This window comes from Variovorax paradoxus, assembly GCF_030815975.1.
Taxonomy (GTDB): domain Bacteria; phylum Pseudomonadota; class Gammaproteobacteria; order Burkholderiales; family Burkholderiaceae_C; genus Variovorax; species Variovorax paradoxus_N.
The window spans coordinates 779,802-836,103 of record NZ_JAUSXL010000002.1 but is presented as its reverse complement, the minus strand read 5'-3'; the positions used below and the strand labels follow the sequence as shown (position 1 = coordinate 836,103).

Annotated in this window: 51 protein-coding genes (2 of these 51 only partly in view); 33 read left to right on the top strand and 18 right to left on the bottom strand. The window is 67.0% G+C overall.

Annotation, left to right across the window (positions count from 1 at the left end; all coding sequences use genetic code 11):
- Positions 1 to 501 carry the 3' portion of a 4,5-DOPA-extradiol-dioxygenase gene (gene ygiD / locus QFZ47_RS07725; protein ID WP_307655085.1) on the top strand. 432 nt of this gene lie to the left of the window's left edge, so 501 of the gene's 933 nt are visible here — the last part of the coding sequence; its start codon lies off the left edge, out of view; it ends in the stop codon at positions 499 to 501.
- A gap of 14 nt (positions 502 to 515) precedes the next feature.
- Here the strand turns inward: ygiD and zwf are convergent, their stop codons facing one another.
- Entirely contained in the window at positions 516 to 1,985 is a 1,470-nt protein-coding gene (gene zwf, locus QFZ47_RS07720) for a glucose-6-phosphate dehydrogenase (RefSeq protein WP_307655084.1), read from the bottom strand.
- 143 nt (positions 1,986 to 2,128) lie between these two features.
- Here zwf and QFZ47_RS07715 point away from each other — a divergent pair, with 143 nt between their 5' ends.
- Genes QFZ47_RS07715 through QFZ47_RS07700 form a run of 4 tightly spaced genes read left to right on the top strand, consistent with a single transcriptional unit; the run spans position 2,129 to position 7,125 of the window.
- The gene (locus tag QFZ47_RS07715) at positions 2,129 to 3,142 is read left to right on the top strand and encodes an ABC transporter substrate-binding protein (RefSeq protein WP_307655083.1); all 1,014 of its coding nucleotides are present in this window, start codon (positions 2,129 to 2,131) and stop codon (positions 3,140 to 3,142) included.
- Positions 3,143 to 5,416: an ABC transporter permease gene (locus QFZ47_RS07710; protein WP_307655082.1), complete on the top strand. Its 2,274-nt coding sequence runs from the start codon at positions 3,143 to 3,145 to the stop codon at positions 5,414 to 5,416. It begins immediately after the preceding gene.
- Complete coding sequence (locus tag QFZ47_RS07705; RefSeq protein WP_307655081.1) at positions 5,413 to 6,462, top strand: ABC transporter ATP-binding protein; 1,050 nt, start codon at positions 5,413 to 5,415, stop codon at positions 6,460 to 6,462. Before QFZ47_RS07710 ends, QFZ47_RS07705 begins: the two co-directional genes overlap by 4 nt.
- Before the next feature lie 12 nt (positions 6,463 to 6,474).
- Positions 6,475 to 7,125: an HAD family hydrolase gene (locus QFZ47_RS07700; RefSeq protein WP_307655080.1), complete on the top strand. Its 651-nt coding sequence runs from the start codon at positions 6,475 to 6,477 to the stop codon at positions 7,123 to 7,125.
- Here QFZ47_RS07700 and QFZ47_RS07695 read toward each other — a convergent pair.
- Positions 7,112 to 7,789, bottom strand: coding sequence for a lipocalin family protein (locus QFZ47_RS07695; protein ID WP_307655079.1), 678 nt, complete (start codon positions 7,787 to 7,789; stop codon positions 7,112 to 7,114). The genes QFZ47_RS07700 and QFZ47_RS07695 overlap by 14 nt on opposite strands.
- A 246-nt stretch (positions 7,790 to 8,035) precedes the next feature.
- On the opposite strand from QFZ47_RS07695, the gene tal reads away from it, so the two are divergent.
- The 3 genes from tal to QFZ47_RS07680 all read left to right on the top strand — a co-directional run bounded on the left by tal (position 8,036) and on the right by QFZ47_RS07680 (position 11,021).
- On the top strand, positions 8,036 to 8,992 hold the full coding sequence (tal, locus tag QFZ47_RS07690) for a transaldolase (RefSeq protein ID WP_307655078.1): 957 nt from the start codon (positions 8,036 to 8,038) through the stop codon (positions 8,990 to 8,992).
- A 2-nt stretch (positions 8,993 to 8,994) separates the two neighbouring features.
- The gene (pgi, locus tag QFZ47_RS07685; protein ID WP_307655077.1) at positions 8,995 to 10,554 is read left to right on the top strand and encodes a glucose-6-phosphate isomerase; all 1,560 of its coding nucleotides are present in this window, start codon (positions 8,995 to 8,997) and stop codon (positions 10,552 to 10,554) included.
- A gap of 137 nt (positions 10,555 to 10,691) precedes the next feature.
- Positions 10,692 to 11,021, top strand: a complete 330-nt coding sequence (locus QFZ47_RS07680; RefSeq protein WP_307655076.1) for a DUF805 domain-containing protein — start codon at positions 10,692 to 10,694, stop codon at positions 11,019 to 11,021.
- Positions 11,022 to 11,029: 8 nt separating this feature from the next.
- On the opposite strand, the gene QFZ47_RS07675 is transcribed toward QFZ47_RS07680, so the two are convergent.
- Together QFZ47_RS07675 and QFZ47_RS07670 are read right to left on the bottom strand one after the other, a co-directional pair.
- Positions 11,030 to 12,094 carry a 4-hydroxythreonine-4-phosphate dehydrogenase PdxA gene (locus tag QFZ47_RS07675; protein WP_307655075.1) on the bottom strand — a complete coding sequence of 355 codons (1,065 nt, stop codon included), beginning with the start codon at positions 12,092 to 12,094 and terminating at the stop codon, positions 11,030 to 11,032.
- A 34-nt stretch (positions 12,095 to 12,128) separates the two neighbouring features.
- A complete protein-coding gene (locus QFZ47_RS07670) occupies positions 12,129 to 12,998 on the bottom strand; it encodes a Bug family tripartite tricarboxylate transporter substrate binding protein (RefSeq protein WP_370880570.1) in 870 nt (289 codons plus the stop codon).
- Between the two features lie 200 nt (positions 12,999 to 13,198).
- On the opposite strand from QFZ47_RS07670, the gene QFZ47_RS07665 reads away from it, so the two are divergent.
- From QFZ47_RS07665 to xylB, 11 genes are all read left to right on the top strand, one after another.
- Positions 13,199 to 14,137, top strand: coding sequence for a LysR family transcriptional regulator (locus tag QFZ47_RS07665; RefSeq protein ID WP_307655074.1), 939 nt, complete (start codon positions 13,199 to 13,201; stop codon positions 14,135 to 14,137).
- A 175-nt stretch (positions 14,138 to 14,312) separates the two neighbouring features.
- A complete protein-coding gene (locus QFZ47_RS07660) occupies positions 14,313 to 15,623 on the top strand; it encodes an ABC transporter substrate-binding protein (RefSeq protein ID WP_307655073.1) in 1,311 nt (436 codons plus the stop codon).
- A gap of 136 nt (positions 15,624 to 15,759) precedes the next feature.
- A complete protein-coding gene (locus QFZ47_RS07655; protein WP_047783687.1) occupies positions 15,760 to 16,617 on the top strand; it encodes a carbohydrate ABC transporter permease in 858 nt (285 codons plus the stop codon).
- A gap of 10 nt (positions 16,618 to 16,627) precedes the next feature.
- On the top strand, positions 16,628 to 17,452 hold the full coding sequence (locus QFZ47_RS07650) for a carbohydrate ABC transporter permease (protein WP_047783686.1): 825 nt from the start codon (positions 16,628 to 16,630) through the stop codon (positions 17,450 to 17,452).
- Between the two features lie 167 nt (positions 17,453 to 17,619).
- Positions 17,620 to 18,657: an ABC transporter ATP-binding protein gene (locus QFZ47_RS07645; RefSeq protein WP_307655072.1), complete on the top strand. Its 1,038-nt coding sequence runs from the start codon at positions 17,620 to 17,622 to the stop codon at positions 18,655 to 18,657.
- Between the two features lie 79 nt (positions 18,658 to 18,736).
- Positions 18,737 to 20,125: a D-arabinitol 4-dehydrogenase gene (gene dalD, locus QFZ47_RS07640; RefSeq protein WP_307658897.1), complete on the top strand. Its 1,389-nt coding sequence runs from the start codon at positions 18,737 to 18,739 to the stop codon at positions 20,123 to 20,125.
- The gene (locus QFZ47_RS07635) at positions 20,122 to 20,910 is read left to right on the top strand and encodes an L-iditol 2-dehydrogenase (RefSeq protein ID WP_307655071.1); all 789 of its coding nucleotides are present in this window, start codon (positions 20,122 to 20,124) and stop codon (positions 20,908 to 20,910) included. Before dalD ends, QFZ47_RS07635 begins: the two co-directional genes overlap by 4 nt.
- Positions 20,911 to 21,243: 333 nt before the next feature.
- Complete coding sequence (locus QFZ47_RS07630; protein ID WP_307655070.1) at positions 21,244 to 21,915, top strand: transaldolase family protein; 672 nt, start codon at positions 21,244 to 21,246, stop codon at positions 21,913 to 21,915.
- A 20-nt stretch (positions 21,916 to 21,935) separates the two neighbouring features.
- Positions 21,936 to 22,904: a carbohydrate kinase family protein gene (locus tag QFZ47_RS07625; protein WP_307655069.1), complete on the top strand. Its 969-nt coding sequence runs from the start codon at positions 21,936 to 21,938 to the stop codon at positions 22,902 to 22,904.
- 12 nt (positions 22,905 to 22,916) lie between these two features.
- A complete protein-coding gene (locus QFZ47_RS07620; RefSeq protein WP_307655068.1) occupies positions 22,917 to 23,855 on the top strand; it encodes an AraC family transcriptional regulator in 939 nt (312 codons plus the stop codon).
- A gap of 44 nt (positions 23,856 to 23,899) precedes the next feature.
- On the top strand, positions 23,900 to 25,372 hold the full coding sequence (xylB, locus tag QFZ47_RS07615; protein WP_307655067.1) for a xylulokinase: 1,473 nt from the start codon (positions 23,900 to 23,902) through the stop codon (positions 25,370 to 25,372).
- 71 nt (positions 25,373 to 25,443) lie between these two features.
- Here the strand turns inward: xylB and groL are convergent, their stop codons facing one another.
- Together groL and QFZ47_RS07605 are read right to left on the bottom strand one after the other, a co-directional pair.
- Positions 25,444 to 27,096: a chaperonin GroEL gene (gene groL, locus QFZ47_RS07610; protein ID WP_307655066.1), complete on the bottom strand. Its 1,653-nt coding sequence runs from the start codon at positions 27,094 to 27,096 to the stop codon at positions 25,444 to 25,446.
- Positions 27,097 to 27,150: 54 nt separating this feature from the next.
- Complete coding sequence (locus QFZ47_RS07605) at positions 27,151 to 27,441, bottom strand: co-chaperone GroES (RefSeq protein ID WP_307655065.1); 291 nt, start codon at positions 27,439 to 27,441, stop codon at positions 27,151 to 27,153.
- 537 nt (positions 27,442 to 27,978) lie between these two features.
- Between QFZ47_RS07605 and QFZ47_RS07600 the strand changes: the two genes are divergently transcribed.
- A complete protein-coding gene (locus QFZ47_RS07600) occupies positions 27,979 to 28,530 on the top strand; it encodes a DUF3304 domain-containing protein (protein ID WP_370880628.1) in 552 nt (183 codons plus the stop codon).
- Complete coding sequence (locus tag QFZ47_RS07595) at positions 28,527 to 30,560, top strand: T6SS phospholipase effector Tle1-like catalytic domain-containing protein (protein WP_307655063.1); 2,034 nt, start codon at positions 28,527 to 28,529, stop codon at positions 30,558 to 30,560. Before QFZ47_RS07600 ends, QFZ47_RS07595 begins: the two co-directional genes overlap by 4 nt.
- A 39-nt stretch (positions 30,561 to 30,599) precedes the next feature.
- Here the strand turns inward: QFZ47_RS07595 and QFZ47_RS07590 are convergent, their stop codons facing one another.
- Positions 30,600 to 32,204, bottom strand: coding sequence for a phospholipase D family protein (locus QFZ47_RS07590; RefSeq protein ID WP_307655062.1), 1,605 nt, complete (start codon positions 32,202 to 32,204; stop codon positions 30,600 to 30,602).
- A gap of 184 nt (positions 32,205 to 32,388) precedes the next feature.
- Between QFZ47_RS07590 and QFZ47_RS07585 the strand changes: the two genes are divergently transcribed.
- The 4 genes from QFZ47_RS07585 (at position 32,389) to QFZ47_RS07570 (ending at position 38,108) form a co-directional block, all read left to right on the top strand.
- Complete coding sequence (locus QFZ47_RS07585; protein WP_307655061.1) at positions 32,389 to 34,491, top strand: TonB-dependent siderophore receptor; 2,103 nt, start codon at positions 32,389 to 32,391, stop codon at positions 34,489 to 34,491.
- 30 nt (positions 34,492 to 34,521) lie between these two features.
- Positions 34,522 to 35,715: a PepSY-associated TM helix domain-containing protein gene (locus QFZ47_RS07580; protein WP_307655060.1), complete on the top strand. Its 1,194-nt coding sequence runs from the start codon at positions 34,522 to 34,524 to the stop codon at positions 35,713 to 35,715.
- Positions 35,712 to 35,894: a hypothetical protein gene (locus tag QFZ47_RS07575; protein WP_307655059.1), complete on the top strand. Its 183-nt coding sequence runs from the start codon at positions 35,712 to 35,714 to the stop codon at positions 35,892 to 35,894. Before QFZ47_RS07580 ends, QFZ47_RS07575 begins: the two co-directional genes overlap by 4 nt.
- 63 nt (positions 35,895 to 35,957) lie before the next feature.
- A complete protein-coding gene (locus QFZ47_RS07570; RefSeq protein WP_307655058.1) occupies positions 35,958 to 38,108 on the top strand; it encodes a TonB-dependent receptor domain-containing protein in 2,151 nt (716 codons plus the stop codon).
- A gap of 6 nt (positions 38,109 to 38,114) precedes the next feature.
- Here QFZ47_RS07570 and QFZ47_RS07565 read toward each other — a convergent pair whose 3' ends face one another.
- From QFZ47_RS07565 to metK, 6 genes are all read right to left on the bottom strand, one after another.
- Complete coding sequence (locus QFZ47_RS07565; RefSeq protein WP_307655057.1) at positions 38,115 to 39,419, bottom strand: NAD(P)/FAD-dependent oxidoreductase; 1,305 nt, start codon at positions 39,417 to 39,419, stop codon at positions 38,115 to 38,117.
- A 13-nt stretch (positions 39,420 to 39,432) separates the two neighbouring features.
- Positions 39,433 to 40,164, bottom strand: coding sequence for an amino acid ABC transporter ATP-binding protein (locus QFZ47_RS07560; protein WP_307655056.1), 732 nt, complete (start codon positions 40,162 to 40,164; stop codon positions 39,433 to 39,435).
- Positions 40,161 to 40,811, bottom strand: coding sequence for an amino acid ABC transporter permease (locus QFZ47_RS07555; RefSeq protein WP_307655055.1), 651 nt, complete (start codon positions 40,809 to 40,811; stop codon positions 40,161 to 40,163). Before QFZ47_RS07555 ends, QFZ47_RS07560 begins: the two co-directional genes overlap by 4 nt.
- Before the next feature lie 37 nt (positions 40,812 to 40,848).
- Positions 40,849 to 41,610 carry an ABC transporter substrate-binding protein gene (locus QFZ47_RS07550; RefSeq protein ID WP_307655054.1) on the bottom strand — a complete coding sequence of 254 codons (762 nt, stop codon included), beginning with the start codon at positions 41,608 to 41,610 and terminating at the stop codon, positions 40,849 to 40,851.
- Between the two features lie 30 nt (positions 41,611 to 41,640).
- Complete coding sequence (locus QFZ47_RS07545) at positions 41,641 to 42,288, bottom strand: helix-turn-helix domain-containing protein (protein WP_370880569.1); 648 nt, start codon at positions 42,286 to 42,288, stop codon at positions 41,641 to 41,643.
- Between the two features lie 148 nt (positions 42,289 to 42,436).
- A complete protein-coding gene (gene metK, locus QFZ47_RS07540) occupies positions 42,437 to 43,618 on the bottom strand; it encodes a methionine adenosyltransferase (protein WP_307655052.1) in 1,182 nt (393 codons plus the stop codon).
- Between the two features lie 216 nt (positions 43,619 to 43,834).
- Between metK and QFZ47_RS07535 the strand changes: the two genes are divergently transcribed.
- Entirely contained in the window at positions 43,835 to 44,731 is an 897-nt protein-coding gene (locus QFZ47_RS07535; RefSeq protein ID WP_307655051.1) for a lysophospholipid acyltransferase family protein, read from the top strand.
- Positions 44,728 to 45,612: an LpxL/LpxP family acyltransferase gene (locus QFZ47_RS07530; protein WP_307655050.1), complete on the top strand. Its 885-nt coding sequence runs from the start codon at positions 44,728 to 44,730 to the stop codon at positions 45,610 to 45,612. The genes QFZ47_RS07535 and QFZ47_RS07530 overlap by 4 nt, the downstream gene beginning before the upstream one ends.
- A gap of 21 nt (positions 45,613 to 45,633) precedes the next feature.
- On the opposite strand, the gene QFZ47_RS07525 is transcribed toward QFZ47_RS07530, so the two are convergent.
- Entirely contained in the window at positions 45,634 to 46,545 is a 912-nt protein-coding gene (locus QFZ47_RS07525) for an alpha/beta fold hydrolase (protein ID WP_307655049.1), read from the bottom strand.
- Positions 46,546 to 46,628: 83 nt separating this feature from the next.
- Entirely contained in the window at positions 46,629 to 47,381 is a 753-nt protein-coding gene (yihA, locus tag QFZ47_RS07520; protein ID WP_307655048.1) for a ribosome biogenesis GTP-binding protein YihA/YsxC, read from the bottom strand.
- Between the two features lie 70 nt (positions 47,382 to 47,451).
- Between yihA and QFZ47_RS07515 the strand changes: the two genes are divergently transcribed.
- From QFZ47_RS07515 to msrQ, 5 genes are all read left to right on the top strand, one after another.
- A complete protein-coding gene (locus QFZ47_RS07515; protein WP_307655047.1) occupies positions 47,452 to 48,126 on the top strand; it encodes a c-type cytochrome in 675 nt (224 codons plus the stop codon).
- Between the two features lie 117 nt (positions 48,127 to 48,243).
- On the top strand, positions 48,244 to 50,418 hold the full coding sequence (locus QFZ47_RS07510) for a cytochrome c biogenesis protein ResB (protein ID WP_307655046.1): 2,175 nt from the start codon (positions 48,244 to 48,246) through the stop codon (positions 50,416 to 50,418).
- Positions 50,415 to 51,731: a c-type cytochrome biogenesis protein CcsB gene (gene ccsB / locus QFZ47_RS07505; RefSeq protein ID WP_307655045.1), complete on the top strand. Its 1,317-nt coding sequence runs from the start codon at positions 50,415 to 50,417 to the stop codon at positions 51,729 to 51,731. Before QFZ47_RS07510 ends, ccsB begins: the two co-directional genes overlap by 4 nt.
- Positions 51,732 to 51,841: 110 nt before the next feature.
- On the top strand, positions 51,842 to 52,852 hold the full coding sequence (gene msrP / locus QFZ47_RS07500; RefSeq protein ID WP_307655044.1) for a protein-methionine-sulfoxide reductase catalytic subunit MsrP: 1,011 nt from the start codon (positions 51,842 to 51,844) through the stop codon (positions 52,850 to 52,852).
- A 28-nt stretch (positions 52,853 to 52,880) separates the two neighbouring features.
- Positions 52,881 to 53,549, top strand: a complete 669-nt coding sequence (msrQ, locus tag QFZ47_RS07495; RefSeq protein ID WP_307655043.1) for a protein-methionine-sulfoxide reductase heme-binding subunit MsrQ — start codon at positions 52,881 to 52,883, stop codon at positions 53,547 to 53,549.
- A 28-nt stretch (positions 53,550 to 53,577) separates the two neighbouring features.
- Here the strand turns inward: msrQ and lysA are convergent, their stop codons facing one another.
- Positions 53,578 to 54,855, bottom strand: a complete 1,278-nt coding sequence (gene lysA, locus QFZ47_RS07490; protein ID WP_307655042.1) for a diaminopimelate decarboxylase — start codon at positions 54,853 to 54,855, stop codon at positions 53,578 to 53,580.
- Entirely contained in the window at positions 54,852 to 55,103 is a 252-nt protein-coding gene (gene lptM / locus QFZ47_RS07485; RefSeq protein WP_370880568.1) for an LPS translocon maturation chaperone LptM, read from the bottom strand. The genes lysA and lptM overlap by 4 nt, the downstream gene beginning before the upstream one ends.
- A 36-nt stretch (positions 55,104 to 55,139) precedes the next feature.
- Here lptM and cyaY point away from each other — a divergent pair, with 36 nt between their 5' ends.
- Complete coding sequence (cyaY, locus tag QFZ47_RS07480) at positions 55,140 to 55,472, top strand: iron donor protein CyaY (protein WP_307655040.1); 333 nt, start codon at positions 55,140 to 55,142, stop codon at positions 55,470 to 55,472.
- Positions 55,473 to 55,486: 14 nt separating this feature from the next.
- On the opposite strand, the gene QFZ47_RS07475 is transcribed toward cyaY, so the two are convergent.
- Positions 55,487 to 56,302 carry the final stretch of a penicillin-binding protein 1A gene (locus QFZ47_RS07475; protein WP_307655039.1) on the bottom strand. The gene runs 1,593 nt beyond the window's last position, so only the last 816 of its 2,409 coding nucleotides appear in the window; its start codon lies off the right edge, out of view; its stop codon occupies positions 55,487 to 55,489.

Below are 56,302 nucleotides of genomic sequence, written 5' to 3'. Positions count from 1 at the left end.
GTGAAGCAGTCCGCGGTGGTGGGCACCGAGCAGTGGGGCCTGGACCACGGAACATGGACGGTGCTGAAGCACCTCTACCCGAAGGCCGATATTCCGGTTTTTCAGCTCAGCATCGACTACGACAAGCCGGCCGCCTTCCACTACGCCGTCGGGCGCGACCTGGCGGCGCTGCGCGACAAGGGCGTGCTCGTGATGGGAAGCGGCAACGTGGTGCACAACCTGCGGGCCACCGACCGCGGCACGGCCGACGGGCTCATGGCAAGCCGGCCCTGGGCCCAATCCTTCGACGATGCGGTGAAGGCCGCGCTCGCGGGCCGGGACGATCGCGCGCTGGTCGGCTATGAAAAGCTCGCGGGCGCATCGATGGCGGTCGCCACGCCGGACCACTACTTTCCGTTTCTCTATGCGCTCGGCGCTGCGGGCGTGAGCGAACGCGCGAAAACGGTCTACGAGGGATTCCAGTCGGGCACGCTCGGCATGCGCTGCATCCAGTTCGGCTGAGCGCGTGGGCCTACCTACTGTTCCTCGCTCCACGCGAAGCCGTCGCGCGCGATCATCGCGCTCGATGCGCTCGGGCCCCAGGTGCCGGCGGCATAGGGGCGCGGCCCGCCGTCCGAGGCCCAGCTGTCGATCAGCGGCTCGACCCAGCGCCATGCCTCTTCCTGTTCGTCGCTGCGCACGAACAGGTTCAGGCGGCCGTCGATCACGTCGAGCAGCAGCCGTTCGTAGGCGCCCACGCGCTCGGCGCCAAAGCGCTTGTCGAAGTCGAGGTCCAGCTGCACGGGCGCGAGCTGCGCGGCGCTGTGGTGGCCGTTGCTGCTGCGGCGGTTGTCCTGGGCCTGCGCGAGCATGTGCAGTTCCAGGCCGTCCCTGGGCTGCAGATTGATCACCAGCTTGTTGACGGCGCCGGAAGGTGCACGGTAGATCGCATGCGGCGTGGGCCGGAAGTTGACCTCGATGCGCGCATCGCGCGAGGCCAGCCGCTTGCCGGTGCGGATGTACAGCGGCACGCCGGCCCAGCGCCAGTTGGCGATTTCGGTGCGCAGCGCCACGAAGGTCTCGGTGCGGCTGTCGGGGTCGACGCCGGGCTCGTCCTTGTAGCCCGGCACGCGCTCGCCGTACGCCGTGCCGGCCGTGTACTGGCCGCGAATCGCATGCAGCCCCAGCGTCTCGGGCGTCCAGGGCTTGAGTGCGCGCAGCACCTTGAGCTTCTCGTCGCGGATGGCGTCGGCATGCGAGTTGATCGGCGGCTCCATGCCGATGGCGCAGACCAGCTGCAGCGCATGGTTCTGCACCATGTCGCGCAGCGCGCCGGTCTGGTCGTAGAAGGCGCCGCGCTTTTCGACGCCCAGGTCTTCGGCGATGGTGATCTGGATGTTGGCAATGTGCTCGCGCCGCCAGATGGGCTCGAACAGCGCATTGCCGAAGCGCATGGCGAACAGGTTCTGCACCGAGGGCTTGCCCAGGTAGTGGTCGATGCGAAAGACCTGCTTCTCGTCGAGCACCTTGCACACTGCGGCGTTGATCGCGCGATTGGATGCCAGGTCGTGGCCCAGCGGCTTCTCGAGCACCACGCGCGTGGACGGGCCATTGAGGCCGGCCGCGGCAATCTGCTCGACCACCTGGGTGAAGAGCGCGGGCGCCGTGGCCACGTACATCACCACCGTGTCGGCATTGCGCTGCTTGAGCAGGTCGGAAAGCCGCGCGTAGTCGGCCGGCTTGGACAGGTCCATGCGCAGGTAGTGCAGCAGCGAGGCGAACTTCTCGAACTCCTCGGCCGAAGGGCGCTTGGCGCCTTCGACGGCATTGAAGCGCGACTGGATCAGTTCGCGGTACTGGTCGTCCGAGAGGTCGTCGCGCGCCACGCCGACGATGCGTCCGTCTTTCGGGAGGCTGCCGTGCCTGAAGGCCTGGAACAGGGCGGGCATGAGCTTGCGCCATGCGAGATCGCCAGTGCCGCCGAACAGAACGAGATCGAAGCTCATGAGTCGAATTTCCTTTTGTCTTGTGCCGAGAAGGCTCTCTGTTTCAACCGAATGGTACTTGTACCGATTCATGAAACCTGTACGAAAGCTACGCTCCACCCCGGCCGAAAGGCCTATTTTTGTTTTCGTTGCGGGGTTTTCACATGAAGAAGCTTTTTACTGCAGCGGCATTGCTGGGTTTGTCGGCCGCCGCGTCGGCGCAGGGCACGGTCAACGTGATCTGTTCGGTCCAGGCCGAATGGTGCAACGTGATTGCCACCGTGTATGCCCGCACCACCGGTACCCGCATCAACATGTCGCTCAAGGGCTCGGGCGAGGCGCTGGCCCAGCTCATCGCCGAGAAGGACAACCCCAAGACCGACATCTGGTTCGGCGGCACCGGAGACCCGCACCTGCAGGCGGCCGAACAGGGCCTGACGCTCGAATACAAGTCGCCCACGCTGGCGCAGCTGCATCCCTGGGCGCAGCAGCAGGCGAAACAGTCGGGCTACAGGACCGTGGGCATCTACTCCGGGCCGCTGGGCTTCGGCTACAACCCCGAGCTTCTCGCCAAGAAGAAGCTGCCGGTGCCCAAGACCTGGGCCGACCTGCTCAAGCCCGAATACAAGGGCGACATCCAGGTGGCCAACCCGGCGTCGAGCGGCACGGCCTACACCATGATCGCCACGCTGGTCCAGCTGATGGGCGAGGACAAGGCCTTCGACTACCTGAAGGCGCTGCACCGCAACGTGGGCCAGTACACCCGCTCCGGCACGGGCCCCATCAAGGCGGTGGCGCGCGGCGAAACGGCCGTGTCGATCAGCTTCGTGCATGACGGCCCGGGCGAGAAGATGCAGGGCTTTCCGGTCGAGACCATCACGCCCAGCGACGGCACCGGCGCCGAGATCGGCTCCATGAGCATCATCAAGGGCGCGCGCAACCTCGAGGCTGCGAAGAAGTTCTACGAATGGGCGCTCACGCCCGGCGCGCAGGAACTCGGCGCCGCCAACAAGCAGTTCCAGCTGCCGAGCAACGCGAATGCCAAGCTCGACCCGCGCATTCCCGACTTCAAGAAGATCAGGTTCATCAACTACGACTACGCGAAGTACGGTGCCAGCGCCGAGCGCCGCCGCCTGATCGCGCGCTGGGAAAAAGACGTCAATTCGCTGCCGCGCTAAGTGCAAGCCCCTTCCATCGGCGGCGCGCCGGTCAATCCGGCGTCGGTGGCCGCCGCCCGGCGGGCGCAGCGCTGGATTTGGGCCTGGGTGGCGCTGGGCCTTGCGGCCTACCTGCTGCTGCCCTGGTACGCGATCCAGGACTCGAGCTGGTACGAAGCCGTTCCGCAAGTCTTCGGCCGGGCCGAGGGCGCCAACGGCCTGATGCAGGCAGCCACGCAGGGGCGCGGCTGGCTCTTCATCGGGCTTGCCGGCCTGGCGATGTGCGCCATCGGCGCCTGGCTGCCGGCCGGCCGTGCGCAGGGGCGCTGGCTGCTGGCGGGCGGCGCCATCGGTGCCGTGGGCCTGGCCATCGCGGGCTTCGCCATCGGCGCGCGCGGCTGGAGCTTTGCGGCGCTCAACGCGCAGTTCGGCGAACTCGCGATCAACCAGTTCGGCATCGGCGCAGGCGGCTTCGTGGCGCTCGCGGCGTTGACGCTGCTGGCCGCCTTCGGCATTGCGCGGCTCGGGCTTTTCAAGGGCGACCTGTTCGTGGCGGCCGCGGTCATCGGCTGCGGGGTGCTGATGGCGCTGTTCATCGCCTACCCGGTGAGCAAGGCGCTCGCGGGGGCCTTCCTCGACGAAGACGGCCGCTGGTCGGTCACGGCCTTTGCCGCGCGCGTGTTCGCCGAACGCATCTGGGGCGTGGGCTGCCTGGCGGGCGGCGTGCGCTGCGGCGTGGCCTGGAACACGCTCGTGCTGGCATTGCTGACGGCAGCCGGCACCACCTTCCTCGGCACCCTGATGGCGTTGATGGCCGAGCGCGGCAGCAGGCGCGGCCAGGCCGCGCTGCGGGTGCTGGCGCTGCTGCCGATCATCACGCCGCCCTTCGTGGTGGGCCTCGGCCTCATCCTGCTGTTCGGCCGCGCGGGCATCGTCAACCAGCTGCTCGAGAGCATGTTCGGCATCGAGCCGACGCGCTGGTTCTACGGCATGCCGGGCGTGCTGGTGGCGCAGCTGTTCGCCTTCACGCCCATTGCCTTCATGATCATGCGCGGCGTGGTGCAGGGCATTGCGCCCAGCCTGGAGGAGGCGGCGCAGATGCTGCGCGCCGACCGCCGCCGCACCTTCTTCACCATCACGCTGCCGCTGCTGAAGCCCGGGCTGGCCAATGCCTTCCTGGTGGGCTTCATCGAAAGCATTGCGGACTTCGGCAATCCCGTGGTGGTGGGCGGGCAGTTCTCGGTGCTGTCGACCGACATCTTCTTTGCCATCGTCGGCGCGCAGTACGACCAGGGCCGCGCGGCTTCGCTGGCGTGGGTGCTGACGGTCTTTGCGCTCGGCGTGTTCGCGCTGCAGCGCGGCGTGCTCGGCAAGCAGAACTACACCACCGTGAGCGGCAAGGGCGATGCGGGCATTGCGATGGCGCTGCCCGACGGCGTGCGGCGCACGATCCAGTGCATCGCACTGCCCTGGATCGCGTTCACCGCGGTGGTCTACCTGTTCGCCTTTGCGGGCGGCTTCGTGCAGACCTGGGGGCGCGACTACAGCTTCACGCTCGATCACTTCAAGAACGCGTTCGCGCTCGAATGGGGCCAGTTCGGCCTGGTGTGGGCCGGCACCGCATGGAATTCGCTGCTCACCACGCTCAAGCTCGCGGGCATCTCGGCGCCCATCACCGCCGCGCTGGGCCTGCTGATTGCCTGGCTGCTCGCGCGCAACGAGTTCAAGGGGCAGAGCGTGTTCGAGTTCGGTGCGCTGCTGGCCTTTGCCATTCCGGGCACCGTGCTGGGCGTGAGCTACATCCTGGCCTTCAACGTGCCGCCGTTCGAGCTCACGGGCACCGGGCTGATCATCGTGCTGTGCTTCATGTTCCGGAACCTGCCGGTGGGCGTGCGGGCCGGCACCGCGGCCTTCAAGCAGCTGGACCGGTCGCTGGACGAAGCCTCGCTGATGCTGCGCGCTTCCACGGCCCAGACACTCTTCAAGGTGATGCTGCCGCTGCTGAAGCCCGCGCTGGTGGCTGCGCTGGTCTACAGCTTCGTGCGCGCCATGACGACGGTGAGCGCGGTGATCTTCCTGGTCACGGCCGAGAACGAACTGGCCACCACCTACATCATCGGCCGCGTGGGCAACGGCGACTACGGCATTGCGCTCGCGTACTGCACGGTGCTCATGATCCTGATGTCGCTGGCCATTGCGCTGGTGCAGTTCGTGGTCGGGGAGCGCAAGCTGGGGCGGCGCGGGGCTGTGCCTCCGCATGAGGGGCATCACAAAATGGAAAGCTTGGCAGCATGAACGGCATCGAATTCCGCAACGTCACCAAGCGCTACGGCACCGACAGGAACGGGCCGCTGGCGGTCAAGGGCATCAGCTTCGAGGTGCCGGTGGGCACGCTCACCACTATCCTCGGGCCCTCGGGCTGTGGCAAGACGACCACGCTGCGCATGATCGCGGGGCTCGAATCGGCCACCTCGGGCTCGATCTTCATGGGCGGGCGCGACGTCACCACGCTAGGCCCGGCCGAGCGCAACGTGAGCATGATGTTCCAGAGCTACGCGCTGTTCCCGCACATGAACGTGATCGAGAACGTGGGCTACGGCCTGCGCATGAGCGGCGTGAAGAAGGACGAGGCCATCTTGCGGGCGCGCGGCGCGCTCAAGGGCGTGGGGCTGGTCGGTTTCGACGAACGGCTGCCCAGCGAACTCTCGGGCGGCCAGCAGCAGCGGGTGGCACTGGCGCGCGCGCTGGTGCTGGAGCCCGCGGTGCTGCTGTTCGACGAGCCGCTGTCCAACCTCGATGCCCGGCTGCGGCGCGAAATGCGCGAGGAAATCCGCGCACTGCAGCAGAGGCTGAAGCTCACGGTGGCCTACGTCACGCACGACCAGAGCGAGGCGCTGGCCGTGAGCGACCAGATCATCGTGATGGACCACGGTGTGATCGCCCAGCGCGGCACGCCCGAGCAGCTCTACGCCCGGCCAGAGAGCGAGTTCGTCGCCGGCTTCATGGGCGAGGCGATGGTGTTCCCGGCGGTGGCGCAAGCCGACGGCAGCGTCGCGCTCGGCCCGCTGCGCCTGCGGCCGCGCCATGCGGTGGCGCCCGGCGCGGTGAAGGTGGCGGTGCGGCCCGAGGCCTGGCAAATTGGGGCGGGCGGCGCCAGCGACGGCCTGCCCGCCACGCTGCGCAAGGCGGCCTACCTCGGCAGCTTCTACGAATACGGCTTCGACACGCCGCTGGGGCCGGTGTTCGTGGTGTCGCCCGATCTTTCGAGCCCGCTGGCCGCGGGCGCCGAGGCCATGCTGTCGCTGGCGGCGCATGGCGTCAGCGTGGTGCCCGGCGCGTGAAACAATGGCGCCATGAACGTGGTTTTCGATCTTGGCGCCGTGCTGCTGGCATGGGAGCCCACCCGGCTGGTGCAGGCCCATCTTCCTGAGCATGCCCCCACGGAAGCTGCCGCAGCGGCGCTGGGCCGCGCACTCTTCCACCATGACGACTGGATGAGCTTCGACTGCGGCACGCGCTCGCTGGACGACGCCATCGCGCGCATGGCCCAGCGGCTGTCGCTGCCGGCGGCCCGGCTCGACGCCATGCTCGGCACGCTCGGCGAGCGCCTCGAGCCCATTGCCGTCACCGTGGCGCTGCTCGAAGAGCTGTTCGCCCGGCGCGAGGCCGGCGAGGCGCTGCGCCTGTACTACCTCTCGAACATGCCTGCGCCGTACGCGCGCGCGGTCGAGCGCCGGCACGGCTTCATGCGGCGTTTCGACGGGGGCGTGTTCTCGGGCGACGTGAAGTTCATCAAGCCGGAGCGCGAAATCTACGAACTGCTGGCGGTGCGCCATGCGCTCGATCCCGCGCAGACGGTGTTCATCGACGATTCGGCCGCCAACGTGGAGGCCGCGCGCGCCTTCGGCTGGCAGGCCGTCCATTGCACGCATCCCGCGGCGCTGGCGGCGCAGCTGGCGCGCCATCTGCCGGCGGTGCCGGTTGCCCCGACTATCGGCCGGTGAGCACCACCTTGGACGTATCGAAGCCCAGGCTGGCGGCGTAGTCCAGCTCGGCCTGGAGGGCGTCGTCTTCGAGGCGGGGTGCGCGCGAAAGAACCCAGAGGTATTCGCGGTCGGGCGTGCCGACCAGCGCCACCTGGTAGTCGCGGTCGAGCTTCAGGATCCAGTAGTCGCCCCACACCATCGGCAGCCAGCTCAGCCATGAGGGCGCAAAGCGCACTTCGAGCCGGCCCGCGCCGGGCTGGCCCGCCACCGGCACCACGCGGGCCGTTCCGACGGCCTCGTCGAAATTGCCGTCGGGCCGCACGCAGCGGTTGAGCACCTGCACGGTGCCGTCGGGCTGGGGCGTGTACTCGGCGCTCACGGGTCCGGCGCACTGTTTCTGGAAGCGGTTGGGCAGGCGGGCCTGCTCGTGCCAGATGCCGGCATAGCGCTGGATATCGACTGGCGCCACCACCTGCAGCGGCGCGCGCATCAGGGGCGCGCCATCGGCCGGGCCGGGCAGCTGCGCCCGCGCGCTGCGGCCCGCGCCCATGGCGATCCAGGTGGCGACGCCGCCCACCACGAAGGCCGTGGCCAGGGTGCCGATGGAACGGCTGGTGCGCCGGTCGTCGAAAGGAGCGCGGCTGGCAGCGGCAGGCGCCGCGGAGCGATGGCGAAAAGGCATGGACGTGGCACTCCTGTGATCGAAAGCATCAAAAAAGGGGGAAGGCCAGCGTAGCGCCCGGCCGGGGCGGCGTGCCGTCAGCGACGGACCACAGCCGCTGTAGGGCAGGGCGGCCGGCATACAACCCTGTCGGCGGCAGGCCGATGCAGGGCGGTGAAAACCCGTGCTACGGTGCGCATGAAAACATCGGCCCCAGCGCAACTGCGTGCAGGACTTGTCATCACCCGCACTGGATAATCTTTCTCCATGAACCAACTCGATGCTCTCCGCCAATGGACCACCGTGGTCGCCGACACGGGCGACTTCAAGCAACTCGCCATTTCCAGGCCGCAGGATGCGACCACCAATCCGTCGCTCATCCTGAAGGCGGTGCAGAAGCCCGAGTACCGGCCGCTGCTCGACGAAGCCGTCAGCAAGCACGCGGGCAAGCCGCTCGACGAGGTGATCGACCGGCTGCTGGTGCGCTTCGGCACTGAAATCCTCTCGATCATTCCGGGCCGTGTGTCGACCGAGGTCGACGCGCGCCTCTCGTTCGACACGGCCGCCACCATTGCGCGCGGCGAGCGTATCGTGGCGCTCTACAAGGCCGAAGGCATCGACACCGGCAAGCGCCTGCTGATCAAGGTGGCCTCCACCTGGGAGGGCATCGAGGCGGCGCGCGTCCTGGAGCAGAAGGGCATCCGCACCAACCTGACGCTGCTGTTCTCGTTCGCCCAGGCCGTGGCCTGCGGCGCGGCCGGCGTGCAGCTCATTTCGCCCTTCGTGGGCCGCATCTACGACTGGTACAAGAAATCGGCCGGCGCCCAATGGAACGAGGCCGCCAGCGCGGGCGCGAACGATCCGGGCGTCAAGTCGGTGCGCCAGATCTTCGAGTACTACAAGCAGCACGGCATCAAGACCGAGGTGATGGGCGCGAGCTTTCGCAATGTGGGACAGATCCAGGCCCTGGCCGGCTGCGACCTGCTGACCATCAGCCCCGAGCTGCTGGCTGAACTGGCCGCGAACAACGAGCCGCTCGCGCATGCGCTCGATGCCAAGGCCGCGCCAGGTGCCGACGTGCCGAAGCTGAGCTACGACGAGGCCGGCTTCCGCTTCGCGCTCAACGAAGACGCCATGGCCACCGAGAAGCTCGCCGAGGGCATCCGCGCCTTTGCGGCCGACGCCGTGAAGCTCGAAAAACTCATGCAGGAAAGCCGCAAGTAACCATGGCCATGACCCTTCGCTGCGACCGCGCGCCGGCCTGGGCGCAACTGCAGGCCGCCTTCGAGACCGCAGGCCGCCAGTTCGACGTGCGCCACGCCTTCGTCGACGATGCCGGGCGCTTCGAGCGCTTCAGCCAGGAGGCGCCGCACGTGTTCGCCGACCTGTCGAAGAACCTGATCGATGCGCGAACCCAAGAGCTGCTGTTCACGCTGGCCCGCGAGTGCGGCCTCGAGGCACACCGCGACGCGATGTTCGCGGGCGAGCACATCAACACCACCGAAGACCGCGCCGTGCTGCACACGCTGCTGCGCGCGCCGGCCGATGCGCCGACCGGCCCGAAGACCGCGAACGAGCTGCGCGAAGTGCACGCCACCCTCGATGCGATGCTGGCCTATGCAGAGAAGGTGCGCAGCGACCACACGATCACCGACGTGGTCAACATCGGCATCGGCGGCTCCGACCTCGGCCCGCAGATGGCGGTGCTGGCGCTGGCCGAGTTCGCCGCGCCGGGCAAGCGCTTTCACTTCGTCTCCAACGTCGACGGCCACGAGCTGGCGAGCGTGCTGCGCGACCTGGCGCCGGAGCACACGCTGTTCCTCGTGGCCTCCAAGACCTTCACCACGGCCGAGACCATGGCCAACGCGCTCTCGGCCAGGCGCTGGTACGAGCAGTCGGGCGGCACCGACATTGCCGGCCACTTTGCCGCGCTCACCACCAACGTGGAGGCCGCGAGGCAATTCGGCATCGACACCACCTTCGGCTTCTGGGACTGGGTGGGCGGGCGCTATTCGCTGTGGTCGGCCATCGGATTGCCGATTGCGCTGGCCATTGGCGCCGACGGCTTCCGCCGGCTGCTGGCGGGCGCGCATGCGATGGACGGGCACTTCCGCAGCGCGCCGCTCGAGCAGAACCTGCCGGTGCGGCTGGGCCTGCTCGACGTCTGGTACCGCAACTTCCACGGGTTCACGAGCCGCGGCATCGCGCCGTACCACAGCGCCTTGAAGCGCCTGCCGGCCTACCTGCAGCAGCTCGAGATGGAGAGCAACGGCAAGCAGGTCGATGCGGAGGGCGCGGCGCTTTCCATCGGCACTTCGCCCGTGCTCTGGGGCGAGCCCGGCACCAACGGCCAGCATGCCTACTTCCAGATGCTGCACCAGGGCACCGACGTGATCCCGCTCGAATTCGTGGCGGTGCGCGATGCGGCGCACGATCTCGACGGCCACCACCCCAAGCTGCTGGCCAACGCGCTCGCGCAGGCGCAGGCGCTGATGGTCGGCAAGCTCGATGCCGGCGGCCACAAGAACTTCCCGGGCAACCGGCCGAGCACCTTCTTCGTGTTCGACAAGCTCACGCCCGAATCGCTGGGCGCTTTTCTCGCGCTGTACGAGCACCGCGTGTTCACCAGCGGCGCGCTGTGGGGCATCAACAGCTTCGACCAGTGGGGGGTGGAGCTCGGCAAGGTGCTTGCCAAGGACATCGAGCCGCGCCTGGCCTCGGGCGACATCATGGGGCTCGACGCCTCGACGGCGGGCCTGCTGAAACGCCTGGGCACCCGGGCTTGATTCGCTGAAAGGCCAGGCAACGGGCCAATCAATAGGCCGTTTGTTTGCGAACGGATGGCCGAATGTACTGTTGAAAGATGCATCGATATGATCGGCCCGGGGAATTTCCCTGGGATTCAATCAAGAGGAGTCGATCAATGGACTTTCAAACAGCGGTCAAGACCTGCTTCAGCAAATACACCGATTTCAAGGGGCGCGCATCGCGTTCGGAGTACTGGTGGTTCGTGCTGACCGAGCTCGTCGTTCTCATCGTGGCGGGTCTGGTCCATGAATATGTGTACTTCATCGCGGCGCTGGCCTTCCTGCTGCCCGTGCTGGCCGTGGGCGCGCGCCGCCTGCACGACATCGGCAAGAGCGGCTGGCTCCAGCTGTTGATGATCATTCCGATCGTCAATCTGGTGCTGATCTATTTCTACGTGCAGCCGTCGCAGCCCGAGGCCAACCCGCACGGGGCGCCCGCCGCCTGAGCTTCGCGTCAGGCTGCAACTTCCGCGCTGGAGAGCGCGCGCACCGGCGCACCGTTGGCCATGCGCACGCACAGGTCGAAGGCCTGCTGCAGCCCTTCGATCTGCGCGATGCCCTTGCCCGCGATGTCGAAGGCGCTGCCGCTGGCCGAGGTGGCCACCGGCACGGGCAGGCCGCCATGCAGGGTCACGCCCTCCTCGAAGCCCATGAGCTTCATCGCGATCTGGCCCTGGTCGTGGTACATCGACACCACCGCATCCACGTCGCCGCGGCGCGCGCCGATGAACACCGTGTCGGGCGAGAACGGGCCGCGTGCGTCGAAGCCCTCGGCGCGCAGCCGCTCGATGGCCGGCGCGATGATCTCGATCTCTTCCATGCCGATGGAGCCGCCATCGCCCGCATGCGGGTTGAGCCCCGTTACCGCAATGCGCGGCTGTGCCACACCGGCGCGGCGCAGCGCTGATGCAATGATCTTCACCGCATCGCTCACGCCCTCCACAGTGATGTGGCTCGCCACGTCCTTCAGCGGAATGTGCGAGGTCACGCGCGAGGTCCAGAGTGAACCGGTGAGGTTGAACTCGCAGACGAAGCCCGTCACCGCGAAACGCTCCTGCATGTAGCGCAGCTCGTCCTCGTGCACGAGGCCGCCCAGGCGCAGCGAATGCTTGTTGAGCGGCGCGAAGAGAATGCCCTCGGCCTGTCCGCGCCGCACGGCCGCGGTGGCGAGTTCGAGCGCCTCGAAGGAAGCGCGGCCCGAGGCCTCGTTCGACTCGCCGAGCACCGGCTCCCGGCCTTCCATCCAGTCGTGCAGCAGCAGGGTGGGGCGGCCGTCCTCGAAGCGCAGATCGTCGAATCCGCCGACCCGCAGCGGGTCGAGCTTCGTGCCCGCCGCGCGCTCGCCTGCGGCCAGCACCACCGGGTCGGCAATCAGCAGCACGCGCGCGGCGTCCAGGTTGCGCTGGCGCGCGAGCAGCTTCACGGCCATCTCGGGGCCGACGCCGCCGGGGTCGCCGAGCAGCACGGCGATGCGGGGCTTGGCAGGGATGACGCTCGGGGTCTTCGATGGGGTGGACATGTGGTCAGGAATGAAATGATGAAAAAGGGAGGCCTTACTCGGCCTTGATGTTGGCGTCGCGCACGAGCTGGCCGTAGTGGTCGAACTCCTGCCTGTTCATTGCCGCGAAGGCGTCGCCGGTGACCGTTCCGGGCTCGCCGCCCAGGGCCTTGATGCGCGTTTGCACGTCGGCCAGCTTCAGCGTGCGCACGAGCTCGGCGTTCAGCCGCTCGACCGCGGGCCGCGGCGTGCCGGCCGTCACGTAGAGGCCGTACCAGGTGGAGACGTCCGCCCCCTTGATGCCCTGCTCGGCCAGCGTGGGCACGTCGGGCAACTCGGGCGAGCGCTGCGGCGCGCTCACGGCCAGCGCGCGGAACTTGCCGGCCTTGATCTGGCCCATGGCCGACGAGGTGCTGTCGAACATCATGTCGACTTCGCCGCCGATGATGTCGATGTGGGCCTGCGAGCTGCCCTTGTAGGGCACGTGGATCGACTTCATGCCCGTGGCCAGGTTGAAGGCCTCGCCGCCCACGTGCTGCGTGCTGCCGATGCCGGAGGACGCGTACTTGAAGCCGCCGGGTCTGGCCGCCATGGCCGCCACCAGGTCCTTCACCGACTTGTACGGCGAACTGGCCGAGACCACCAGCACGTTGGGCATCACGGCCACCAGGCCGATCGGCTGCAGGTCTTTCAGCGGGTCGTACTTGAGCTTGAGGATGTGGGGCGCCACTGCCTGCGCGGTGTTGGTGGCCAGCAGCAGCGTGCTGCCGTCGGCCGCGGCGCGCGCCGTGAGCTCGCCGGCAATGGTGTTGGAGGCGCCGGGCCGGTTCTCCACCGTCACCGGCTGCTTGAGCACCGGCGCAAACTTGTCGGCCAGCACGCGCGCCAGGATGTCGGTGCCGCCGCCGGGCGAGGCGCCGACCATGATGCGCAGCGGCTTGTCGGGGTAGGCCGGCTGCTGGGCGCCGGCGGTGGCGCCCAGCAGCGCCAGCGCAGCCGCGCCCGCTGCGCGGGCAAGAAAAAGATGGCTTCATCGGTGTGTCTCCTGCTTGTTTGGCGCGAGCTTAGGGAGCTTTGTGCGCCCGATCCAATCGAAAAAGGCCGAAACTCCATATACTTTTGTGCATGACTTCCGGTTCCGGCCTGACCGACGCGTCGCTGATGCTCCATGTGCGGCCGCGCCAGTTGCTCCTGCTGGCCCGGCTCGACGCCCACCGCCACCTGGGCCGCGCGGCGGAGGCCATGAACATCAGCCAGCCGGCCGCCACCAAGCTGCTGCAGCAGCTGGAGGATTCGCTGGGCGAAAGGCTCTTCGAACGCCTCGCGCGCGGCATGGAGCCCACGCCGTATGGCGAGATCCTGATCCGCTACGCCCGCCGCGTGCTCAGCGACTTCGGCAGCGCCCGCGAGGAAATGCTTGCGCTGCGCTCGGGCCTCAGTGGTTCGCTGCGCGTGGGCAGCGTGCCGGGCGCCGTGCCCGAGCTGCTGGCGCCGGCGCTGGTCGAATACCACCGCCGCCATCCGCAGGTGGCCGTGTCGGTGGTGGTCGAGACCAGCGACGTGATGCAGGCGCAGCTGGAGCAGGGCGATGTCGACCTGGTGCTGGGCCGGCTCACCGATGCCCACGACGAGGCGAAGTACGCGAGCGTGCCGCTCTTGGGCGAATCGCAGGTGGTCGTGGTGCGCGCCGCGCACCCGGTGTTCGAGCGCGCCACCGTCGTCACGCTGGCCGAGATGGCGAACTGGTCCTGGGTGCTGCAGCCGCCGGGCTCGCCGCAGCGCGGGCGCTTCGAGGCGGCCATGCGGGAGGCGGGCATCCAGGCGCGGCTCGACATCATCGAAACGGCATCGCCCATCGCCATCACCGCCTTGCTCGAGAACTCCGACATGGCGGCCGTGATGCCGGCTTCGCAGGCCAACCACTACGCCCGGCTGGGCGTGCTGCGCACGGTGGCGGTGGAGCTGCCGGTGCGCGTGCCGCCGATCTGCCTCGTCACCCGGCAGGATCGCCCGCTCTCGCCGGCCGCGGCGCAGTTCCGGCGCCAGCTGCTGGGCGGCGCCTGAGGCCTTTGGCTTGCGAGTTTCCATGCTGTATTGCGTTGATTAGGGAATCTCCTAGCCAACTGGTGCATGAAAGTACCAAGGCGAGCCAGCGAAGTACCAAACCCGCAAGCGCGTTTCTCCAGAATCCTGCCACGGCGACCTGAACAGAGGGCGTCGCTCACCTCTAGGAGACAACATGAAGCGTTTTCTGAAAGCGGGCCTCGTCCTCGCACTCATCGGCACGGGCCTCGCGTCCCAGGCCGCCACCGAACTCGTGATTGCGACCGTCAACAACGGCCACATGATCGAGATGCAGAAGCTCACCCCCTTCTTCGAAAAAGCCAACCCCGACATCAAGCTCAAGTGGGTCACGCTGGAAGAAGGCACGCTGCGCCAGCGCGTGACCACCGACATCGCCACCAAGGGCGGCCAGTTCGACGTGATGACCATCGGCCTGTACGAGGCGCCGATCTGGTCGAAGAAGGGCTGGCTCCAGCCCATTGCCACCGACGCCGCCTATGACGCGGACGACCTGCTGCCCGCCATCCGCGCCGGCCTGTCGTCCGAAGGCAAGCTCTACGCCGCGCCGTTCTATGGCGAGAGCTCGATGCTCATGTACCGCAAGGACCTGGCCGACAAGGTCGGCTTCCAGATGCCCGAGCAGCCCACCTGGGCGCAGGTGAAAGAACTCGCCGGCAAGATCCACGACCCGAAGGCCGGCGTGTACGGCATGTGCCTGCGCGGCAAGCCGGGCTGGGGCGACAACATGGCCTTCCTGACGACGCTGGTCAACACCAACGGCGGCCAGTGGTTCGACATGCAGTGGAAGCCGCAGATCGACACCAAGCCGTGGAAGGACGCGATCAACTTCTACGTCGACCTGATGAAGGCCTACGGCCCGCCCGGCGCTTCGGCCAACAGCTTCAACGAGAACCTTGCGCTCTTCAACGAGGGCAAGTGCGGCATGTGGGTGGACGCGACCATCGCGGCCTCGTTCATCAGCGATCCGAAGCAGTCGAAGGTGGCCGACAAGGTGGCCTTCGCGCAGGCGCCCGTGGCCGTCACACCCAAGGGCGCGAACTGGCTGTGGACCTGGAACCTGGCCATTCCCGCCAGCTCGACCAAGGGCGCCGCCGCGCAGACCTTCGTGAAGTGGGCCACGTCCAAGGAGTATGTGAACCTGGTCGCCAAGGAGCATGGCTGGGCCACGGTGCCCACCGGCACGCGCAAGTCGACCTATGCGAACCCCGAGTTCCAGAAGGTGGCCAAGTTCGCCGCGGCCGAGAAGAAGGCCATCGACACCGCCAACCTCAGCGACAGCACCTTGCCCAAGTCGCCGTACGTGGGCGTGCAGTACGCGGCCATTCCCGAATTCCAGGCCATCGGCGTGGCGGTGGGCCAGCAGATGAGCGCGGCGCTGTCGGGCAAGGTCACGGTGGACCAGGCGCTGAAGACCTCGCAGACGGCCGCCGAGCGCGAGATGAAGAAGGCCGGGTACTACAAGTAAGCCGTTTTTCCCCTCTCCCCCCGGGGAGAGGGCAGGGTGAGGGGGCAGCAGCACGTCCACGGCCGCCGCCGCATGCCCTCACCCCAACCCTCTCCCGCGGGCGGGAGAGGGGGCAACAGCCTGAGAGGAACACAAGATGAAACGACTCCTGCCCCGGGCCCTGATGGCGCCCGCCGTGCTCACGCTCCTGCTGTGGATGATCGTGCCGCTTGCGATGACGTTGTACTTCTCGTTCGTGAACTACAACCTCATGCAGCCCGGCGAACGCACGTTCGCGGGCATCGAGAACTTTCACTACTTCGTCACCGATCCGGACTTCTGGCCCGCCACCTGGAACACGCTGATGCTGATCGGCAGCGTGATCGTCATCACGGTGGTGTTCGGCGTGCTGCTCGCGCTCTTGGTGAACGAACCCTTCCCGGGCCGCGGCATCGTGCGGGTGCTCCTGATTTCGCCCTTCTTCGTCATGCCCGCGGTCAATGCGCTGCTGTGGAAGCACATGATGATGAACCCCATCTACGGCATCCTGGCCGACGTGTGGCGCTTCTTCGGCGCGACGCCGGTCGACTGGCTCACCGACGTGCCGCTGTTCTCGGTGATCGTCATGGTGGCCTGGCAGTGGCTGCCGTTCGCCTGCCTGATCTTCATCACCTCGCTGCAGTCGCTCGACCGCGAGCAGATGGAGGCCGCGCGCATGGACGGCGCGAGCGCGTTCCAGCGCTTCTTCTACCTGACCATTCCGCACCTCGGCCGGCCGATGGCGGTGGTGATCATGATCGAGATGATCTTCCTGCTCAGCGTGTTCGCCGAGATTGCCATCACCACCAATGGCGGCCCGGGCAACGAGAGCACCAACATGACCTATCTGATCTTCAAGCAGTCGCTGATGAATTTCGACGTGGGCGTGGCCTCGGCCGGTGCGCTGTTCGCGGTGGTGCTGGCCAACATCGTGGCCGTGTTCCTCATCCGCATCATCGGCAAGAACCTCGACTGAAGGAACGACCATGCAACCCAGCAACTTCCTTCCCCAACTGCTGCGCACCGTGGGTGCGTGGGCCGTGGCGCTGCTGCTGTTCTTTCCGCTCGGCTGGCTGTTCCTCACGGCGTTCAAGACCGAGCTACAGGCGATCCACGTGCCGCCGCTCTTCATCTTCGAGCCCACGCTCGGCAACTTCAGCGAAGTGCAGCGCCGCAGCGACTACCTGCTGTATGCGCGCAACTCGCTCATCACCAGCCTGGGCTCGACCATCATCGGCCTCTTGATCGCGGCGCCGGCCGCGTACTCGATGGCCTTCTTCCGCACGAAGAAGACGCGCGACATCCTGATGTGGATGCTCTCCACCAAGATGATGCCGGCCGTCGGCGCGCTGGTGCCGATCTACGTGCTCGCGCAGACTGCGGGCCTCTTGGATTCGCTCACCGCGCTGACGATCGTGTTCACGCTGTCGAACCTGCCGATCATGGTGTGGATGCTCTACAGCGCCTACAAGGACATTCCGAACGAAATCCTCGAAGCCGCGCGCATGGACGGCGCCAGCCTGTGGACCGAGTTCCGCCACGTCGTGCTGCCGCTGTCGGTGGGCGGGCTCGCATCGACCGGCCTCTTGTGCCTGGTACTGAGCTGGAACGAGGCCTTCTGGGCGCTCAACCTCAGCTCGGCCAAGGCCGGCACGCTGGCCACGCTGATCGCCTCGTACTCCAGCCCCGAGGGCCTGTTCTGGGCCAAGCTGTCGGCCGCCTCGCTGATGGCCATTGCGCCCATCGTCGTGTTCGGCTGGTTCAGCCAGAAGCAATTGGTCCAGGGCCTGACCTTCGGCGCCGTGAAATGAGCACCCCCAGTCTTCGCGCACTGCGTGTCGCTTCGCCAACCCCCTCGAGGGGGCGCCGCCAGCGGCCCGGCAAAGCCGGTTCCGCGGCAGCTCCCGGATTTGGCTGCGCGCTTTTGACCCGCGCGGGCGCTTCGGCAGCCTGCTCACAAGCAATCAAGGAGTCGTGAATGGCCTACCTGCAACTCAAAGACATCAAGAAGAGCTTCGGCGACGTCGACATCATCAAGGGCGTCGATCTCGAAATCCAGAAAGGCGAGTTCATCGTCTTCGTCGGGCCTTCGGGCTGCGGCAAGTCGACGCTGCTGCGCCTCATTGCGGGGCTCGAGCCGATCACCAGCGGCAACCTGCTGCTCGACGGCAAGGACATCACCTGGACGCCGTCGGGCAAGCGCGACCTGGCGATGGTGTTCCAGAGCTACGCGCTCTATCCGCACATGAGCGTGTACGACAACATGTCCTTCGCGCTCAAGCTCGCGGGCGTGGCGAAGAGCGAGATCAGGACCAAGGTCGAGTACGCGGCCAAGACCCTCAACCTCACGCAGTACCTCGACCGCACGCCCAAGGACCTGTCGGGCGGGCAGCGTCAGCGCGTGGCCATCGGCCGCGCCATCGTGCGCGCGCCCAAGGTGTTCCTGTTCGACGAGCCGCTGTCCAACCTCGACGCAGCGCTGCGCGGCAACACGCGCGTCGAGATCCACAAGCTGCACCGCTCGCTCGGCGCGACCACCATCTATGTGACGCACGACCAGGTCGAGGCCATGACGCTGGCCGACCGCGTGGTGGTGCTCAGGGACGGCCTCATCGAACAGGTCGGTACGCCGCTCGAGCTCTACGACCACCCGGCCAACCAGTTCGTCGCGCAGTTCATCGGCATGCCATCGATGAACATGGTGGCGGCGAGCGCCATTCCGAGCTTCTCGGCCGCCACCGGCGGCAAGCTGCCGAGCGACGGCTTCCTGGGCGTGCGCCCCGAAGGCCTGCGCGTGCATCCGAAGCAAAGTGCGGCCGCGGGCGTTCAGGGCCGCGTCGAGCTGATCGAGGCGCTCGGCGCCGACACGCTGATCCACGTCGACGTGGGCGGCGTGCCGCTGATCGCGCGCCAGAACGAGCGCACACCGCTGCACGCCGGCGACGACGTGGCGGTCGAGCTCGATCCGTCGGTGCTCCATTTGTTCAACCGCGAAGGCCGTTCGGTCTCTGCCTGATTTCTTCTGGAACATTCCCGTGACCCTCGCAGCAGCGCCTCTCGATGCGCCACCTCCACCGGCTCCTTCGGAGTTCACGGTGCTTCACCTCGGACTCGGCTCATTCCATCGAGCCCACCAGGCCGTCTACCTTCAGCGGCTGATCGATGCGGGCGACATCCGCTGGTCGCTCTCGGGCGCCAACATCCGGCCCGACATGGCCGAGATCGTCGCGGCCTTGCAGGCGCAGGGCGGTCGCTACACGCTCGAAACCGTGTCGCCGGCCGGCGAGTACCGCTACGAGCGGATCGAGGCCATCCGCGAAGTGCTGCCGTGGGAGCCTTCGCTGGCCGCGGTGGTTGCGCGCGGCGCGGCGCCGTCCACGCGCATCGTGTCCTTCACCGTGACCGAGGCGGGCTACTACCTCGACACCAAGGGCAAGCTGGACCTCTCGTTCGGCGATCTTGCGGCCGACATCGAGCGTGCGCGGCGCGGCTATGCCATGGGCGAGGGCGTGACCATCTACGGCGCCGTCTGCGCGATCCTGCGCGCGCGCAAGGCCGCGCAAGCCGGGCCGGTGACGCTGCTCAACTGCGACAACCTGCGCCACAACGGCGACCGCTTCCGCGCCGGGCTGCTCGAATTCGTCGAACGCGCGGGCGATGCCGAACTGCTTGCGTGGGTGCAGGCGAACACCGCCTGCCCGAACGCGATGGTCGACCGCATCACGCCGCGCCCGCCGCCCGAGCTGCACGCCCGCGTAAAGGCCGCGACGGGTCGCGACGATGCGGCTGCCATCACGGGCGAGAGCTTCATCCAGTGGGTGATCGAAGACAACTTCGCGGCCGGCCGGCCCGACTGGGGCCGCGTGGGCGTGGAGCTGGTCGAATCGGTGCAGCCTTATGAAGAGGCCAAGATCCGCATTCTCAATGCCGCGCACAGCTGCATTGCGTGGGCCGGCACGCTGGCGGGGCTCGACTTCATCCACGAAGGCACGCACCACGCGGCCATCCGCCAGATGGCGTTCGACTACGTCACCGACGACGTGATCCCGTGCCTCAGCCCGAGCCCGATCGACCTCGCGGCCTACCGCGACGTGGTGCTCGACCGCTTCGGCAATCCCGCGATCCGCGACACCAACCAGCGCGTGGCGGCCGACGGCTTCTCGAAGATCCCGGGCTTCATCGCGCCCACGGTGCGCGAGCGGCTCGCCGCGGGGCAGTCGATCGACAGCGTCGCGATGCTGCCTGCGCTGTTCCTTGCCTTCCTGCAGCGCTGGCATCGCGGGGCGCTGCCCTATGCCTATCAGGACCAGGGCATGGACGAGGCCGTGGCGCACGCGATCTGCGATGCCACCGATCCGGTGCTCGCACTGTGTTCGGACGCGGGACTGTGGGGCGCCGCCGCGGGCGATGCACGGCTGGTGGGCGCGGTGCGCGCAGCGAGCGCGCGCGTGGCAAATTTCTTGAATCCTGGAGCAACGACATGAGCGAACGTTTGAAGAACCGCCACGTACTGCTGACCGGCGCCGGTGGCGGCATCGGCCTGGCCGTGGCCGAGGCCTGCATTGCGGAGGGCGCGCGCTGCAGCGTAGTCGACCGCGCGGCGGCGGCGCCCGAGGCCGTGCGGGCGCTGCTGCAGCAGCACCCCGACAAGCTCGCCTACATCGCGGCCGATGTGACCGACACCCAGGCCATCGCGCACATGCTGGCCGAGGCGCAGGTCGCCTTCGGTCCGATCCACACGCTGTTCAACAACGCCGCGGTGTTCGACCTGGCGCCGCTGCTCGACAGCGACGAAGCTTCGTTCGACAGGCTGTTCGCGGTCAATGTGAAGGGCATGTTCTTCGTGATGCAGGCCGTGCTGCGCCACATGGTCGAGGACGGCACCCAGGGTGCGTCGGTCATCAACATGGCTTCGCAGGCGGGGCGGCGCGGCGAGGCGCTGGTGTCGCACTACTGCGCGACCAAGGCGGCCGTCATCAGCTACACCCAGAGCGCCGCGTTGGCCATGGCGCCGCACGGTATCCGCGTCAACGGCATTGCACCCGGTGTGGTCGACACGCCGATGTGGGACCATGTCGACAGCCTGTTCGCCAAGGCCGAAGGGTTGCCGCCCGGCGAGAAGAAACGCCGCGTGGGCCTGGAAGTGCCGCTCGGCCGCATGGGCGTGCCGGCCGACGTCGCGGGGGCGGCCGTGTTTCTTGCCAGCGACGAGGCGCGCTACATCACGGCGCAGACCTTGAATGTCGATGGCGGCAATGTCATGAGTTGAGATGAAACCTTGTTTTTTTGTTCGCCGCGTTGTGCGTTTGGTGCCTTGTTCGGGGCGCGATCCCGCCGACGGGGTACCTTGCTCCGCGAATGTCCCCCGGCCTGCGGCCTCCTCCTTGATTTCGCTGCGCAAGGCACCCCATCAGCGTGATCGTTGGACAGAGCAGTCGTTGATCGCAAGATCAATAGCAGCGTGCCCAGGTGCACAGGGCATCGGGTGCTCCCCGCAGCGAAATCAAGGAGGAGGCGAGCCCGGGGGACATTCGCGGAGGGGAGCACCCGGTGGCCTGTGCATGCGTCCCGAAAATGTATTTTCTTTTGCAGCGCGCAATCCATGAACAACGACTTCCATCTGTACCTCGACAGCGCCGACCTGGCCGAACTGCAGACCTGCCTGCCGCACCCCGTGGTGCATGGCGTGACGACCAACCCCACGCTGCTGCTGCGTGCGGGCATCGGCCGCGGCGAGGTGCCGGGTTTGCTGAAACGCTGCATCGAACTGGGCGCGCGGCAGGTGCAGGCGCAGGTGTATTCGAGCGAAGTCGACGGCATGCTCGAAGACGCGGACGCCTTGCTCTCGCACTTCGACCGGGGCCAGCTGGTCGTGAAGATCCCCGCCACGCGCCAGGGCCTCGATGCCGGCGCGCGGCTCATCGCACAAGGCGTGCCCGTCACGTGGACCGCCGTCTATGCGCCCGAGCAGGCGCACTTTGCCGCGCAACTGGGCGCGGCCTACGCGGCACCGTACCTCGGCCGGCTCGAGGATGCCGGCATCGACGGGCTCGCGCTGATCGCGCAGATGCAGGCGCTGGTCGCGCAACGCCCTTCGTCCGGCACGCGGCTGCTGGTGGCCAGCGTCCGTTCGCGCGAGGCCTATCTTTCGCTGCTGGCGCTGGGCGTGGGCGCCATCACGATCCCGCCGCGACTCTTTGCCGAACTGCTCGACCATCCCGCCACGCTGGCCGCCGAACGCGGCTTCCTGGCCGATGTACGCGCCTTGCCCTGACAGAGGAAAATCCGAGAACCATGCGCATTGCACTCACGGGCGAAGCCCTCATCGATTTCACCGCCAGCGAGGCCGGCACGCTCGCGTTCCTGGGCCACGAGGGCGGCTCGCCGCTCAACACCGCCGTGGCCTGCGCGCGCCTGGGCCAGCCCACCGGTTTTCTCACGCAGCTGTCGACCGACCTGTTCGGCGAGCGGTTGATGCGTTTTCTGGAGCGCAACGGCGTGGACACCAGCTTCATCTTGCGCAGCAATGCGCCCTCGACCCTGGCCTTTGTCGAGCGCACGCCGCAGACCAACCGCTATGCCTTCTACACGCGCGGCAGCGCCGACGCCACCTGGGCGCCCGAGCCGCTGCCGCAGTTGCCGGCGGACTGCCGCTTTCTTCATTTCGGCTCGATCTCGCTGCTGCAGGAGCCGGCGGCCACGCGCATTGCCGAGCTGGTCACGGCCAACGCCGGGCGCCGCGTAATCGTGTTCGACCCGAACGTGCGGCCCAGCCTGATTCCCGACATGGCCGCCTACCGCGCGTGCGTGACCGACTGGCTGGCCATGGCCGACCTGGTCAAGCTCAGCGACGAGGATGCCGAACTGCTGGCCCCCGGCCAACCGGTCGATGCACTGGCGGCGGAGTGCCTGCAAGCCGGCGTGCATGCCGTGATCGTCACGCGCGGCGGTGCGGGCGCCACGCTCTGGCGCACGGGGCACGCGCCGCTTGCCGTGGCGGCGCCGCGCGTCAAGGTGGTCGACACCATCGGCGCGGGCGACACCTTCACGGCCGGGCTTTCGGTGGCGCTGCTCGCGCACGGCGTCGAGCACCCGGCCCAGCTCGGCGAACTCGGCGACGACGCCTGGCGCGAAGTGATGCGTTTCGCCGCCACGGCCGCCGCCCTCAACTGCACCCGCGAAGGTGCCGATCCCCCCACGCTCGAAGCGGTTCACGCCGCGCTGGCGCAGGAAGACAATGAGGCCGTCGCTTCCCGGCCCTGATCCCGTGCTGCCATGACAACCTCCACACGCAAACGCTCGATTCCCCGTCAGCGCCAACCCGAGCTGGAGCGCGACATTGCGCGCTCCCCGTCGCTGGGCTACGAGGCCCCCGAAACCGGCTTGGTGCGCTGCCTGGCGCACGGCTTTCCGAGCCCGCTGGTGCGATGGCATTTCCATGAAGACTACGAGCTGCATCTGATCACCGAGACCTCGGGCAAGGCCTTCATCGGCGACTGGATCGGGCCGTTCCAGCCCGGGCACCTCGTGCTCTGCGGGCCGCGGCTGCCGCACAACTGGATCTCGCTCGACGTGCCCGAAGGCGGAGCCGCGGGGCGCGACCGGGTGATCCAGTTCCGCCACGAGCCCATCGAACGCGCCGCGGCCGAGATTCCGGAGCTGCGCGACGTCATGCAGCTGTTCGAACGCGCGCGGCACGGCATCGAGTTCTTCGGCATGTCGCAGCAGGCGCAGACGCACTGGGACAGCATCAAGGCCGCGCGCGGCGTGCGCCGGCTCGGGCTGTTCTTCGAGTTCATGGCCGACCTCGCGCAATGCACCGACTACCGGCTGCTCTCGAGCGTGCAGATGCAGGGCGCGCACGGCGTCGAAGGCGATGCGCAGGTCGACCAGATCAACGACATCGTCAACCGCATCACCAGCAACATGGCGGAGCCGATTTCCATGTCCGATGTGGCGGCCGAACTCGGCATGAGCGAAAGCCGCTTCAGCCGCTTTTTCCGGCGCTCCACCGGCAACAGCTTTACCGACTTCGTCAACCGCGTGCGCATCAACAGCGCGTGCCACCTGCTGATGCAGACCGACCACTATGTGACCGACATCTGCTACCAGGTCGGTTTCAACAACGTGGCCAACTTCAACCGGCGCTTTCTCGAGATCAAGGGCATGACGCCGAGCGAATTCCGGCGCCAGGCCGACACGCGCTTCGGCTGACGCCGGGCCCGGCATTCTTCAAGCCGCAATCAGGGAGCACCATCTTGTATCTGGGACTCGACCTCGGCACGTCCGAGCTCAAGGCGCTGCTGCTGGCCGACGATCACCGCATCGTCGGCCTGGCACGCGCGCCGCTCACGGTCGACAGGCCGCAGCCGCTCTGGTCGGAGCAGGCGCCGCAGCAGTGGTGGCATGCGCTCGAGGAGGTGATGCGCGCGCTCGGCAAATCGCATCCCGAGGAACTTGCGGCCGTGCGCACCATCGGCCTGTCGGGCCAGATGCATGGCGCCACGCTGCTCGACGCCGCGGGCGAGGTGCTGCGCCCCGCCATCCTCTGGAACGACGGCCGCAGCGGCCCGCAGTGCGAGGCCCTCGCGCGCGCCGTGCCGCGCCTGGGCGAGATCGCGGGCAACCTCGCGATGCCCGGCTTCACCGCGCCCAAGCTGCTGTGGATGCGCGAGCACGAACCTCGAATCTTCAATCGCGTCGCGCGTGTGCTGTTGCCCAAGGACTGGCTGCGCTTCATGCTCAGCGGCGAGGCCGTCAGCGAAATGTCCGATGCGGCCGGCACGCTGTGGCTCGACGTCGGCGCGCGCGACTGGTCCGACGAACTGCTCGCGGCCACCGGGCTCACGCGCGAGCACATGCCGCGGCTGGTCGAGGGCAGCGAAGTGTCGGCGCAGCTCAAGCCCGAGCTTGCCGCGCGCTGGGGCGTGGGCAATGGCGGCACGGTGCTCATCGCGGGTGGCGCGGGCGACAACGCTGCGAGCGCCGTCGGCATGGGGCTGGTGGAACCGGGGCAGGGCTTCGTGTCGCTCGGCACCTCGGGCGTGGTGTTCGTCTCGACCGACCGCTTTTTGCCGAACCCGGCGCAGGCGATGCATGCGTTCTGCCATGCGCTGCCGAAGCGCTGGCACCAGATGTCGGTGATGCTCTCGGCCGCGAGCGCCGTGAGCTGGGCCGCCAAGACCTTCAGGTTTGCCGACGAGGCCGCGTTGCTCGAAGCCGCGGCGTCGGTCGCGCCTGAACAGCGGGCACGCTGCCCGCTGTTCCTGCCGTATCTCTCGGGCGAGCGCTCGCCGCACAACAACCCGAACGCGCAGGGCGTGCTGTTCGGGCTGACGCATGCGCACGGCCCGGCGGAGATTGCCTATGCCGTGGTCGAGGGCGTGAGCTTTGGTCTGCGCGACGGCTTCGACACCCTGCGCCTGCCCGCCGGCATGCCGCTGCGCGAAGTGGCACTGGTGGGGGGCGGCGCGCGCAGTGTCTGGTGGGGCCAGTTGCTGGCCGATATCTTCCAGGTGCCGCTCACGCTCTATGCGGGCAGCGAGACCGGCGGCGCGCTGGGTGCGGCGCGCCTCGCGTGGCTGGCGGACGGCGGCACTGTGGCCGAGGTGTGCACGCTGCCGCCGGTCAAGCAGCAGTTGGTGCCTTCGCTCGAAGGTGCCGATGGGCACAAGACGCGCCATGCGCGGTTCCAGGTGCTGTACATGGCACTGCGCGACCAGTTTCGATAAAGGTGGCGCGCAATGAAAAAGGGCCGCTTGCGCGGCCCTTTTTACTTTGGTGAGCAGTGCTCAGCCGGGCATTACATGCCCATGCCGCCCATGCCGCCCATGCCGCCCATGTCAGGCATGCCGCCGCCGGCACCGGCTTCGTCCTTCGGTGCATCGGCGACCATGGCTTCGGTCGTCAGCAGCAGCGAGGACACCGATGCTGCGTTCTGCAGCGCGGTGCGGGTGACCTTCGTCGGGTCCAAAATGCCCAGTTCGAGCATGTCGCCGTACGTGTCGTTCTGGGCATTGAAGCCGTAGTTGCCCTTGCCGGCCAACACAGCGTTCACCACCACCGAGGCTTCGCCGCCCGCGTTGTTGACGATTTCGCGCAGGGGCGCTTCGACAGCCTTGAGCACCAGCTTGATGCCGGCGTCCTGGTCGGCGTTGTCGCCCTTGACCGACTCGCCCACGGCTTGCTTGGCACGCAGCAGAGCCACGCCGCCGCCAGCCACAACGCCTTCTTCCACTGCAGCGCGGGTGGCGTGCAGGGCGTCTTCGACGCGTGCCTTCTTTTCCTTCATCTCGACTTCGGTGGCGGCGCCAACCTTGATCACTGCCACGCCGCCGGCCAGCTTGGCCACGCGCTCTTGCAGCTTTTCACGGTCGTAGTCGCTCGTGGCTTCTTCGATCTGCACGCGCACTTGCTTCACGCGGGCTTCGATGTCGCCGGCAGCACCAGCACCGTCGATGATGATGGTGTTTTCCTTGCCCACTTCGATGCGCTTGGCTTGGCCCAGGTCGGCCAGCGTCACCTTTTCGAGCGTCAGGCCCACTTCTTCAGCGATGACCTTGCCGCCCGTCAGGATGGCGATGTCTTCCAGCATGGCCTTGCGGCGGTCGCCGAAGCCAGGAGCCTTGACGGCCACGACCTTCAGAATGCCGCGAATCGTGTTCACGACCAAGGTAGCCAGGGCTTCGCCTTCGACTTCTTCGGCAATGATCAAGAGAGGACGGCCTGCCTTGGCGACTTGCTCCAGCACCGGCAGCAGATCACGGATGTTGCTGATCTTCTTGTCGAACAGCAGCACGAAGGGGTTGTCCAACAGCGCCGATTGCTTCTCGGGGTTGTTGATGAAGTAGGGCGACAGGTAGCCGCGGTCGAACTGCATGCCTTCGACGACGTCGAGTTCGCTGTCCAGCGACTTGCCGTCTTCCACGGTGATCACGCCTTCCTTGCCGACCTTGTCCATCGCGTCAGCGATGAGCTTGCCGATGGTTTCGTCGCTGTTGGCCGAGATCGAGCCGACTTGAGCGATTTCCTTAGACGTGGTGGTGGGCTTGGAAGCCTTCTTCAGCTCGGCGACCAGGGCCGTGACAGCCTTGTCGATGCCGCGCTTCAGGTCCATCGGGTTCATGCCGGCAGCCACCAGCTTGAAACCTTCGCGAACGATGGCCTGGGCCAGCACGGTCGCGGTGGTGGTGCCGTCACCGGCGTTGTCCGAAGTCTTGGAGGCCACTTCCTTCACGAGCTGGGCGCCCATGTTCTGAAGCTTGTCCTTGAGTTCGATTTCCTTGGCGACCGACACACCGTCCTTGGTGACGGTGGGGGCGCCGAACGAGCGTTCGAGCACCACGTTGCGGCCCTTGGGGCCCAGGGTCACTTTGACTGCGTTGGCCAGGATGTTGACACCCTCGACCATGCGTGCGCGGGCTTCTCCGCCGAAGACTACGTCTTTTGCTGCCATGATGAATTAACTCCGAATGGATTGAATTTGGATGGGATGGAAGGGAGAGAAGACTTACTTCTCGACGACTGCGAACAGGTCGTCTTCCTTCATCACGAGCAGTTCGTCGCCATCGACCTTGACGGTCTGGCCGCTGTACTTGCCGAACAGGACGCGGTCGCCGACCCGGACGGTCAGTGCGGTCAGTTCGCCCTTGTCGGTGCGCTTGCCCGGGCCCACGGCCAGGACTTCACCCTGATCGGGCTTTTCGGCGGCTGCGTCGGGGATGACGATGCCGGAGGCGGTCTTGGTTTCGCTGTCGATACGCTTGACGATCACGCGATCGGCCAAAGGACGAAGTTTCATTGCATCTCCTGGATAAGAAACGGGGTTGTGGTCGGGCGCCGGCGGGAAAAACCGGCGGCCCATCGACTGGAAGCGAGGCTTGTTAGCACTCGTCAGCAGCGAGTGCTAATCATAAGGGCAATCGGCGGAGTTTCAAGGCCAGGGGTGGGGTGGATGCGGAAGAAGCGGGCGTCGGGCGCCACCGCTGGACGTGCATTTGTTCACTTGAATGGAGGGGGTCCGGCTCGCAATTGCTACTTTCGGGTGCTTCCGCCGCAGGAACATCGACTTACATAATCCCTGCACAAAAGCCAGCCCGTACCCGGAGCGGCAGACACATTCAGGGAGTCCCATGTTCGATCTACTCGGCGTGCCTGCACGCTTGCGGCAGCCATGAAGCGCCGCGTCACCATCCAGAGGCCGCTGGGTGAGGCACTGCAATTCCATCGGCTGGTCGGGCGCGAGGCGCTCAGCCAGGCCTACGCTTTCGACCTAGACGTGCTGGGCAGCAACGCCATCGACGCGAAGGCCCTGCTGGGCAAGCCCGCCACCGTCGTGATGGGGAACACCTTGCTCAGAAAATTCATAGGGGTCGGTAAATCGACCGTCTGCCTTGCCAGGAGGCAGAAGCTGGGTTGGCTGGCCGCAGGCGCATGCGCGCTGCTGGTCGGTTGCAGCGATGAGATGGTCCCGGCGTCGGTCATGGGCTACAACCACATGAGCGATTGGGGCATCGAGAGCTTTACGGTCGATGGTGCAGGGGGGCCGAACATAACGCCCGAGGCAGGAGGAGGGAAATCTTCATGCTGCGCAAGAATTCCGGTGCGTTGGCACGCAGGCATGAAAGTCAAAGTGCGATGGAGCTACGACACCACGCAAGGTGGTCCCAGGCCGCCGCCTCCTCAAGAAGCCGTGGTTGAAATCCCTGAGTACTCCAAGCGCACTGGAGATATCCAGGCGCATTTCTATCCGAACCACAAGGTCAAGGTCGTGGTCTCCAACTATGGCATCGAGCATCCCCGCTACCCCATGAGCGAGGAAGACAAACTTCCCTGGGAAACCAGCAAGCAGCTGCTGGAATATGAGAAGGAAGGGAGACTGCCTGAATGACGGACAGCATCGATGCGGCATTGAACCCCGCACTTGGCTTGACCCGAAGTCGCGAGCGTCCGTTGACGCCGCGCGAACTGATGCAGCGCGACAAGGCAGTGTGCGCCGCCAACCCCGTGAGTTCGAAGCCAAGCTGCACTGGCGTCATCTTCGTGGGCATGTTCTTCGACGGGACGGGCAACAACGAGGACGCCGACTACAAGGAGCCTCCGCGTCCTCCGCGCGAGCAAAAGCACAGCAACGTGGTGCGGCTGTATCACGCATTCCCCGACAAGGTCGAGCGTGGCACCACGGGCTACTACGCTTACTACATACCCGGCGTGGGCACGCCCTTCAAAGAAATCGGCGACGACGGCAAGGGTTTCGGTGGCCAGATCTCGCAGACGCTGGGCTCCACCAGTGCTTGGTATGGCGAGCCACGGATCATCTGGGGCCTGACACGCGTGTTCAATGCCGTCAGTTGGTATGCCTACAAGTCCAACATCTTCGACAACAAAACGGCCGCCTCGCTGGCCCGCGACCTGAGCGGCGTCACCTCCTTTGGCTCGGAACGGCGCAAGGTGCTCAAGCACACCTGGCAGGCCAAGCTCAAGGCCCAGCTGGTCAACCGCAAGCCCGAGATCACGCAGATCAACCTCAGCGTCTTCGGGTTTTCTCGCGGCGCGGCCGAGGCACGGGCCTTCGTCAACTGGCTTTGCGAAATCTGCGAACTGAAGGATGGCGGCTATCTCTTGGCCGGCATCCCGTTGCGCGTGCAGTTCCTGGGCATCTTCGACACCGTGGCCTCGGTGGGTGCGGCCGGGCTGTACAGCGTGTTCGAGGGCCGCCAGAGCTGGGCCTGGAACAACATGCAGGTGCACCCGGCCGTGGAGCAGTGCCTGCACCTGGTGGCGGGCCACGAGGTGCGTGCGTGTTTTCCGCTCGACTCGGTGCGCATCGACGGCAGGTACCCGTCCAATGTGCGGGAGTACGTGTATCCCGGTTCGCACTCCGACGTGGGCGGCGGCTACATGCCGATGTGCCTGGGCAAGAACGACTGGGCCGAGGACGACCGGCAGCTGGCGCGTATTCCGGGCTTCGAGATGTACTGCGCGGCCTTGATTGCTGGCGTGCCTTTCACGCCGCTGGAAAAGTTGCGGGAGCCGGTGGCAAAGGCGTTGGTGCCCCACCCCGACACCCTCGAAGCCTTCAACGCCTACTACAAGGCCGCGGGCATCGCGCCCGGCCCCGTGGAGGAGATGCACCGCCAGCACATGGGCCACTATTTCACCTACCGCTGGCAGCTGCTGGACCACGGGCTGCAAGCCTCGCCGGAGTGGGCGCGTGCGAGCCGGCATCCCAACCAAGGCAAGAACTACGGCGGCGAGCTGCAATGGCTGCAGGCCACGCAGCGCGCGCTGATCCATGTGATTGCGGCGGTGCTGGCCGAAATCGACCGCCGCATCGAAAGCGGCGGCAGCCGTTGGAGCTGGAGCAAGGACGAGCGGCTGAAGCAGCCTCTGGCCTTCGACCTGGGCGTTCAGTTGCTGAGCCCGGTGGCGACCCTCGCTGAACTGGGGAGCAAGGCCGATTCGCGCATGGATCGGCTCAAGGAAGGCGAATTGCATGCCAAGGCCGCCGCGCTGGCCCGCCAGGCGCCGGCGTACCTGGCCAGGTGGCGCAAATGGCTGGCCGACAATCAGCAGGCCGAGGTGCACGACACCGACATCGAGCGCGAGCCGGTGCTATTGCTCGGCAGCCTGAAGTCGAAGGCGCTGCCCGAGGACGTGTCGACGTTCTTCTCGAGTTTCGTGCACGACTCGATGGCGGGGTTCATCGGCTTCGGCATGCCCGAGTTCGAGGCCAACGGCTTTGGGCTGGCGAAGTTCCGGCGCATCTACGCGGGGAACAGGGGCGACGATTTCCTGCGCGGGATGGTCGTCAGGGCAAACGAAAAGAAGATCGCCGCGGCCCAGGCACTGCGTACGCAGACTGCCCAGTGGCGGATGGAGTCGGAGAACTACAGGCGCGCCAATCCGAATCCCTGGTAGCCAGGGGAATGAGGCGGGCCGCACGGGAGCGAGCTACCGTCACAGCTGGTCCGTCGGCACGAACCAGGAGAACAGCAGCAATTGCAGCCGCGTGAGCAGGCTCGAATCGGGCTCGCTGTCGAGCACCTCGTTGTCCACGTCGCCGGTGCCTATCCATTGCACGTTCTCACCGTCGGGCATCAGCACGACGCGGTAGACGCCCTCGATGTCGTCCAACTGGTAGGCATACAGCAACGCCTGCGCCAGCTCGAAACTGCGCACGCGAACGCCGAATTCGGTGTTCAGCCGCGCCGAGCGCGGGTCGAGGTTCATGGAGCCGAGCAGCACCCATTCGCGGTCGACCAGCGCCAGCTTGGCATGCAGGCGGCCGCGCGCCTTCTTGAGCAGGTCGCGGAACTGGCGGTTGCGCTTGAGCTGCTGGGTGCTGACCTCGTACAGGTTCACGCCCAGCTTCAGCATGTCGACGCGATAGCGGTTGTAGTTGATGTTGACCAGCGGCTCGTCGCTGTCGGCCAGCGAATTGGTGATGACGCTGATGCGCACGCCGCGCGCCCGGCCCTCCCGGATGCGGGCCATGCCTTCGTCGCCGGGGATGAAATAGGGCGAGATCACCACCACATCCGAGCGTGCCGTGGCGGTCATTTCATGAAAACGCGCGGCCAGCGATTCGGACGGCGACGCGAGGGTGCCCAGCGCCTTGTTGGGGCTGTCGGCCGCGGCATGGGCCTCGGCGCGCATCCATTTCATGCGGCCGATGTCGGCCAGCTGGGCGCCCAGGGGCGGCTCGCCCATCAGGTCGGTGCCGGGCAGGGCGGCCGGCGGCGGGGCATGGGCCGGCGAGGTGGCGGCTTCGAACTCGGACTTCAGCGCTTTCTGGGTGCCGCTGGCGCTGGCAACCCGCTGGAGCGGGTAGACGACGTCGCTGTTCCAGTAGGTGTCGAAGATGCGCGCGGCTTCCGGAACCACCGGGCCGGCCATGATCAGTTCGAAGTCGATGAAGTTGGCGCCCTCGCTGCGCAGGAAGTACTCGTCGGCCAGGTTGCGGCCGCCGGCAATCGCCATGGCGCCATCGGCCACGAAGAGCTTGTTGTGCATGCGATGGTTGAGGCGGCGGAAATCGCCGAAGAACTCCAGCCAGCGCGTGGCCGAGTGGTCGCGGGCGTTCACGAACGGGTTGAACAGCCGGACCTCGGCGTTGGGTTCCGCGGCCAGCGCGAGCAGCAGGCGGTCCATGCCGGTCGTGTAGAAGTCGTCGAGCAGCAGGCGCACCCGCACGCCGCGCCGCGCGGCATCGCGCAATTCGCGCAGCAGCAGCAGGCCGGTCTTGTCGTTGCCGAGCTGGTAGGTCTGCACGTCCAGGGAGGCTTGCGCCTGCCGCATCAGCTCGAATCTTGCGTCGAGCGCAAACGACGCCTCCACCAGCGGCCTGATGCTCGACAGCCCGTCGTGCCCGGCGTTCAGGCTGGCCGCTGCGCGGCCGAGCGTGGTGGAAGGGGAGGCGGCAATCGACAGCGTCGGCGGCTCGGGCGTGCGCGGAGGAAGGCCGGCGCAGCCTGCGAGCACCCAGGCGATGCCAGCGCCCGTCAGCCACAGCGCCAGGCCGCGCAGCGCGGGAAACGAAGAGGCAATGAGCTTGTCGAGCATGGGGCCTGCGAACGCACACGACGTGCGGCCGGGATCGTAGCCGCTTTGCCTTGCGCCGCACCCCGCCGCCCAGCGCATTCATTGCCCGAACGCCCCTTGCCGATTCGGGGAAATCGGAACAGATGAGACTTTATAACTATTAGAATGCGAATCGTTCTTAATAATGTTTCGGAGTGGAGAAGGAATGAAGAGGTTCATGGCGGGGCGCAAGGTCGCATCGGTGCTGGCAGGCTGCATGGCGATTTACGTGCATCACCAGGTTCTGGCCCAGACCACGGCGCCCGGCGCCTTGCCGGAAGTGAAGGTCGATGCAAGCGCCGAGGCCGAAACCGCGACTTCGCCGGTGATCGGCTACCGCGCCAGGAATGCCGCAACCGCCACCAAGACCGACACGCCGCTGTCCGAAACGCCCCAGTCGGTCACGGTGGTCACGCGCGACCAGATGGTGGACCAGGGTGCGGGCAATCTTCAGGACGCGCTCAACTATGCGGCCGGCGTGCGCTCCGATGCCTATGGCCTCGATTCGCGGACCGACTCCGTGCGCATCCGGGGCGCCACGCCTGACATCTACCTGGACGGCCTGCGCCAGTCCTATGGCTACTACACCAGCACCACGCGCACCGAGCCCTACACGCTGGAGCGGCTCGAAGTGCTGCGCGGCCCGGCGGGCATGCTGTTCGGCGCGGGCACGGCGGCGGGCGTGGTCAACATGGTCAGCAAGCGCCCATTGCACGAAACCCAGCGCGAAGTGGGCGTGCAGTTCGGCAGCTTCGGCCGCAAGCAGGTCCAGGCCGACCTGACGGGTCCGCTGAATGCCGATGGCAGCCTGTCCTACCGGTTGATCGCGTTGCAGCGCAAGTCGGACACGCAGGTCGACCATGTGCCCGACGACCGCAGCGTCATTGCGCCTTCGCTGACCTGGCGGCCCAACGCGGCAACCTCGCTCACTTTGCAGGGGCTGTGGCAAAAGGACAAGAGCGGCAGCAGTTCGCAGTTCCTCCCGTGGGAGGGCACCCTGCTGCCGAACCCGAACGGCAGCATTCCCGCCAGCCGCTTCATCGGCGAGCCGGGCTTCGACTACTACAACAGCGAACGCAAGACCTTCGGCTGGCAGTTCGAGCACAAGTTCAACGAAAACTGGAGCGTGCGGCAGAACTTCCGCTACGCGCAAAACGAGAACGACAACCGCTACCACTATGGCAATGCCTTCGGCGGCGCCGAAAGCTGGGACGCTACCGATCCGGTCTTCAAGCGCGTGCTCGGCCGCTACTACGACAGCTACCTCACGCGCAACCGCACGCAGACGCTCGACAACCATGTCGAGGGCCATTTCCAGACCGGCGCCGTGAAGCACACGCTGCTGGTCGGGGCGGATTTCGCCAGGCAGCGCGAAAACGTGTGGGGCGGATTTACCTTCGACACCATCGACGTCTACGCGCCCGTGTACGGCCATGTCGATGTGCCCGAGCGCACGGCGCTGCCGCGCACCCGCCAGCGCCAGACCGGCGTCTATCTGCAGGACCAGATCAAGCTCGACAACTGGATCTTCGTGGCGGGCCTGCGGCACGACAGGGCGGTGTCCAGCGCGGCAGGCAGCGACGAGGAGAAGAGCAGCGCGACCACCAAGCGCTTCGGCCTGATGTACGCCATGCCCTCGGGTTGGTCGCCGTATCTGAGCTACACCGAATCGTTCACGCCGCAGTCGCCGCGCAACGGGCAGATCTTCACGCCTTTGCGCGGCGAGCAATGGGAAGCCGGCGTGAAGTATGAGCCGAAGGACCGCGCACTGGCGTTCAGCGCAGCGGTCTACGATCTGCGCGAGAAGAACCAGATCACTTCGCCATCGCAGAATGTGTACACGCAAGTCGGCAAGACCAAGACCCGGGGCGTGGAACTCGAGGCCAAGGGTTCCATCGGCCCGAACCTCGACCTCATCGCGCACTACAACTACACCGATGCCGACGAGCAGATCGAAGGCCTGCCCAAGCACCAGGCGAGCGTCTGGGCCAAGTACCGCTTCTCGATCGGCGGCGTCAGCGGCTTCTCGGCCGGCGCCGGCCTGCGCGTGATGAGCTCGTTCCGCGATCTGCAATTCGGCGTGGGACCGCGCGTGCCGGGCATTGCGCTGGCCGACCTCGTGTTCGCCTACGACACCGCGCGCTGGCGCTATGCGCTCAACATCAACAACGTGACGGACAAGGCGTATTTCAGCACCTGCCTGTCGCGCGGCGACTGCTGGTACGGCTCGCGCCGCAACGTCGTGGCCAGCGCGACCTATCGTTTTTAATATCTCACTTTCGACGAGGGCAGCAACGACATGAACAGCCGAAAGATCAAGACCTGGGCCTGGGTGCACAAGTGGAGCAGCCTCGTGTGCACCGTGTTCATGCTGCTGCTGTGCATCACGGGCTTGCCGCTGATCTTTCACCACGAGATCGGCCACCTGCTGGGCACCGAGGTCGAATCGCCCAAGATGCCCGCGAATACGCCGCGCGTGAGCCTGGACCGGGTGCTCGAAACGGCGCGCGCGAAGCATCCGGACCGCGTGGTGCAGTTCGTTTCGCAGCCGGAGGACGACGACGGCCTCTGGTTCGTCACGCTCACGCCAACGCCTTCACCCACCGATGACTTCAAGTCGGTGGTGGTGGACGCGCGCACCGGGGCCGTGCTTGCGCAGCCGAAGTTCGACGAAGGCTTCATGTACGTGATGCTCAAGCTGCACGTCGATCTGTTTGCCGGACTCGCGGGCAAGCTGTTCCTGGGCTTCATGGGCTTGCTGCTGCTGGTGGCCATCGTCTCCGGCGTGGTGCTCTATGCGCCGTTCATGCGCAAGCTCGACTTCGGCACCGTGCGGCGCGAGAAGCGCCCGCGCCTGAAGTGGCTCGACCTGCACAACCTGCTGGGCATCGCTACGCTGGTGTGGCTGTTCGTGGTGGGCTCCACCGGCATGATCAACACCTGGGCCGACCTGGTCATCAAGTACTGGCAGTACGACCAGCTCAGCGCGCTTCTGGCGCCCTACAAGAACGAGCCGACGGTGCCCGTGGCCCAGCGCGCATCGGTGCAGCGCTCGATGGAGGTTGCGCTCCAGCAGACGCCCGACATGAAGCTGTCCTTCATCGCGTTCCCCGGCACGGCGTTCTCGAGCCCGCACCACACCACCTTCTTCATGCGCGGCAACGAGCCTTTCACCTCGAAGCTGCTGCAGCCGGTGCTGGTCGACGCCAAGACGGCCCAGGTGACCGCGTCGCCGAAGATGCCCTGGTACCTGACGGCGCTGCTCGTCTCGCAGCCGCTGCACTTCGGCGACTACGGCGGCATGCCGATGCAGATCATCTGGGCGCTGCTCGACATCGCGACCATCATCGTGCTGGGCAGCGGCCTTTACCTGTGGCTCAAGCGCGGCAACACCGTGCCGGCCCCGGCCGCACCGGTCACCCCGGCGGGGCACAGGCCGCAGCATGGCGGGCAGCAGCCCGAACCTGCGCCTGCCATGAAGGCGCAGGCATGAAGCCGCGCCACAGCTTCTGGCACATGTGGGGCTGGCCGGTCGTGCTCGGCGTGCTGACCACCTTCGGGCTGATCTCGGCGCTGTTCAGCGACGGCGGCGTGGGAGACATGCTGGCCTGGTTCGCGCTGGGCATTCCCGTTGCCGTGTGCGCCTGGTACGGATGGCGCAGAAAAACCTGATTCCGCAGCGATCGGGTTCCTGCTAGTACGGGCAGGGGCGCGCGCCGAAGCAGAATCGGCGCAATGAAGAAGCCTGCACTTTCCGCTGCCGCCACCGCCGCTGTCCGCCTGCTCCTGCTGGGAGTGCCGCTTGCCGTGCAGGCGCAGCAACAGGAAGCCCCGCCGCAGGCCGACCGCGGCAGCCTGCCCGCAGTCACCGTCTCCACGCCGCGCGGCGAGGTCGCTCCGTTCAACGTGCCGGGTTCGGTGGACCGTGTCGACGGCGCCGAGATGCGCGACAGCCGGCTGCAGGTCAATCTTTCCGAAAGCCTGGGCGGCGTTCCGGGCCTCCAGGTGCAGAACCGCATGAACTACGCGCAAGACCTGCAGCTGTCGATCCGGGGCTTCGGCGCGCGTTCCACCTTTGGCGTGCGCGGCGTGCGGCTGTACGTCGACGGCATTCCCGCCACGCTGCCCGACGGCCAGGGCCAGACCTCCAACATCGACATCGGCTCGCTCGATCGCATCGAGATCCTGCGCGGCCCGTTCTCGGCGCTCTACGGCAACTCTTCGGGCGGCGTGCTGCAGGCCTTCACCGCATCGGGCGAGGGGGCGCCGCGGCTTTCGTACTCGGCGGCCGCGGGCAGCTTCGGTACCTGGCGCCAGTCGCTCCAGGCCAGCGGATCGCAGGGCGCGGTCGACTATCTGATGAATGCCAGCCGCTTCCGGACCGAGGGCTGGCGCGAACACAGCGCGGCGCGGCGCGACATTGCGAACGGCAAGCTCGGCATCGCGCTGGACAACGGCGACAAGCTCACGCTGGTGCTCAACAGCGTGCGCATCAGCGCGCAGGATCCGCTGGGCCTCATGGCCGACCAGTACGCGCTGGCGCCGCGCAGCGCAGCGCTCGCCACGCAGTACGACACCCGCAAGACCGTGGAGCAGACCCAGGCGGGCCTGCTGTACGAGCGCCGGGTAAGTGCCGCGCAGTCGCTGCGGCTCATGGTCTATGGCGGCGAGCGCAAGACCGTGCAGTACCAGTCGATTCCGCCTTCGGCGCAGCAGAACCCGCTGCATGCCGGCGGCGTGATCGACCTCACGCGCCAGTACGGCGGGGTCGATCTGCGCTGGACGGCCGCGCTGCAATTGGCCGACCGGCCGCTCGAACTGGTGGCGGGCCTGGGCTACGACAGCTTGCGCGAGCAGCGCCGCGGCTACGAGAACTACCTTGGCCGCGTGACTGCGCCCGTGCTGGGCGTGCAAGGCCGCCTGCGGCGCAGCGAGCGCAACGAGGTCTGGAACCTCGACCCCTATGCCCAGGCTACCTGGCGCCTTGCGGAGCAATGGACGCTCGAGGCCGGCGTGCGCCGAAGCAGCGTGCACTTCGATTCGCAGGACCGCTACATCGTGGGCGCCAACCGCGACGACAGCGGCAGCGCGCGCTACAGCAAGACGCTGCCCGTGGCCTCGCTGCGCTACCAGGCCACGCCCGATCTCGCGCTGTATGGCTCGATCGGCCGCGGCTTCGAAACACCCACGCTCAACGAACTCTCGTACCGCGCGGGCGGTGCCAGCGGGCTCAACTTCGCGCTGCGGCCCTCGGTCAACGACAGCGTCGAACTGGGCGCGAAGGCGCGGTTGGGCGCAGGTTTGCTGACGGCGGCGCTGTTCCAGACCCGCACGCGCGACGAGATCGTGACCGACACCAACACCGGCGGGCGCGCCACTTTCCAGAACGCGGGTCGCACGCGGCGCGATGGCTTCGAACTGGCCTGGCAGCACGAGACGGCGAATCACTGGCGCACGCAACTGGCCTACACCTGGCTCGACGCGCGCTACCGCGATGCCTTCTGCTCGCCGTCGCCCTGCGCGGCATCGAACACGGTGGCGGCAGGCAACCGCATTCCGGGCATTGCGCGGCAGTCGCTCTTCGCATCGCTGGGCTGGGTGCCGCCCGAAGGCTGGCGCGCCGGCGTCGAGATGCGCGCGCTCGGGCGCATGCAGGCCAACGACCTCAATACCGCCAGCGCGCCGGGCTATGCCGTCGCTGCGCTGTACGCCGGCTATCTGAAGAAATGGGAGCGCTGGGAGTTCAACGCCTTTGCGCGCGTCGACAACCTGTTCGACCGCCGCTACGTGGGCTCGGTGATCGTCAACGAGGGCAATGCGCGCTACTACGAGCCGGCGCCGGGACGCAGCTGGACGGTGGGCCTGAGCGGCGCCTACCGCTTCTGAGAAGGCTCAGACGCCGCCGTCCGTCATGCGGTACCAGCCGATCACGGCCGAGACATAGAGGCGGCGCAGGCCATAGAGCGGGAACGGACGCATGTCCGATGGCTGCACTGGCAGGGCCTTCCTGTCGCCGGTGGCGATGTATTGCGCCAGCGCCTGGCCCATGCGCGTCTGCAGGCCGACGCCGCGGCCCTGGCAGCCGATGTCGATCAGGAGGCCCGGTGCGGGCTCGTGCAGGTGCGGCAGGTAGTCGCGCGTGATCGCGACGTGGCCGCACCAGCGGTAGGCCATGGGCACGCCGGCCGCCTGCGGGAACAGCTTGGCGACCACGTGCTCCAGGTGCGACCAGTCGCCGGGTTGACCGGCGTCGGGTTCGCGGAAGGTGCCGCGGCCGCCCATCAGCAGGCGGCCGGCGTGGTCCAGGCGGTAGTACAGCAGCAGGTTGCGCGCGTCGGAAGAGACATGGCCTTCGGGCAGCACGGTCTTGCGCACCGCCTCGGGCAATGGCTCGGTCGCGACCTGGAACGAGTTCGCGTTGATGATGGTCTTGCGCAGGCCCGGCCACAGGCCGTCGGTGTAGCCGTTGGTGCACATCACCACGCGTTCGGCGGTCACGCGAGCACCGCGGGCGGTGGCGGCCTGCCACTTGCCATTGGCCTGGGTGAGCTGCGTCACGGGCGTGCCGGTGTGGATGACCACGCCGGCTGCCTGCGCCGCGCGCGCCAGTTCGCGCGCGTAGCTCAGCGGCTGCACGCCGCCGCCGCGCGGATCGAGCCAGCCGCCGAAGTACTTGTCGGTGCCCAGCAGGCGCGCGATTTCGTTGCGGTCGAGCTCGCGCGCGGCCACGCCCTGCGCCTGCCAGTCGCGCGTGCGGCGCTCGGCCAGCAGCAAGGCGGCCGGCGTGTGCGCGCCCTGGATCCAGCCCTGGCGCGCGCGGGGCACGTTCATGGCGTGCTTGTCGATCAGCTCGAACACCGCGTCGGCCGTGCACTTGGCAAAGTCGACCAGGCGCTGGCCTTCTTCGGGACCGAACATGCGCAGCAGTTCGCTCGGGTCGTGCTTCAGGCCCGGGATGACCTGGCCGCCGTTGCGGCCCGAACCGCCGAAGCCGATCTCTTTGGCTTCGAGCACCACCACGCGCACGCCGCGCTCGGCCAGGTGCAGCGCCGTGCTGAGGCCGCAGTAGCCGGCGCCGACCACGATCACGTCGGCCTGCGCGTCGGTGTCCAGCGGCGTGGTCGCCGGCGCGGGCGCCGCGGTGGCGGCCCAGAGCGACGGGGCGAGTGGAAAGAATTCCTGCGACGCGTTCGGCATGAATGAAAGCCCTTCAGAGCGGATGAAGCACGCGGCGCAGGAAGTCCTGTGTGCGCGGGTTCTGCGGGTTGTTGAGCAGCTCGGCGGCGGGGCCCTGTTCGACGATCACGCCGCCGTCGATGAAGATCACGCGGTCGGCCACTTCGCGCGCGAACTGCATCTCGTGCGTGACCACCACCATCGTCATGCCGGTGCCGGCGAGCTTGCGCATCACCTGCAGCACGTCGCCGACGAGTTCGGGGTCGAGCGCGGAGGTGGGCTCATCGAACAGGATGGCCTTGGGCCGCATGGCCAGCGCGCGCGCAATGGCCACGCGCTGCTGCTGCCCGCCCGAGAGTTCGGGTGGATGCGCCGCGGCCTTGTCGGCCAGGCCGACGCTCGCGAGCAGCTCCTTCGCATGCACGATGGCAGCGGCGCGGTCTTCGCCCTTCACATACACAGGCCCCTCGATCACGTTCTCGAGCACGGTGCGGTGCGGGAACAGGTTGAAGCGCTGGAACACCATCGCCACCTCGGCGCGGATCGCCTTGATCGACGCGTGCTGCCGGTCCACGCGCAGGCCGTCGATGTCGACGCTGCCGCCCGAGTAGCTTTCGAGGCCGTTGATGCAGCGCAGGATGGTCGACTTGCCCGAACCCGAAGGCCCGACGATGCAGACCACTTCGCCCTGCAAGATCGAGGCGTCGATGCCCTTGAGCACATGGTGGCTGCCGAAGGATTTCTGCAGGCCGCGGATCTCGATCATTTCCTGCCCCGCTTCTCGAAGTGGCGCACCAGCAGGATGAGCGGCACGCACATGATGAGGTAGAGCAGCGCCACCAGCGAGAACACGGTGGCGTTCTGGAAGGTCGAGGTGGCGATCAGCTTGCCCTGCAGCGCGAGCTCGGCCACGGTGATGGTCGAGGCCTGCGATGAATCCTTGAGCATCATGATCATGATGTTGCCGTAGGAGGGCAGCGTGATGCGAAAGGCCTGCGGCAGCACCACGCGCCGCATCGTGAGCCGCCAGCTCATGCCCATGGCCTGCGCCGCTTCCACCTGGCCGTGGTCCACGGCCTCGATGCCAGCGCGGAAGTTCTCCGACTGGTAGGCCGAGTAGGCGATGCCCAGGCCCAGGATGCCCGCCTGCAGCGCCGTCAGCGAGACGCCGAAGTCGGGCATCACGAAGTAGATGAAGAACAGCAGCACGATGATCGGAATGCCGCGCAGCAGGTTGATCACGCCCGCGCTGATCTTCGCGAGCAGCGGAATGCCCGAGACCCGCATCGCGGCCCAGACCAGGCCGAGCAGCGTGGAGATGACCAGCGAGCCCAGCGTCACCAGCACCGTGAGCTTGGCGCCCTGGAGCAGGATCGGCATGAACTCCCAGACGTTGTGCAGGAAGGTGCTCATGCGTGGGGTCTGTCAGTGGGCAGGCAAAGAGTGCCGCTCAGCTGTTGAGGCCCCACTTCTTGAGGATCGCGTCGATGCTGCCGTCGGCCTTGAGCTTGGTGAGCGCCGCATTCACCTTGCCCATGGTTTCGGTGTCGCCCTTGCGCGTGGCGATGCCGATGCTGTTGACCATGGTGGGCTGGTAGGTCGTGACCATGCGCAGGTTGGGAAACACGCTCTTGGAGATCGCGTAGGCGGCGATGGGGTAGTCGAGCACGCCCGCGTCGATGCGCCCGGCATTGGCGTCGCGCATCAGGTCGGCGGTGGTGTCGTAGAGCTTGACCTCGCTGAAGATGCCGAGTTTCTGCAGCGGCTCGACGAAGGCGGTGCCCACCTGCACGCCCACGCGCTTGCCCTTGAACTCGGCGAAGCTGCGGTAGGCGGTGGTGTCCTTCACGGGCACCACGATGCCTTCGCCGTAGCTGTAGATCGGTTGCGAGAAGTCCACCACCTCCTGGCGCACCGGCGTGATGAACATCGCGGCCGAGATCAGGTCGATGCGCTTGGAGGTGAGCGAGCCGATCAGCGCCGAGAACTGCATCGGCTCGATCTGCACCTCGAAGCCCGAGGTCTTGCCGACGGCCTTGACGATGTCCGCCATGATGCCGTCGATGGTGTTGGTCTTGGTGTCGAGAAAGGTGAACGGATTGCCGGTGGGCGTGGAGCCGACCTTGAGCACCGTCTGGGCCGAGGCCTGGCCGCCGAAGGCCATGGTGAGCGTGGCCAGCACGAAGGCTGCGAGGGAAGAAGCGATTTTCATGGTGGGTTCCTCTTCAAAAAAGATCGTGGCCTATCCGGGTGAACATGTGATTGCCCAAAGGACGGTGGTGGGGGTGGTGCCGGGATTGCGCCAGCGGCGCGGCGTGCCGCCGTCGTAGCAAAAACTGTCGCCGGCCTTCAGCTTGAGCAGGCGCTCGCGCACGAAGAGTTCGAGCTGCCCCTCGATGACGTAGCCGACCTGCTCGCCCTTGCGCGTGAAGAACAGGTCGTCGCCCGTGGAGCCGCCCGGATCGATCACCGCGCGGTACATCTCGACGCCACCCGCGGCCGCAGGCGGCGTGAGGTTTTCCTTGTGGATGCCCTTGTCGCCGAGGTCGATGCGCTTGTGCGTTCCGGCGCGCGCCACCGCGCCTTCGGCCTCGCCCTCGCTGTACTGGGTGTTGCGCACCAGGGTCTCGATAGGCAGCTGCAGCTCCTGCGCCAGCGCGCCGAGCGTGCGCATGGAGATCGAGCGATGCCCGCGCTCGAGCTGGCTCAGCAGGCTGACCGAAATGCCGCAGGCCTGCGCCACCTGCTGCAGCGAGCGCCCGAGGGCCTGGCGCCTTCTGCGCAACTGCTCCCCGAGCCAGAGGTCGATGACCGAATGGATGCGCTGCGCCGCGCCGGCATCGGGTGCCGGAACAGGGGCGGGGGACGGACGAACCGGCAATTGCGACACCAGAGCCTTTGTAAAATTTTCACAAGACGCTCAAGTTTTACACACAATGCCGCACACCGCCAGCAAATTCGCCGGGGGTATTCCAGAAGCGCAAATGCCGGCTCGAGGGCCGGCATTTGCGTTGGCAGAGGGGCGAAAGCCCCGGGGATTACAGCCCGGCCGCAGCCCGCAGCGCAGCCGCCTGCGTGGTCGCTTCCCAGGTGAACTCGGGCTCCTCGCGGCCGAAGTGGCCGTAGGCGGCGGTCTTCTGGTAGATCGGGCGCAGCAGGTCGAGCATCTGGATGATGCCCTTCGGACGCAGGTCGAAGAACTCGCGCACGAGCTCCGCGATCTTCTCGTCGGGAATCACGCCGGTGCCTTCGGTGTAGACCGTGATGTTCATCGGCTGGGCCACGCCAATGGCGTAGGCCACCTGGATCTGGCACTGGCGCGCCAAGCCTGCGGCCACGATGTTCTTGGCCACGTAGCGCGCGGCATAGGCGGCCGAGCGGTCGACCTTCGACGGGTCCTTGCCCGAGAACGCGCCGCCGCCGTGCGGGCAGGCGCCGCCGTAGGTGTCGACGATGATCTTGCGGCCCGTGAGGCCGCAGTCGCCCTGCGGCCCGCCGATGACGAAGCGCCCGGTCGGGTTGATCAGGTAGCGCGTGTCCTTGAGCCATTCCTTCGGCAGCACGGGCTTGATGATCTCCTCGATGATGGCTTCGTTGAACGAGGCCTTCATCTTGGTGGGCGTTTCGCTCTGGTCGGGGCTGTGCTGCGTGGAGAGCACTACGGTGTCGATGCTGTGGGGCTTGCCATCCACGTAGCGCATGGTCACCTGGCTCTTGGCGTCGGGGCGCAGGAAGGGCAGGCGGCCGTCCTTGCGCAGCTGCGCCTGGCGCTCGACAAGGCGGTGCGCGTAGTAGATGGGCGCGGGCATCAGCTCGGGCGTTTCGTCGCAGGCGTAGCCGAACATCAGGCCCTGGTCGCCGGCGCCGGTGTTCAGGTGGTCGTCGCTCGCGTGGTCCACGCCCTGGGCGATGTCGTTGGACTGCTTGTCGTAGCAGACCATCACGGCGCAGCCCTTGTAGTCGATGCCGTAGTCGGTGTTGTCGTAGCCGATGCGCTTGATGGTGTCGCGCGCCACCTGGATGTAGTCGACGTGCGCGTTGGTCGTGATTTCGCCGGCGAGCACCACGAGGCCGGTGTTGGTCAGCGTTTCGGCGGCCACGCGGCTGCGCGGGTCCTGCTCGAAGATCGCGTCCAGGATGGCATCCGAGATCTGGTCGGCGACCTTGTCGGGGTGGCCTTCGGAAACCGATTCGGAAGTGAAGAGGAAGTCGTTCGCCATTTTGTTCAAAGCTCCTTGAAGTGATTTGGCGCGTTGCCAACTCTGCGGAGCCCTGGCGAACGCTTTAGCAGATGCCGATGAATCGGCGGGGCACAATCGCCTTTGCGCTTGTGTTTGTCGCCCTGCAAGTTGTTCCGTAACTCGGCGACAATTTGCATTCTATTCGAGCCGCGCCAAATCGTGCGCGCGCGTCCTGGTTTTCACTCCCTGCTGCCCATGGTCACCCTGTTCCGCCTGCTTGCCCGCGTACCGATGCCCGTGATGCATCGGCTCGGCGCGTTGCTGGGCTGGATCGTCTGGTATTGCGCGCCGGACTACCGCCGCCGCTTCAAGGCCAACGCCGAAAGCGCGGGCTTCACCCCCGGGCAGTACCGGCCCGCCATCGCGGCCGCCGGCCAGATGGCTGCCGAGCTGCCCTGGCTCTGGCTGCGCCCGCAGGGCGAAAGCGTGCTGCGGCGCGTGGTGCGCTGGGAAGGCGTGGAGGCTTTCGAGGCCGCCATGCGGGAGAAGAAGGGCGTGATCCTGGTGGCGCCGCACCTGGGCAGCTGGGAAATGTGCGGCCAGGCGATCGGCGAGCGCTTTCTGGAGACCTTCGGACCGATCACCGCACTGTTCCGCCCCGCGCGCAAGAAATGGATGGCCGAGCTGATCGCCGCGGGCTCGCGCGACCGGCCCGGCCTGCAGACGCTGCCCACCAACAACACCGGCGTGCGCGGCCTCATCCGCACGCTGCGCAGCGGCGGCTACACCGGCATCCTGCCCGATCAGGTGCCGCCGCTGGGGCAGGGCGTGTGGGCGCCCTTTCTTGGCCGGCCGGCCTACACCATGACGCTGCTGCCGCGCCTCGCGCAGCAGACCGGCGCCGCCTGCTTCCTGAGCGTGTGCGAAAGGCTGCCGCGCGGCGCGGGCTACGTGATCCGTTTCGAGCCGATCGTGGGTACGCCGCTCACCGATCCGGCCGCGCCCATCGAAGCCGCTGCTGCCGCCATGAACGACGGCATCGGGCGCCTGATCCACAGCCTGCCGGGGCAATACGTGTGGGACTACGCGCGCTACAAGGAGCCGCGCGGCGAAACCGCGGTGGCGGCCCAGCCCGGGGAGCAGGCACGATGAGTCTCGGTTCCCGGCTCGGCATCGGCTTCATGCGCGCGATTGCGCCGCTGCCGCTGCCGCTGGTGCGCGGCTTCGGCGCGCTGCTCGGCCGCGTGCTGCACACCATCGCCTTGCCGCGGCGGCGCGTGGTCGATACCAACCTGGCGGTGTGCTTCCCCGGCAAATCCGAAGCGGAACGCCGCCGCATCGCACGCGAGACCTTCGTGTACGTGGCGCAGTCGTGGCTCGACCGCAGCTGGCTCTGGCATGCACCTGAAAAGGTGGTGGCCAGCCGGCTCAAGGTGGTGGGCGCGGCCACGGAGATCCGCGAGATTGCCGATGGCGACGAGCCGATGATCCTGTTCGCGCCGCATTTCTACGGCCTCGACGCGGCGGCCACTGCGCTGACCATGCACACCGCCCGGCCCTCGGCCACCATCTACACGACCCAGCGCGATCCGATGGTGGATGCGTGGATTCGCGAAGGCCGCACGCGCTTCGGCAACGTGGCGGCGCTCAACCGTGTCGACGGCATCAAGCCGGTGCTCGGAGGCTTGCGCAAGGGCGGCCTCCTGTACCTGCTGCCGGACATGGACTTCGGCCGCGACCAGACGATCTTCGTGCCGTTCTACGGCGTGCAGGCGGCCACGGTGCCGTCGCTGTCGCGCTTCGCACGGCTGGGCAAGGCGAAGGTGGTGCCGGTGGTCGCCAAGCTCACGCCCGCAGGCTACGAGATCGAAGTGCGGCCGGCCTGGCAGAACTTTCCGACCGACGACGTCGAAGCCGACACGGCGCTCATGAACACGCGCCTGCAGGGCTACATCGACACGATGCCCGCGCAGTACTACTGGGTGCACCGGCGGTTCAAGACGCGGCCCGAAGGCGCGCCGCCGATCTATTAAGGGCGGCCCCCGGCGGCGGCTTCAATGCCGCTGCAGGAAGGCTTCGATCTCGCGCGCAACCAGCTGCGGCTGCTCGTGCACGATCCAGTGGGTGGCGCCTGGCACCTTCTTGATCTCGAGCTTCGGTACGTATTCCTCCAGGCCTTCGAGCAGGCCGGGCAGCAGCGCGGCATCATCGAGCGCCCAGAAGGCGAAGGTCGGCACGTTCACCGTGAGCCGTTCGCGCGGCAGCACCGGAATGCCGTCGACGCTCTGGCCCGGCAGCGGCGGCTTCATCGGCGTGACGCGATAGAGGTTGCATGCGCCCGTGAGGCCCGCATTCCACACCTCGCGGTACTGTTGCTTCACGTCTTCGGTCAGCCAGCCGAAGCCGTCGGGCCCGGCCTTCATCAGGGTGAAGAAGGGCCACATGCGCTTGAAGTCGTCCGCCGAGAGCAGGGCTTCGGCATCGGGGCGCGCGAGGAAGTTCATGTAGGCGCTGGCTTGCTGCTGCGCGGGGTTGTTGCGCAGCTCGCGCGTGAAAGTGCCGGGGTGCGGCGAATTGATGATGACCAGCCGGCCGACCTGCTGCGGAAATGCGTTGGCATAGCCCCAGCCGAAAGCGCCGCCCCAGTCGTGCGCGACCAGCGCGGCCATGGTGCCATCGGCGCTTTCGGTGGCGACGAGCTGCTGGATGTCCTGGATCAGCAGGTGGGCCTTGTACGCGCCCACCTCGGCGGGTGCGCTCGATTTCTCGAAGCCGCGCAGATTGGGCGCCACGCAGCGGTAGCCGCCGTGGGCCGGCTCGGCAAAGTATTCGAGCAGTTCGTCCCAGATGAACGCAGCCTCGGGGAAGCCGTGCAGGAACACCATCAGCGGCTGGCCCGGCTTGCCGGCCGCCCGGCAGCTCAGCGTGGTGCCATTGGGCAGGCTGCGTTGGAAAGTCTCGATCATGCTTCTTGTCTCCTTGGTTTTGACTGCCGCTATTGCCTTGACGGTGAACTGCGCAGGCGAGACGGCCGGAGACAGCCCGTGCCTCAGGTTTCGTCCGGCGGCGGCGGCGGCGGCTGCGGCAGTTCCGCCGGCGCGGTGCCGCCCTCCGGGTGCGCCCAGCGCCACAGCAACTCGGCGGCCTCGCCAACGCCTTGCTTCTTCAGCGCCGAGAACAGTTTGACCTCGCCGCCGCCGGCCTGGAGTCGCGTAATGGACAACACCTTGGCAGCTTCGCTGCGGGTGAGCTTGTCGGACTTGGTCAGCAGAATGAGGAACTTGAGCCCTTGCTCCACGCGCGGGCGGATCACGTCGAGCAGGATCTCGTCGAGTTCCGTGAGGCCCTGGCGCGGGTCGCACATCAGCACCACGCCGCGCAGGCTTTCGCGCGTCATCAGGTAGTTGCCCATCACGCGCTGCCAGCGCAGCTTGGCTTCCTTCGGCACGGCCGCGTAGCCGTAGCCGGGCAGGTCGGCCAGCACCGCATCGTCGACCTTCTGCTTGCCGACGCCAAAGAGGTTGATGTGCTGCGTGCGGCCCGGTGTCTTGGAGGCGAAGGCCAGGCGCGTCTGCTGCGTGAGGGTGTTGATGGCGGTCGACTTGCCCGCGTTGGAGCGGCCGACGAAGGCGATCTCGGGCAGGTCGACGGGGGGCAAATGTTCCAGCTGCGGGGCGCTGGTGAGGAAGTGGGCGGTATGCAGCCAACCCAGCGCCACGCGCTCGCGTTCGGCGACTTGCGGGTCCGCGGCAGGGGCGGCGCGGGGAGGATAAGCGGCGGGCTTGGCGCGCGGGGAGGTCATCAATGAGCTTTCGGAACGGGCTGCCATTGTAGAATCGCGGGGTTTTGCGCCAATAAATCGAGCCCCCGATATGAAGTTGTTTGCCAATTTTCTGCTTGCAGCCCTCATGGGCGTCGCAGCCAGCGCGAGCCTTGCGGCTGACGATCATGCCGCCGCGCCGGCTGCAGCTGCAACTGCCGCCGCGGCCAAGCCGGCCAAGCCCGATCCCGCCAAGGGCGACGCGGTGTTCAATTCCGCCGCCCAGGCCTGTGCCTCCTGCCACAACGCAGACGGCAACTCGGCCATAGCGGCCAACCCCAAGCTGGCGCAGCAGCACCCCGAATACATCCTCAAGCAGCTGCAGGACTTCAAGTCCGGCAAGCGCAAGAGCCCCATCATGCAGCCCATGGCCGCCAAGCTGTCCGACGAGGACATGCGCAACATCGCCTGGTTCGTGGGCTCGAAGAAGGTCAAGACCGGCTTCTCCAAGGAAAAGGACCTGGTGGCGCTGGGCGAGAAGATCTACCGCGGCGGCATTGCCGATCGCCAGGTCCCGGCCTGCGCCGGCTGCCACAGCCCCAACGGCGCCGGCATGCCCGCGCAATACCCCCGCCTGGGTGGCCAGCATGCCGACTACACGGTGGCACAGCTTGTTGCCTTCCGGGACAACGTGCGCCAGAACAGCGCGCCCATGACCGGTGTGGCCGCAAAGCTCAACGACCGCGAAATCAAGGCTGTTGCAGATTACATCGCCGGCCTGCGCTGACACCGCGCGCTTCAGCGTGAACTAACCGCCGATAAAAAACCCAAACAGAGGGCGGGCCGATCCAGCTGGATGGCCCGCCCTTTGCTTTTTCCCTCATTCCTTTCGTTCCACCGCCCGATGTCTGTCTCCACCCACGGCCTTCGCGTCCATCGCGGCCCGCAAGTGCTTCGCGCTGCGGTGGAGCTGTTTTCGTCGATGCGGTTCGCGATTGCGCTGCTCACCGTCATCTGCATCGCATCGATCATCGGCACGGTGCTCAAGCAGCACGAGTCGATCAACAACTACGTCAACCAGTTCGGTCCGTTCTGGGCCGAGCTGTTCCGCGCGGCCAAGCTCGACTCGGTCTACAGCGCCTGGTGGTTCCTGCTCATTCTGCTGTTCCTGGTGATCAGCACCTCGCTCTGCATTGCGCGCAACACGCCGCGCATCTTCATCGACCTGAAGACCTTCAAGGAAGGCATCCGCGCGCAGAGCCTCAAGGCCTTCGGCCAGCGCGCCGAAACCCGATTGGACGAGGCGCCCGCCGCGGCCGCCAACCGCATCGGCCAGATGCTGGTGAGCGGTGGATGGAAGGTCAAGCTCCAGCAGCGCGAAGCCGCGAACGGGCATGCCGACGATGCGGGCTGGATGGTGGCCGCGCGTGCGGGCGGTGCCCACAAGCTGGGCTACATCGCCGCCCACAGCGCGATCGTGCTGGTGTGCATTGGCGGCCTGCTCGACGGCGACCTGGTGGTGCGGGCCCAGACTTGGTTCAACGGCAAGAGCGTGTTCACCGGCGGCGGCATGATTGCCGACGTGCCGTCCCAGCACCGGCTGTCGCCGCGCAACCCGACCTTCCGCGGCAACATCCTGGTGCCCGAGGGCGCGCAGGGCAGCGTGGCCATCCTGCAGCAGTCCGACGGCGTGCTGCTGCAGGAGCTGCCGTTCTCGATCGAGCTCAAGAAGTTCATCGTCGACTACTACTCGACCGGCATGCCCAAGCTGTTCGCGAGCGAGGTGGTGCTGCACGACCGCGAGACCGGCGCCCAGGTGCCCGCGCGCATCGAGGTCAACCATCCGGCCAGCTACAAGGGCGTGGAAATCTACCAGTCGAGCTTCGACGACGGCGGCTCCAAGGTGAAGCTCAAGGCGGTGCCGATGGCGGCCGCGGCCAAGCCCTTCGAGGTCGAGGGCGTCATCGGCGGGCCGAGCACCGAAATTACCAACGGCCGCGAAAAGCTCACGCTCGAATACGCCGCGCTGCGCGTGATCAACGTCGAGAACTTTGCCGACGGCGGCGCCATGGGCAGCGGCGCCGACGTGCGCAAGGTCGACCTGCGCCACGACATCGAATCGCGCCTGGGCGCCGCCAACAAGACCAACAAGCCCAAGGTGCTGCGCAACATCGGCCCGAGCATCGGCTACAAGCTGCGCGATGCCGCGGGCCAGGCGCGCGAGTACCAGAACTACATGGTGCCGGTCGATACCGGCGACGGCCAGCCGGTGTTCCTGCTCGGCATGCGCGAGAAGCCCGAGGAGCCGTTCCGCTACCTGCGCGTGCCGGCCGACGAACAGGGCTCCATGGACAGCTTCGTGCGCATGCGCACCGCGCTGGCCGATGCCGACACCCGCAACCGGGCGGTCGAACGCTACATCGCCAGGGCCGTCGATCCCAAGCGGCCCGAAATGGCCGAGCAGCTGCGCGTTTCGGCGGCGCGCGCGCTCGCCCTCTTTGCCGGCAGCGAGCGTGCCAAGGCCGATGCCGCCACCCTGGGCGGCTGGCAGGCCATTGCGGAGTTCATGGAAGCCAACGTGCCCGAGGCCGAGCGCGAACGTGCCGGCGCGGTGCTCGTGCGCATCCTCAACGACGTGCTGTTCGAGGTGCTCAACCTGAGCCGCGAGGGCGCGGGGCTCGCGGCATTGCCGAGCGACGACAAGTCGCAAGCCTTCCTGACCCAGGCGGTGCTGGCCATCAGCGACGCGTACTTCTATCCGGCGCCGGTCGCCATGATGATGACCGACTTCACCCAGGTGCAAGCCAGCGTATTCCAGGTGGCGCGCGCGCCCGGCAAGAACGTGGTCTATCTGGGCTGCCTGTTGCTGATCATCGGGATTTTTGCCATGCTGTATGTGCGCGAGCGCCGGCTCTGGGTGTGGCTCACACCCGATGGCGCGGGCTCCGGAGACAACAACACCACGGCCGCCACGATGGCTTTCTCGGTCAATCGCAAGACCATCGACAGCGACCGCGAGTTCGAGCACCTCAAGCACAAGCTGCTTGCCTTGAAGAAAGAAGGACCGGCGTCACCATGAACACCACCACCCTCACGCTCCACGAAAGCTGGTTTTCGCGCCGCAACCTTTTCGACTGGGTGTTTGCGGCACTGGTGCTGGCAGGCGGCCTTTTTGCCTTTGCGCGCTATGCGGGTTCGATGGACTCCTACGAGAAGCCCATCCTCGGCGCCGCCATGGTGTCGGTCATTGCGATCGGCTGGTTCTGGCGTCCGCTGCGGGTGCTGGCCCTCGTGGTGGCCGTGGCCTCGCTGCTGGCCATCAGTTCCTACCAGGGCGACCTGGCGCGCGCGGACACGGTGTTCTGGCTCAAGTACTTCCTGTCGAGCCAGTCGGCCATTCTCTGGATGAGCGTGCTGTTCTTCATGAGCACGCTGTTCTACTGGTTCGGTTTCTTCGGCGGCAAGCAGGGCGACACCTTCGACCTGATCGGCTCCCGCCTGGCCTGGGCCGCTGTTGCCATGGCGCTCGTCGGCACCATGGTGCGCTGGTACGAGAGCCACCTGCTGGGGCCGGACATCGGCCACATTCCCGTCAGCAACCTGTACGAAGTGTTCGTGCTGTTCTGCTGGCTCACGACGGCTTTCTATCTTTACTTCGAATCGCGCTACGGCACGCGCACGCTCGGCGCGTTCGTGATGCTGGTGGTGAGCGCGGCGGTCGGCTTTTTGCTCTGGTACACGCTGGTGCGCAATGCGCATGAGATCCAGCCGCTGGTGCCGGCGCTGCAGAGCTGGTGGATGAAGCTGCACGTGCCGGCCAACTTCATCGGCTACGGCACCTTCGCGCTCGCGGCCATGGTGGCCTTCGCCTACCTCATCAAGGAGCAGGCGCAGGAGACGCGCTGGTACAAGCTCACGCCGATCTGGCTGCTGGGCGTGGCGCTGTGCTTCGTGCCGGTGGCCTTTCGCCAGCGCGTGCAGGAGGCCGGCGGCAGCTACTGGGTGGTCTATGCGGGCATCTCCGCACTGATTGCCGCGGGCATCCTGCTGGGGCGCAAACGCATCGCCGCCAGGCTGCCGACCAACGAGGTGCTCGACGACGTGATGTACAAGTCGATCACGGTCGGCTTCGCGTTCTTCACCATTGCCACCGTGCTCGGCGCGCTGTGGGCGGCCGATGCCTGGGGCGGCTACTGGAGCTGGGACCCGAAGGAAACCTGGGCCCTGATCGTCTGGCTCAACTACGCGGCCTGGCTGCACATGCGGCTGGTCAAGGGCCTGCGCGGCACCGTGGCGGCCTGGTGGGCGCTGGGCGGCCTGGCGGTGACCACCTTCGCGTTCCTGGGTGTCAACATGTTCCTGAGCGGACTGCACAGCTACGGCACCCTGTAGGCGCCGGCTTTTCGCGAAGAATTGAAACCACGCGCAGCGATGGCGCGTAACCGGATCGGGGGATTGCACGAACTACCCTGAGCACAACGATTCACGCGAAAGGCCGTCACATGTCGTTCCATTTCCGTCCCGAGGGTCGCAGCAGCGGCTTCATCCACCCGCTTTCGAGCGAGATCACGCCGCGCGCCGTCTACGAGGGCCGGCGAGACCTGCTCAAGCTGATGGCCGGCGGCGCAGCCGGTGCCGCGCTCGCGAGCTTTGCGGGGCGCGAGGCTTTCGCCCAGGCCACCGGCCCCCACAAGCTGGCGCTGCTTCCGGGCGCGAAGTCCGCCGTGCCGGGCGCGCAAACGATGGAAAAGCTCACCGACTACAAGGACGCGACGAGCTACAACAACTTCTACGAGTTCGGCACCGACAAGGGCGACCCGGTCAAGAACGCCGGCACGCTCAAGACCCGGCCATGGACCGTGGAGGTCGAGGGCCTGGTCAAGAAGCCCGGCAAGTACGGCATCGAAGACCTGCTCAAGCTCAGTGCGCAGGAAGAGCGCATCTACCGCCTGCGCTGCGTCGAAGGCTGGTCGATGGTCATTCCCTGGGTGGGCTATTCGCTGGCCGAGCTCATCAGGAAGGTCGAGCCGCAGGGCAACGCGAAGTACGTCGAATTCGTGACCCTGGCCGATCCCAAGACCATGCCCTTCGTGGGCTCGCGCGTGCTCGACTGGCCCTACACCGAAGGCCTGCGCATGGACGAGGCCATGCATCCGCTCACGCTGCTGGCCTTTGGCATGTACGGCGAAGTGCTGCCCAACCAGAACGGCGCGCCGGTGCGCATCGTGGTGCCGTGGAAGTACGGGTTCAAGTCGGCCAAGTCGATCGTGAAGATCCGCTTCGTCGAGAAGGAGCCGGGCACGGCCTGGAACAAGGCGGCGGCGCAGGAATACGGCTTCTATTCGAACGTCAATCCGAATGTCGACCATCCGCGCTGGAGCCAGGCCACCGAGCGCCGCATCGGCGACGGCGGCGGACTCTTCGCCAAGCGCAACAAGACGCTGATGTTCAACGGCTACGAAGCCCAGGTCGGCCAGCTCTACGCGGGCATGGACCTGAAGAAGAACTACTGAGCCAGCCCCGCCGCACGCCCCTTGCCCCATGAACAAGCTGCTCATGCATCCGGCGGCCAAGCCGGCCATCTTCCTGCTGTGCCTGCTGCCGTTCGCGCAGCTGGCCTATGCTGCGGTCGCCGGCGGACTGGGTGCCAACCCGCAGGAGTTCCTGATTCGCGCCACCGGCGACTGGACCTTGCGCTTCATCTGCATCGTGCTGGCCGTGACGCCGCTGCGCGTGATCACCAAGGCCAACGCGCTCGCGCGCTTTCGCCGCATGCTCGGGCTGTTCGCATACTTCTACGTGGTGCTGCACCTGCTGTGCTACAGCTGGTTCGACATGGGCTTCGAGTGGGCCGACATCGCCAAGGACATTGCCAAGCGGCCGTTCATCCTGGTGGGGTTCTCGGCCTTCCTGCTGCTGACGCCGCTGGCCGCCACCTCGTTCAATCGCGCCATCAAGGCGATGGGAGCGAAGCGCTGGCAGATGCTGCACAAGCTGGTCTACCTGATGGCGGGCCTGGGCCTGCTGCACTTCTTCTGGATGCGCGCGGGCAAGAACAACTTCGCCGAGGTGTTCGTCTATGCGGCGATCATCGCGGTGCTGCTCGGGTGGCGCGTGTGGAACTACGCGGGCAAGCGCAGGCCGAAGCCATCGGCCGGCGTGCGGGGCAGCAGCAGCGGCGAGAAGTCGCTGCGCAGCAGCACCGGCTGACCGGCGCGAATTACGCAGATCACGCGAGTCAGCCTTCGATCCGCTCGCTGCGCAGCTGGTCTTCCATCGTCTCGCGGCGACGGATCAGCGTGGCGCTCTGGCCGCTCACCAGCACTTCGGCGGCCCGGCCGCGCGTGTTGTAGTTGCTGGCCATGCTCATGCAGTAGGCACCGGCCGACAGCACCGCCAGCAGGTCGCCGGCCACCACGTTGAGCGCGCGGTCGCGGCCGATCCAGTCGCCGCTTTCGCAGACCGGGCCGACCACGTCGTAGGTCGGCGCGTCGCCGGCACGCTCGCGCAGCGGCACGATCTTCTGGAACGCCTGGTACATCGCGGGACGCGGCAGGTCGTTCATTGCCGCATCGACGATGCAGAAATTCTTGTCTTCGCCCGGCTTGGTGTAGAGCACCTCGGTCACACAGACGCCGGCATTGCCGACCAGCGAGCGGCCGGGTTCGATCACGAGCTTGCGCTGGCCGAAGCCGCGGGCATCGAGCTTGGCGAGCAGTTGCTGCCACAGCGCATCGGCCTTGGGCGGCATTTCGCCGTTGTAGTCGATGCCCAGGCCGCCGCCGAAGTCGAGGTGGTGAATGGGCACGCCGGCCGCTTCGATGGCCTCGACCAGGTCGAGCACCCGGTCGCAGGCGTCCAGGTAGGGCGAGGCTTCGGTGATCTGCGAGCCGATGTGGCAGTCGATGCCGACCACCTCGAGGCCCGGCAGCCTTGCGGCATGGCGATAGGCCTCGACCGCGCGGTCATGGGCAATGCCGAACTTGTTGCCCTTGAGGCCGGTGGAGATGTAGGGATGCGTCTTCGGATCGACGTTCGGATTGATGCGGATGCTGATGGGCGCGCGGCGCCCCTCGGCCAGCGCCACTTCGTTGAGCACGTCGAGCTCGGCTTCGCTCTCGACGTTGAAGCAGGCAATGCCGGCCGCCAGCGCCTGCCGCATTTCGGCGCGGGTCTTGCCCACGCCCGAGAAGATGATCCTGGCGGGATCGGCGCCCACGGCCAGTGCGCGCACCAGTTCGCCGCCCGAGACGATGTCGAAGCCGCAGCCGGCCTCAGCGAACACGCGCAGCACGCCGAGCGATGAATTCGCCTTCATCGCATAGCAGATCAGGGCGCTGCGGCCTTCGAAGCCGCGCTGGTAGGCGGCCAGTGCGTCGAACATCCATTGCTTCGAATAGACGAACAGCGGCGTGCCATGTTCGCGGGCCAGCGCCGCGAGGTCCAGGCCTTCGACGTGGAGCGCGCCGTCGCGATGCGCGACGTGCGGATGGCCGGGGAGCGCAGCGTTCGTCACTTTTGCACCCCGGTGCCGGTGTTGCTGCCGGCTGGAGCCGGCGCACTGCTGGCCGCGGCGGGCTGGGGCGCGGCTTCGGCGTCGGAAGCGCGCGGGCCCCCGGGCGTGAGCAGCTGCGGCAAGGTGGCCCGGTTGGCGGCCGCCGGATCGGTCGGCAGGGAGAGCGGGCCGCGCTGCCCGCAAGCGGCCAGGCCGCCCGCTGCGGCAGCGAGGCAGACCATGAGCGCAGCGCGGCTGGAAGCGCTCACTAGAATTTGACGAACATTCAACATAACTAAATTGTAATGACCGACTCCGAATACATGGACCGCGCCGAATCCGCGCTCGCCGCCATCGAGCAAGGCTGCGACCGCATCAACGACGCGACCGACGCCGACATCGACAACCAGCGCGTGGGCGGCATGATCACGATTTCATTCAAGAACGGCAGCCAGCTGATCGTGAATCTGCAGAAGCCCCTGCAGGAGATCTGGCTTGCCGCGCGTTCCGGCGGCTATCACTACCGCTACGACGGCAAGGCCTGGGTCGACACCAAGACGGGGGAGGAATTCTTCGGGAATCTTTCCCGTGAGGCGAGCCTTCAGGCCGGGCAGCCGCTGGAGTTTGCGGCCGCCTGACCGTCGTCAGGTCTTCAGTTCCTGAAAAGGTCGAGGATGCGGTTGCGCTCCTCGGGCGGCGCGGGCGGGCTCACCGGAACCCCGCTCAGGGACTCTGCCGGCGCCGCTGACGAGCTGTCCACGCCAAGGCTGGAGACGCCGCGGCCCGGCGCGTAGTCGTCGTAGTACCACTCGCCGCCCACGCTCACGACACCCGACGGGGGCGTGGCGGACAGCTCGGTCACGGGCACGCCCTTGATCGCCGTTTCCATGTAGCTGATCCAGATCGGCAGGCTCAGCCCGCCACCGGTTTCGCGGTCGCCCAGGTTGCGCGGCGTGTCGTAGCCGATCCAGGAGATGGCGGTCATCGTGGGCTGGAAGCCCGCGAACCAGGCATCGAGCGAGTCGTTGGTGGTGCCGGTCTTGCCGTAGAGGTCGGGCCGCTTGAGCATCGCCTGGGCCTTGGCCGCGGTGCCGGCGCGCGCCACGGATTGCAGCAGCGTGTCCATGATGAAGGCGTTGCGCTGAGGGATGGCGCGGATCGTTTCGTTCAGCAGCGGCGGCTGCTTGTCGACCAGCACCCGGTCCTTGTGGTCGGTGATGCGGGTCACCAGATACGGATTGACCTTGTAGCCGCCGTTGGCGAACACCGAATAGGCCGTGGCCATCTGCATTGGCGTGACCGAGCCGGCGCCCAGCGCCATGGGCAGGTAGGCCGGGTGCTTGTCCTTGTCGAAGCCGAAATTGGTGATCCATTCCTGGGCGTAGCGCGTGCCGATCGATTGCAGGATGCGGATCGACACCAGGTTCTTCGACTTCATCAGCGCGGTGCGCATCGACATCGGGCCGTC

Bases quoted from the DNA above. Each gene is read 5' to 3' on its own strand.
- zwf (WP_307655084.1), bottom strand. From the start codon at position 1,985: ATGAGCTTCGATCTCGTTCTGTTCGGCGGCACTGGCGATCTCGCATGG.
- QFZ47_RS07715 (WP_307655083.1), top strand. From the start codon at position 2,129: ATGAAGAAGCTTTTTACTGCAGCGGCATTGCTGGGTTTGTCGGCCGCC.
- QFZ47_RS07705 (WP_307655081.1), top strand. From the start codon at position 5,413: ATGAACGGCATCGAATTCCGCAACGTCACCAAGCGCTACGGCACCGAC.
- QFZ47_RS07700 (WP_307655080.1), top strand. From the start codon at position 6,475: ATGAACGTGGTTTTCGATCTTGGCGCCGTGCTGCTGGCATGGGAGCCC.
- QFZ47_RS07695 (WP_307655079.1), bottom strand. From the start codon at position 7,789: ATGCCTTTTCGCCATCGCTCCGCGGCGCCTGCCGCTGCCAGCCGCGCT.
- tal (WP_307655078.1), top strand. From the start codon at position 8,036: ATGAACCAACTCGATGCTCTCCGCCAATGGACCACCGTGGTCGCCGAC.
- pgi (WP_307655077.1), top strand. From the start codon at position 8,995: ATGGCCATGACCCTTCGCTGCGACCGCGCGCCGGCCTGGGCGCAACTG.
- QFZ47_RS07680 (WP_307655076.1), top strand. From the start codon at position 10,692: ATGGACTTTCAAACAGCGGTCAAGACCTGCTTCAGCAAATACACCGAT.
- QFZ47_RS07675 (WP_307655075.1), bottom strand. From the start codon at position 12,094: ATGTCCACCCCATCGAAGACCCCGAGCGTCATCCCTGCCAAGCCCCGC.
- QFZ47_RS07670 (WP_370880570.1), bottom strand. From the start codon at position 12,998: ATGGTCGGCGCCTCGCCCGGCGGCGGCACCGACATCCTGGCGCGCGTG.
- QFZ47_RS07665 (WP_307655074.1), top strand. From the start codon at position 13,199: ATGACTTCCGGTTCCGGCCTGACCGACGCGTCGCTGATGCTCCATGTG.
- QFZ47_RS07660 (WP_307655073.1), top strand. From the start codon at position 14,313: ATGAAGCGTTTTCTGAAAGCGGGCCTCGTCCTCGCACTCATCGGCACG.
- QFZ47_RS07655 (WP_047783687.1), top strand. From the start codon at position 15,760: ATGAAACGACTCCTGCCCCGGGCCCTGATGGCGCCCGCCGTGCTCACG.
- QFZ47_RS07650 (WP_047783686.1), top strand. From the start codon at position 16,628: ATGCAACCCAGCAACTTCCTTCCCCAACTGCTGCGCACCGTGGGTGCG.
- QFZ47_RS07645 (WP_307655072.1), top strand. From the start codon at position 17,620: ATGGCCTACCTGCAACTCAAAGACATCAAGAAGAGCTTCGGCGACGTC.
- QFZ47_RS07635 (WP_307655071.1), top strand. From the start codon at position 20,122: ATGAGCGAACGTTTGAAGAACCGCCACGTACTGCTGACCGGCGCCGGT.
- QFZ47_RS07630 (WP_307655070.1), top strand. From the start codon at position 21,244: ATGAACAACGACTTCCATCTGTACCTCGACAGCGCCGACCTGGCCGAA.
- QFZ47_RS07625 (WP_307655069.1), top strand. From the start codon at position 21,936: ATGCGCATTGCACTCACGGGCGAAGCCCTCATCGATTTCACCGCCAGC.
- QFZ47_RS07620 (WP_307655068.1), top strand. From the start codon at position 22,917: ATGACAACCTCCACACGCAAACGCTCGATTCCCCGTCAGCGCCAACCC.
- groL (WP_307655066.1), bottom strand. From the start codon at position 27,096: ATGGCAGCAAAAGACGTAGTCTTCGGCGGAGAAGCCCGCGCACGCATG.
- QFZ47_RS07605 (WP_307655065.1), bottom strand. From the start codon at position 27,441: ATGAAACTTCGTCCTTTGGCCGATCGCGTGATCGTCAAGCGTATCGAC.
- QFZ47_RS07600 (WP_370880628.1), top strand. From the start codon at position 27,979: ATGGGGAACACCTTGCTCAGAAAATTCATAGGGGTCGGTAAATCGACC.
- QFZ47_RS07595 (WP_307655063.1), top strand. From the start codon at position 28,527: ATGACGGACAGCATCGATGCGGCATTGAACCCCGCACTTGGCTTGACC.
- QFZ47_RS07590 (WP_307655062.1), bottom strand. From the start codon at position 32,204: ATGCTCGACAAGCTCATTGCCTCTTCGTTTCCCGCGCTGCGCGGCCTG.
- QFZ47_RS07585 (WP_307655061.1), top strand. From the start codon at position 32,389: ATGAAGAGGTTCATGGCGGGGCGCAAGGTCGCATCGGTGCTGGCAGGC.
- QFZ47_RS07580 (WP_307655060.1), top strand. From the start codon at position 34,522: ATGAACAGCCGAAAGATCAAGACCTGGGCCTGGGTGCACAAGTGGAGC.
- QFZ47_RS07575 (WP_307655059.1), top strand. From the start codon at position 35,712: ATGAAGCCGCGCCACAGCTTCTGGCACATGTGGGGCTGGCCGGTCGTG.
- QFZ47_RS07570 (WP_307655058.1), top strand. From the start codon at position 35,958: ATGAAGAAGCCTGCACTTTCCGCTGCCGCCACCGCCGCTGTCCGCCTG.
- QFZ47_RS07565 (WP_307655057.1), bottom strand. From the start codon at position 39,419: ATGCCGAACGCGTCGCAGGAATTCTTTCCACTCGCCCCGTCGCTCTGG.
- QFZ47_RS07560 (WP_307655056.1), bottom strand. From the start codon at position 40,164: ATGATCGAGATCCGCGGCCTGCAGAAATCCTTCGGCAGCCACCATGTG.
- QFZ47_RS07555 (WP_307655055.1), bottom strand. From the start codon at position 40,811: ATGAGCACCTTCCTGCACAACGTCTGGGAGTTCATGCCGATCCTGCTC.
- QFZ47_RS07550 (WP_307655054.1), bottom strand. From the start codon at position 41,610: ATGAAAATCGCTTCTTCCCTCGCAGCCTTCGTGCTGGCCACGCTCACC.
- metK (WP_307655052.1), bottom strand. From the start codon at position 43,618: ATGGCGAACGACTTCCTCTTCACTTCCGAATCGGTTTCCGAAGGCCAC.
- QFZ47_RS07535 (WP_307655051.1), top strand. From the start codon at position 43,835: ATGGTCACCCTGTTCCGCCTGCTTGCCCGCGTACCGATGCCCGTGATG.
- QFZ47_RS07530 (WP_307655050.1), top strand. From the start codon at position 44,728: ATGAGTCTCGGTTCCCGGCTCGGCATCGGCTTCATGCGCGCGATTGCG.
- QFZ47_RS07525 (WP_307655049.1), bottom strand. From the start codon at position 46,545: ATGATCGAGACTTTCCAACGCAGCCTGCCCAATGGCACCACGCTGAGC.
- yihA (WP_307655048.1), bottom strand. From the start codon at position 47,381: ATGACCTCCCCGCGCGCCAAGCCCGCCGCTTATCCTCCCCGCGCCGCC.
- QFZ47_RS07515 (WP_307655047.1), top strand. From the start codon at position 47,452: ATGAAGTTGTTTGCCAATTTTCTGCTTGCAGCCCTCATGGGCGTCGCA.
- QFZ47_RS07510 (WP_307655046.1), top strand. From the start codon at position 48,244: ATGTCTGTCTCCACCCACGGCCTTCGCGTCCATCGCGGCCCGCAAGTG.
- ccsB (WP_307655045.1), top strand. From the start codon at position 50,415: ATGAACACCACCACCCTCACGCTCCACGAAAGCTGGTTTTCGCGCCGC.
- msrP (WP_307655044.1), top strand. From the start codon at position 51,842: ATGTCGTTCCATTTCCGTCCCGAGGGTCGCAGCAGCGGCTTCATCCAC.
- msrQ (WP_307655043.1), top strand. From the start codon at position 52,881: ATGAACAAGCTGCTCATGCATCCGGCGGCCAAGCCGGCCATCTTCCTG.
- cyaY (WP_307655040.1), top strand. From the start codon at position 55,140: ATGACCGACTCCGAATACATGGACCGCGCCGAATCCGCGCTCGCCGCC.